Source organism: Dehalococcoidia bacterium (genome assembly GCA_022451965.1).
GTDB lineage: Bacteria > Chloroflexota > Dehalococcoidia > Lucifugimonadales > Lucifugimonadaceae > TMED-70.
In genome coordinates, this window is the sequence record JAKUNJ010000004.1 from 1 (window position 1) to 57,671 (window position 57,671).

Below are 57,671 nucleotides of genomic sequence, written 5' to 3' on the forward strand. Positions count from 1 at the left end.
CGATGTAGGATCCCAAAAGTAAGACTCAATTCTCGCAGATTCTTCATGTGATTCCACTTCATCAACTTTTATAACTGGATTGAATGATTCTCTTGCTTTTTTTTCATCAATATTTGCATTTAAGTATTCTTTAGCCCATTCAGATAAATCAGATTCTCCTCTTAGGAATCCGCAATAATTAAACTTTTCGTCAAATATCTTTACTTTTTGATTCCCCCAATCGCAAACGTAATAATAATTATTTTTATCTAGAGCTACATCTGAGGGTCTGAATAATTCTTCTTCGTTTGTACCACTTACACCAAATTTATCCAAAAAATTTCCTTCTTTATCGAAAATTTGAATTCTATCATTTCTCCAATCAGCTACTATGACAGTTTCATCATAAATTTTTATTCCCCATGGTTTGTCAAATTCACCATTACCTGAACCTTCTTTACCCCAAGAATGAATAAATTCTCCATCATTAGAAAAGATTTGAATTCTATCATTCATGTTATCGGTAATAAAAATTTGGTCTTTATCATCAATCGCAATACCAGAAGGAAAGTTTATTTCTCCTTCTTTTTTCCCTTTTACACCCCATCTATCTAAGTATTTCCCATCTTTATCAAATATTGATATTAAATTTGTATATTCGTCTGTTACATAAACATTATCTTTTGAATCGAAAGCAACTGAGCAAGGCCAGTAAAGTTCACCAGGATTTTTACCAAATTTAGAAAATTCACCAAAGTAATTATTATTTATATCACAGATTGTAATTCTTAATCCTGCTGTATGAAATGCTCCACTTCTACTGACAACAAAAAGTTTATTTTCACTATTTAATGCAATATCTCTTGGGAGGTGGAAACCTCGACCTCCTACATCAGCCGTGAATCCTACGGTATGAGAGTAATTAATTTTAGTATTCTCAAATAATTCTTTCATTTTATACCATTTGATATTCTCTAGAAGATACTATGAGTTTGATTAGAATGCTAATAAATTCTTCGTTGATTTTAAATTCATCTTCTTGAATATAATCATTTAAAGCCTCTTTAGTAGATGAATGTAATTCTATATAACCTAATTCTTCGCAACAAATATTTAAAATATTTTCTTTATCAGGAGTTTTATTGAAAATATTTTGCACAAGTGTTTTTGATGGATTTCCAAGTACATCAGAACAAAAATTTATTCTTTGAATTACTGAACCTGTATTTATCCATTCTTCTCCACCTTGCCATCCTTCGACCGATGTTGGATTTAGAAGTGGCTGTCCCATTAAACCTGAACTAATTGTAGCTTGATAAACTTCTTCTGAGGGGATATCAAATCCACCGGATAGTCTTACAGAATTTACAACTAATTCTGATGGACTTTTAATTCTCTTATTATAAATCTCTTCAGATCTAAAATATTCTGACTTAAATAAATCTCTTAATATTTCTTTTATGTTATACCCATTCTTAAAATAAGATTTTGTTATAAATTCGATCACACTTGGATCAATAGGTTCCTTATGTGGCCATTGAGGTACTGGAAGTTCATCTTTTATAAAAAAATGATAAATATGTCTGGCTAAAAAATTTGCAGTTGCTTTTTGCTTGCAAATAATTCTTACTATATCTTCTCCATTAAAGTTACCTTTTTCACCTAAAAATTCTTTATCATCATAGTCATGATCATTTTCATCAAATTTAAATTGCCATGCAACGTAACCATAAGGCCTTGCAGTATTATTTCTCATCTTGATAGCCATATATGGCATATTTTCCACTGTCCAGCCTGTAAAGGCTCTTGAGCATTCCTTAATATCTTTTTCTGAGTAATTTCCAACTCCCATTGAAAATAGTTCTAATATCTCTCTTCCATAATTCTCATTTATATTTTCTTTATGATTATCTTGATTATCTAACCACATAATCATTGCAGGATCTTTTGATAGTTCTATCAGCAAATTTTCAAAAGAGCCTAATCCATGTTTTCTAAACATTTCAATTTGAGAAGTCATCACCTTGCCCTGAATTAGTTTATTTTGCCCTGTAGCAAAAACTCTGTGCCAAAACAAAGCAACTTTTTCTTCAAAAGGAAACTTAGAGTGTGCCATTCGATACATCCAATATGAGCCAGAGCTGAATACCGTTCTAACATCAGATAGATCTATTTGATATCTTCTTAGAAGATCTACAGGCACAGGATTTTTATCTAAATTATCTAACAGATAGTCAACTGAGTCTTCATATGATTTATCTAACAATGAATCTATTTCTTTTTTTGATCCCCCAAATCCAACTCTTCTAAATAAATGAGCGAGTTCTTTTTTACTTGTTCTTGTGTTTAGTGTGGTCATTACTATTTTTCCAAATCTTTGCTCTTATTTTGATCTTCTTTAGCTAAAAATTTTTTTCTCATTCTAAACCTAACTGTATAAACAATCAATAGCGCTGCGACAATAGGGAACCATCTTGAGAAATTTCCATCTTCAACACCATTGATACTAAGAATTAGTCTCAGGATGAAAGAAATAATTAACAAACCTGCTATTTCAAACATCATTAATCTTAATCTACTCATTTTCTCTCCTAATCAAAATATTTTGAATAAATAACCCTCCATACTAGTTTATTTCATTATGCTTATTATTTATAACGTTTTCTGGAAAAGTTCTCTAATTTTTTTCATAGAATTATCATGATTGAAAATTATATTAAATTAAAAATCATCACTCCAGCCATTAATATCATCACTAAATTCTCTGCTATTGTTAGATTCGAAATCGGTACATCAAATGAAGATCCTAGACAAGCACAAACAATAGTTTCTTTTTTTGATAGCTTTTGTCTTATTCCAATTATCTGAGGTATGAAAATTAAAATAGTGATTACATTAATAAAAAATATAAATAAATTACTCAAAAATAATACTCCTAAAATAAATTCTAAAAAAGGATATATTAAACCATATTTATAAAAGCGTTTAGTTATGGGGTCATATTTTTGAAATGTGTTAGCAAACAGTCTGATATTTTGTAGCTTCAAGAAAGAAAATATTATAAAAAAATAACCCATATAATAACGCATGAATTCAGAGATTTTTAAATCTCCATTTATTGATGAGATTATTGCCAGAACAAAAACTATAAAAAGAGAAATAAAAATAGGCTTATAAATATCAAAGTAAGATAATACACCTGAGAAATAGTTTTTTTTATCAGATTCATCATTAAAGGTATATGATCCGATATTTTTGACTAAGTTATTAAGGTCTTGAGTAGAATAAATTTTATTAGATGATAAATTCATCTCAGTTGAGCTTAGGTTTATATTAACTTCTAATATATCTGATTCAAGTTCTAGTTTAGTTTTTATTGATTCAACACAGCCATCACAAGTCATTCCTGAAACTAAATATTTCTTTTGAAAATTGCTTATCATTAGAAATCTGTATTACACCAAGGTGTGTTTGTTACACTAAAAATTCTTGAGAATTCTTCCAATTTTTTTTGGTTTTCACAAATAATATTATTTGATTTATACAATTCCATTGCCGTTATCCCTCCGAAATAACATGAGCTTAAATCAGAAGGCCTCATGGTAATATCAGGTTTTGAATTTGATTCTTGAACTTTAGTATTTTTACCATCTGTTTCAAAAGAATATACTCCTTCAATGTCATTTTGATTTTGACCGGTTAGTTCAATACAAAAATTTCCTTCTGAATTATATATTCTTCCTTCCAAAAATTTTTTTGGATCTATAATTCTGACCCACAGTCCATCAATAGTATTTCTATTAAGCATTCTAGGATTTTCAAGAAGAAAGTATAAAGGATCATTAGATCCTCTTCTATTAATTGAAATTTTTTCAACTAACTCTACTCCGAAAATAAAGTTCCATAATGCTATATTTGATTCTGAATCTAAAGACACTAATTCTTGAACTACAAGTTCTCCTTTGTCATCTTCATGAGCAATTCCAGATTCTTTATTTATATTGTAAAAAACATAACCAATTGGTTTTTTTTCTCTGTAAGCTACTACAAAAAATAATCCACTCATGCCTGATTTATTGTGTCTAGTTTCGGCATCTTCATAAAATAAATAATTAAAATAGCCCTGAGTCCTATCTGTAAAACCATTTTGTTTTTTTCTAGCCGCATCATAAATTTTAGGTATTTCAGAAAGGGCTTTATCTTTGTTTACAAATTCTAAATCAATGTTTTTATCTGTATTTTTTAATAATTTCGTATTTTTTGTATTGATAGTCCAGTCTTCCCGTAAGGTACCTAGTCCGTATCCAAATCTAGAATAAAGTAAAGATTGAGACGCCCATAGACCTGCTAATGAATCCCCTCTATTCTTAGCTTGTAAATGAAGCTCATTCATCATCATTCTAAAAATACCTTTTCTTTTATGAGTAGGGGCTGTTCCCATGTAAGCTATACCCGCCATACTTAATGAATTTCCGCCCGGAGTAGTAATTTTATATTTGTCGGCTCCACCAGTTCCTACAATCGATTTAGATTTATAATCATAAGCAGCAATCAAACGATTCATATCTTGATTATTATTATTTTCTGTCCAATCATTTATTTGAATCATTAGTCTGTCTTTTACTAATCTTTCAACATCAGACTCTTTTGATATGTCTCCAAACACTCTTCTTACAGCATTTCTCCATTCGAAGACATTATTTTTATTTACAGAAACTATCTTTATTGTCATTTTATTTTTTCTTTAAAGCTTCTTTCCCTGCTTTTAATGTTTCAATGATTGCATCTACATCATAAACACATCCACCCCAAGTACCTCCACTTACATCCTGCAGTGCCGCCCATAATCTTGTATCATCAGGTAATTTTTCATCTGGCTTGATTTCTAAAGATGCATTTCTTATAGATAATTCTTTACTTCCCCAGTCCGACCCATTATTATTTTTTCCTTCTCCTACTAAATTAATTGATCCTACCAGTTTTTTAGTATCAATCTCTATTTCAATAAGATCTGAATCTTTTAGCAAACCAATTGGCCCACCAGCTAGTGCCTCTGGGCCGATATGACCAATACAAGCACCTGTAGAAACACCTGAAAATCTAGCATCTGTTAATAGGGCAATATATTTTCCGTAAGATAAATGTTTCAAAGCGGCAGTAATTTGATAAGTCTCTTCCATCCCTGTTCCCATAGGTCCTCCGCATATAATAACTAAAATTTCACCCTTTTTTAACTTGTCAGGTCCTGTTGATTTTATTGCTCTCATTGCTTCTTTTTCAGAGTTGAATACTCTCGCAAGTCCAGTATTTCTGTATACACCATCTTTATCTATTACTTCAGGATCAATAGCCGTAGATTTTATTACAGATCCCTCAGGCGCAATATTTCCTTTTGGGAAAGTAACTGTAGATGTTAGTCCTCTAAGAGTTGCGTTAGCTTTATTCATAATTACATTTTCTGGATCTACACCATCATTTTCAAATAAATATTTTCTAACATATTTTCTTCTTTCAGACTCTTCCCACCACTCGAGATTTTCTCTTAATGTTTTTCCAGAAACTGTCAATTCATCTAAATTCAATAATCCAAGCCTTTTAAGATTAAGCATAACTTCAGGTACTCCTCCTGCTGCATAAAATTGTGAAGTTGGGTGTCCAACAGGTCCATTTGGTAATACATCTACAAGTCTTGGTACGTAACTATTAATTCTTGACCAGTCATCAACAGTCATTCTCTTTCTACCCACCGCATGAGCTATTGCAGGTAAATGAAGTAATAAGTTTGTTGAACCTCCACATGCAGCATGTACAACCATTGCGTTTTCAAATGCTTTATCAGTTAGTATTTTTTCAATATTTATTGAATCTTCTTCAAGATTCAGCAGTGCCTTTGCAGATCTTTTTGCATTATGAAACCATGCTGGAGTACCGCTAGGTGTACATGCAGTGTGTGTTAATGCTATGCCAAGAGACTCCGCTATTACTTGAGACGTTCCGGCAGTTCCAAGAAACTGACATCCGCCTCCAGGAGATGCACAAGCTTTGCACCCCATCTCTTGAGCGTAATCTAATGTTATTTCTCCCTGTGAAAATCGTGCACCAATTGATTGTATTTTCCCTGCATCTTCTCCATTTTCTGGGGCAAGTGTTGAACCACCAGGTACAATTATCGATGGCTTATCTTTCATTCCTGCAAGAGCCATCATCATTGCTGGCAAGCCTTTATCACATGAAGCTATTCCCATAACAGCTCTTGCTGTTGGTAAAGACCTTGCTAATCTACGTAAAACTTTTGCGGCATCATTTCTGTATGGTAAAGAATCAAACATTCCTGTTGTACCTTGTGTTCTTCCATCACAAGGATCTGAACAAAATGCAGCAAAAGGAAGACCCCCCAGCTCTTTTATTGTATTTGCTGATTCTTCTACTAGATTTGAAAGTTCCCAGTGTCCAGTATGAAATCCTAAAGCTATAGGTTCACCATCACTATCTTTTATACCTCCGCAAGTAGATAAAATTAAGAATTGTTTTCTGAGTAATTCTTGAGGGTTCCAACCCATTCCAGCATTTTGAGTTAGACCGAAATGGTTACCACTTGGTTCGTTTATAAGAATCTCAGGCGTAAAAGGTATCTTGCCTTTAGGTCCTTCTGCATGCGTTTTAATAGTGTAATTAGCTTCAGAACCACCTTCAATTATATCTATAAAAGAAGGTTTGATTTTTTTTTGTGAAGTCACATCTTCTCCTGTTTTGATGAATATATAACTTAGATAATAACACAAAGAATGAATTCAAAAATAAACTAATTTACTGAAGAAATTGCTTGTTCAAATTTTTCTGAAATTTCTTTATCTATAATAATTAGTTTCTCTAGTAAAATTAGTAATTCTTTAAGAGTTTCTTGTTGATTTTCTGAAGAAAATATCATTGTTTTTGTTTTTATTTCAATATTTGCTTCAATTTTATTCTCTAAAATATTTTTGATTCCAATTATAGGCTCATCGAATCTTATAAGTATTTTATTTTCATCTCCTTTTATAGAGCTTATGTGCTTGTACTCATGGCATAAAATCTTAATTCTGTTAATCAAGAATAAATTTTTTAGTTCTTCTGGCACTTGCCCAAATCTATCCTTAATTTCCTTTTGTAATTCTAATAACTCTTTAACTTTTCTTAACTTTGATAATCTCATATAAATGTTTAACCTTACCTTGATATCTTCAATGTATTCTTCAGGAATTCTAGCGTTTATCTTAATATCTACAGTATTCATTAAGAAAAAATTTAAGTTACTTTCCTCTCCATTTTTTAATGACTCTATTGCTGAAATAAGTAAAGAATTATAAAGTTCATACCCTATAGAACTTATATGACCACTTTGCTCTTTTCCTAAAATATTACCAGCCCCTCTAATTTCTAGATCCCTCATTGCAATATCATATCCTGATCCAAACTCAGATGATGAAATTATAGCATTTAATCTTTCTTCAGAAATATCATTAATTCTTGAACTACTGGGAGTTAAAAAATATGCATAAGAAGTTTTTTCACTTCTTCCTATTCTTCCCTTCATTTGATAGAGCTGAGAAAGCCCAAATTTATGAGAATTATTAACTATAAGAGTATTTACATTTGGCATATCTATTCCGGATTCGATTATTGTTGTACAGACTAAAATATCAGTTTTCTTTGAACTGAAGTCCTTAATTATATTTTCAAGATTATTCTTTTCCATTTGTCCATGAGCGATAGAAATTTTAGCTTCAGGAACAACTTTTCTTATTCTTTGAGCAAGAATTTCTATGTTATGAATTTCGTTATTAACAAAAAATATCTGACCTTTACGATCCATCTCTCTTAGTATTACTTCTCTTATCAAGTCATCTGAAAAATTTGATACGTAAGTATTTACTGGAATTCGATTCTCTGGTGGAGTGTTAATCATGCTTAGATCTCTTACTCCATTTAGCGCTAAACTTAGGGTTCTAGGGATTGGTGTTGCACTTAGACTTAATACATCTATATCAATTTCTTTTTGCTTAATATTTTCTTTTTGATTAACTCCAAATTTATGCTCTTCATCAATAATTAATAGACCTAAGTTTTTAAAATTTATATTATTTTGAATAAGTTTATGGGTGCCTATTAAAATATCTACTTTTCCTTCTGAAAGTTTTTTTAAGATATTTTTCTGCCCTAAGTTTGAAATAAATCTAGAAATATATTCTATCTCAATAGGGAAAGGATTTAATCTTTCTTTGAATGTTTCATAATGTTGTAAAGCAAGCACTGTCGTCGGAACTAATATAGCTACTTGAAATCCATTTTCTACAACCTTAAATGCAGCCCTAATGGCTACTTCTGTCTTTCCAAATCCAACATCTCCACAAAGTAACCTATCCATTGGCTTTTTAGACTCAAGGTCGAAATTAATTTCATTTATAGCCTTTTCTTGATCAGGAGTTTCAATAAATTCAAAAGATTCCTCTAGTTCTTTATACCATTCTGATTTTTTTTTAAAACTCTTTCCTTTGATTTTTTCTCTTGCAGCATATATTTGAATTAGCTCAACAGCTAATATTTCTATGGACTTTTGCACTTTATTTTTTGATTTTATCCATCTTTGAGAGCCTAAAGTATCTAGTTTTGGATCCTCTTTTTGAAATGATTTATATAGTTGAATTCTGTCTATTTGTTCAGATGGGACATATAACTTATCATCATTTTTGTAATTAATTACGATGAACTCTCTTTTAGTGGAATCAATTTGAGTCGTTCCTATAAATTTACCTACTCCATGATCAATATGAACTACAAAGTCATCGATCTTAAAAGGTTCAGAAGAAATGGCTGAAGGTATATTATTTGAATATGATTTAATGGTTCTTTTTTTCTTCATCCCAAATAGTTCTTTATCTGTGAGTATGGTAAAGAAATTTTTTCCATCATTTATCTTAAACCCCTGACCAATATTTTTAGAAATAATATTATATTTATTTGCTGATATTTCTTGAATATCATCAAAAATTTCAATTTTTGATATTTCTAAAATCTCCTTAACTCTCATAGGATAATCCGTAGAAATTATAACTTTTTCATTCTTTTCTTTATCATTTAGAAATCTCTTAATTTTGTTTTCATTTAACTTTTGAATTTTAGGAGTTGAGATTTTCAATCTAAAATGGTTTTTATTTTCATAGGATCTTTGATTGATTTCCAAAAGCATTTTTTCTTTTTCCAAAAAAAATAAAGAATTAGCGTTATTATAGGGAGCTGGAAAATTTGAGTTTATTTCCTTATTATTTATCTTAGTTTTTAGAATTGCATTTCTTCTATTCTTTGTATTTTCTAATTCATGATTAAGATTATAGTTTTCTAATTTAATTATTAAGTATTCATTTCTTAAGAAATTTAATATTGATCCTTTATCAAAAAAACCTGAATAATAATTTATCAAATCTTCTGATTCTCCTTCAATAATCTTTGAAAGATTAGAAGTAGTAAAATCTATATCTTTATTTTCGGGATTTTCGAAGAATTTCTTATTCTGCTTCATCAAGTCATCAATATTTCTAGAAAGAGTATTTGTTTCAGATACTGGAGAAATAAAAATATCTTTTACTGTTTTATATGTTGTCTGAGAAGATGATTCAAATATTTTTATTGACTCTATAGAATCATATAAAAAATTAATTCTTATTGGATCTTTCATATTCAAAGTAAATATATCTATAATATCTCCTCTGACTGCAAATTCTCCAACTGAATCTACTATAGAAGTATTTTTATAACCTGACAAGACTATTTTATTCACAAGTTCCCTTTGAGTAATCTTATCTGCTGTTCTCAAGTCTATAGATAATTTTGCGAATAAGTTTTTTGAAATTGTATTTGTAGTTAATGATTGAATAGAAGAACAGACAATAGGTAATTTATTATTATATTGGCCCTTGTAAAGTGCTTCTAGGCATCTCATTCTTTCAATAGCATTTTTGTTATCTGGTTTATATTTTTCTAGAAATATTTCATTCCGTTCGTTAAAATTTAAGTTAGTTGTTTTAGAACTCCAAAAATTCAGATTATCAACTAATTCTCTAGATTCTTCTGGGTTAGACGTCAGAACTAATGTAGGTTTTTTTACTAATTGGACAATGGATGAAATAATAAATGGGTGAGCTTCTTTTGGAGAAAGTATTTTTGGACTATTTTTTGAGCGCAGTTCGGCAACTACATGCTTAAATGTAGGCTCATTATGAAGTAAACTGCTTAAACTTACCAAATTATTCAAAATCTTAATCCGATAAACTATATTTTATACGAAAGAAATAAAATTTTTATAAAAAAGTTATGACAACAAAAAAGAAATTAAGAATAGTTATAAAAATTGGAAGTAATCTTATTACTGAAAACGGAAATATCCTAAATTATAAACTTATTGAAAACTTATGTGATCAAATTTCTGTTATTAGAAAGAGTCAACATCAGGTGATTATTGTTTCCTCAGGTGCAGTTGCAGCAGGTAATCAATATCTTTCTAAATATGAAAAAAATGTAAATATAAATAATAATTCAATAGTGCAAAAACAATTACTTGCTTCAATTGGTCAACCAATTTTAATGAATGCATATGAAAAATTTTTTTCAGAAAGATCAATAATGATTTCCCAAGCTCTTCTATCAAGAAATGATTTTGAAAATAGGCTAGGTTATCTAAATATTAGAAATACTCTTAGTGAGCTATTAATGCTTGATATTATTCCAATAATTAATGAGAATGATGTAGTATCTACTGAAGAATTGACAGGGAATGTCTATGGGGATAATGATCGTTTATCAGCAATGGTTTCCAATGCAATAGATGCAGACTTATTGATTTTATTAGGTACAATAGACGGTTTATATACCTCAGATCCAAATATTACAAAAGATGCAAAAAAAATTAATATCGTTGAAGATATTACTGATGAAATCATCAATTTTGCTGAGGGATCAATTGATGGAATTGGTTCTGGAGGAATGACTTCAAAAATCCAAGCTGCTAACATTTCTATTAATTCTGGTACTGAGATGTTTATTGCTTCAGGTTTGGAAAATGATGTCTTAACAAGAATCATTTCTGGAGAAATAATAGGTACTAAATTTTTATCCAAACAATCACTGAATGAATCTAGAAAGAGATGGCTTATAACAGGCTACTCTTCTTCTAAAGGTGATATTACTCTCGATGAAGGTGCTATAAAAGCAATTAAAAACAAAGGAAGTGTTCTTCCTCCCGGAATCAAAAATACCTCAGGTGATTTTGATAGAGGAGATATTATTGGAATAAAAAACTCAATTGACAAGGTAATTGGCTGGGGAATTTCTAATTATTCTTCAAAAGAAATTAGTAAAATAAAAGGTATTAATAGTTCAAAAATTATAGATATAGTAGAAAAAAATTATGGATCTGAAGTTATACACAGAAATAACTTAGTACTTACTCAATAGAAAGTTAATTTATGCTTAAAAATTTAGAGAAAAACATTTCAAAAGTCTATGAAAGTTCCTTAAGTTTAAGTCTTGTTACAGCAGAACAAAGAAAGAGTTGCTTAAATATATTATCTAGAAAATTAGATTTATTCATGAATGAGATAATAGAAATTAATGATAAAGAAATCTCTATAGCAACTGATAACGGCTTAGATAAACATGTGATAGATAGGATGAAACTTAGTAGAGAATCAATCATAAGAATGATTAGTTCTTTAGTAAGTGTTAGAGATATGCCAGATACAGTTTCTGAAATCATAGAGACGAAAAAACGAGAAAATGGATTAGTAGTAAATAAGGTTAGAGTTCCATTAGGTGTTTTAGGGGTTATTTTTGAAAGTCGCCCAAATGTAGTTATAGAAATCGCTTCCTTGGCTATAAAGTCTGGAAACGGCTTGGTCATGAGAGGTGGTAAAGATTGTATATTGACAAATTTATATTTGTTTAAGCTTGTAAGAGAATCCTTATCTGAATCTGGAATTAATGAAGATAGTATGTATTTTATTGATTTTACAGATCGTAAAGCTGTTGATTTAATTCTTTCTATGGATAGATATATTGACTTACTTATTCCTAGAGGCTCAGCTTCATTAGTGGATTTAGTAAATAAAAATGCCAAAATGCCTTCGATAACAGGTGGTATTGGTGTTTGCCATACATATGTAGATAAAGAAGCTGATATCGAACAAGCAATTAATATACTTAATAATGCAAAAACTCAAAACCCTTCAGTTTGTAATGCAATGGATACGGTAATAGTCCATAAAGAAATTTTGAAGAATCTTCTAGATCCTCTATCAAAAGTATATTTAGAGAAAAATGTAAAAATAAAGGCTGATCAAGAAGCTTATAAAATAATTGGTTCTAATAAAGGTGTTAGCCATGCAACAGAAGAAGATTTTGGATATGAATTCTTAGATCTTGTAGTAAGTATAAAAACAGTAAAAAATATTGATTTGGCAATAAGTCACATAACTAAATATGGTTCTAAACACTCTGAAGCCATAATAACTAATGACGAAATAAATGCAAAATATTTTCTTGATAAAGTAGATGCATCTGCAGTTTTTCATAATACATCTACTAGATTCAATGATGGTTTTGAGTTAGGATTAGGAGCTGAAGTTGCTGTTTCTACTGACAAGCTTCATGCAAGGGGTCCAATGGGTATAAATGATCTAATGACTTATAAGTGGGTAGTTTTAGGGCAAGGGCAAGTTAGAACTTAAGAAAATGACAAAAAAATTTAAATTAAGAGTTCCTGCTTCATCTGCGAACTTAGGATCTGGGTTCGATTCTATAGGTGCATGCTTAGATATTTGGAATGAAATAAAGTTTTTTGAAGGTGAATTTCAAATTACAAATAAAGGATTTGGTGAAAAATCTTTTCCTAGAGACAAAAAAAACTTAATCTATAAATCTTATCTTCAAACTATTCAAATTCTGGGTAAATCTGAAAAAGAATTAACTATAAATTGTGATAATAATATCCCAAATTCCGGAGGTTTAGGAAGTAGCTCAGCAGCAGTGATCTCAGGAATTATGATAGCTTATGCAATAAATAATATTGATATGGAAAAAGATGAGGTCTATCAAATAGCATCAGCAATAGAAGGTCACCCTGATAATGTTGGCCCTGCTATTTTTGGTGGAATAACAATAGGTTACAAAGATTATGATGAATGGCTCATAAGTTCGGTTAAGTTCAATAAAAACCTAAAAATAATATCTTTTGTGTCTGACCAGAAAATATCAACTCAAGAATCAAGGAAGAATCTTCCTGATGAAGTATCTAGAAATGATTCAATTTATAACATATCTAGAGCTGCTTTACTTATAAATTCTTTGGCTAATGATAATTTTCAAAACTTGAAGTATGCCTTTCAAGATAAAATTCATGAACAATATAGAACCCCAATGATTAAAGGATTTTCAACTATATCCAATTCAGCAATTTCTGCGGGTGCATTGGCTACTTATCTTTCAGGATCAGGACCTACTATTTCAGCTATAGCTGAATCTAAAGAACTTACAATTAATTATGAAATGCTGGATGCAGCAAATAAACTTGGAATAAATGGTAATGGAATAATTTGTAAAATATCAGAAATTGGAGCAAATTTAGTTGAAGAATAAAATCGTAGTTCAAAAGTACGGAGGTACTTCAATAGGAGATGTTGAAAAGCTTAAGTTAATAGCAAAAAAAATTTCTGACAAAAAGATTGAAGGCTATTCTCCAGTGGTTGTAGTTTCTGCTATGGGTAAAACAACTGATGATCTTGTAAATATGTCTGAGGAAGTTACTTTTAATAATAAAAAACCAGACCTTAGAGAAAAAGATACTTTGCTTTCTACTGGAGAATTAGTTTCTTCAACTCTTTTAGCAATATCTATAAAGTCATTAGATAATGAAGTCATTAGTTTATCTGGCTTACAAGCTGGAATTACGACTGATAATATTCATGGTTCTGCAAGAATTTCAGATATTAACACCTCTAGAATTATTGAAGAAATTCATCAAGGCAAAATAATAATTATTGCAGGTTTTCAAGGGGTTAATAATGAAGGTGATATCACTACTCTTGGTAGGGGAGGTTCAGATACAACGGCTGTAGCAATAGCTGCAGCTCTTGAGGCAGATTTATGTGAAATATATACTGATGTTGAAGGCATCTATACTACTGATCCAAGAGTTGTTTCAAAAGCAAAGAAATTAGATAAGATAAATTATGAAGATATGCTTGAAATGGCAGTTTTAGGTGCTAAGATGCATCCTAGATCAATTGAATTAGCGTCTATTTATAACGTCCCTGTATATGTAGCAGGTACATTTTCAGATAAAAGAGGTACACTTATAACCAAGGAAGGTGATATGGAAAATACAAAAACAGTTACTGGTATAGCTATTGAAAAAAAGGTTTCAAAAATTACAGTTAAAAAGATTAAGAATTTACCCGGTGTTGCTGCTTCAATTTTAAAGCCCCTTTCAGACCAATCTATTAGTATAGATGTTATTGTTCAAAATACTCCATCTGATGGTTATATTGATTTCTCGTTCTCTCTTTCTGAAGAAGATCTTGGTAAAGCTTATGACATTTTGATGAAAAATAATAATTTGAATTTCGAAGAAATAATAATGGGAAAAGGTTTTGCTAAAGTCAGCTTAGTTGGAACTGGCATGCAAAATGCCCCTGGCTATGCAACAGATATGTTTAATGCCCTTGGTACAAATAATATAACAATTGAAATGATAACTACATCTGAAATCAGAATAACCTGTTTGATTAATCAAAAAGACTTAGATTTAGCAGTTAACTCTCTTCATGATGTGTTTGAACTAGATAAGTAAATTAACCTTGCTTTATTGAACCATTTTTTATAGAAAAAAATTTTGCTTTATTTATTTTATTTCTATCTATTAGCGCTAAATCAGCGGTAGATAATAAGATTTGATCAAACCCCGTTATTTCATCTAATACTTTTTCTCTCATGATTTCATCTAGCTCTGAAAAAATATCATCTAGTATTAGTATTGGCTTTGCTTTGACTATATTTTTAATTTCTTCTGCTTCTGATAATTTTAATGAAAGTGAAATTATTCTAGCCTGACCTCTTGAAGCAGTTATTGATGCAGGTGAATCATTAAAGAAAATTCCAAAATCATCTCTATGGGGGCCTAGAGTTGTATTTCTTTGATCAATATCCCTAGATCTACTTTTATTCAAAGAAATAGAAAAGAATGATTTAATTTTTTCTGGTGAATTATATTCTTGAAAAAAATTATCATTTTCTACTCTCCCTATTTTAGGAAGGTACTTTATATCTAGTCTAATGTTTTTATTGAAACCCAATGCAAAATTTCTGGAATTCTCTCTTATTTTTAGGAGTATTTTATTTCTTTCATAAAAAATATTTGATGCTTCTTCGGCTAATCTATCATCCCAAAAATCTAACTCATTTTCATTACTTCTTCCATCCTTAATGTTTTTTAGTAAACTATTCCTTTGAAATATGACTTTTTGATATCTTTGTAAATTTTTTACATGCTCATTATTTATTTGGCTTAGCAATATATTTATATATTTTCTTCTAACTAAGGGAGGCCCCGAAATTATAGCTATATCATCTGTGTCAAAGAAAACTGAGTTTATATTTCCAACAAATTCTTGAGTTGTTACGATCACACCATTTATTCTAAATGTTTTATCTAGGTCTTTAGCCTGAGAAATATTGTAATCAACTTGAGCTTTTATATTATGGTTATTTTCTTCAGCTATACCTAAAATTTGTGCATGTCCACCATTTTCAAGTAAATTATTATTTATTAAGAATTTATCGTTAGAAACTCTTGAGGATTTTGCTATCGAAAGTAAATATATTCCTTCAAATAAGTTACTTTTGCCTTGCCCATTATCGCCATAGAATACATTGAAACCTTCTTCTAAATCCATTGTAGAACTTATATGATTTCTATAATTAGATAGTGCTAAACTCTTAATTTTAATATTTTAGTCCGATCTATAGTTTTAATATATATGATAGATTTTTATCTTGAGTAAGTATCTTTTTTTTGAGGTAATTTATGAATAAATTAGTAACATTAGATCTTTGGCAAACTATCATGGGAGAATCAGATTTTTCTTCATTTTCACCTGATAGAAGAAAATTGAAATGTGAATCAATATATTTATATCTAAAGAAATTTAATAAAAATTTGAAATATCAAGAAGTTCAAGATTCTCATGATAAGATTGTTTCTTTAATTGCTAGATATTCTAGATTTCATTCCGATCTTTTGTTTGATGATTGGCTAATTATGCTAATTAGAATGATAGATAAAAAGAACAAATTTCAGCTAAATAATAAGCAAATTACAAATTTAGGTGAAATTATTGATGAAATTTTTCTCACTTATCCTCCAGATATATTTGAGGGAACTTCAGACTTTTTAGATTATTTAATAAAAAATAAGTTTAAAATTGGAATAATTTCAAATACAGGATTTAACTCACCAAATGCTTATAAAAAATTACTGAGAAAAAATAACATTTACTATGATGTTTTATCCTTGTCTAATGAAATAGGTATTGCAAAGCCTAATTATAAGATCTTCAAATTAACACTAGAAAAAGTAAAAATAGAACCAAGTATTTCTATCCATATTGGTGATAATCCTGTTGCAGATATATTAGGAGCAACAAATTTTGGTATGGATGCAATATTGATTTCTAAATCTGGAAGAACTAAACCAGTAAATAATAATGTTCATCAAGTGATTGATAATATAGGATTGGCCAAAGAATCAATCTTATCTTGGGTAGATAAGCTTTCTAATTGAATAAAATGATAAGAATATTATTAAGTTTATTAGAATAAATAAAATAATTATTGCTGCACTAATTTCAAGAAAAAACCTTTGAGGATAAATCATAATCAAGAAATCTGAATTAGGGTCAAGAATCCATAGATCATTAGTAAACATTATTTTATGAAAGAGAGTAAAGGTGTAATTAAAATCTACAATCATCCCAAAAACGATCAAAAATAAAAGAATACTCCAAATTAAAAATGATACTAACATTATTCTTTTGAGATTTTCATAAAAAGATATATATCCTTCCCTAAATAAATAAAACACAAAGAAAATAATTAATAATATCAATCCTGCCCTTTCAAATAAAATAGTTGTTTTTATTAAATTTTTCACATCAACCATGTGATCTATTTCTTTTTGATTAAATAAATTTAGAACTTCTTTCCCTGGCTGTTGTAACAAGACTTCTAGTTTTACCTGGTCATCTCTGAAATAATCTTTTATTTGGTCAGATACTTGATTTAGTTGGTCTATTTTTATTCCTGTATTTTGGGATATTTGGTTTCTTGTCCAATTATATTCATAAACCCAGTCTGAGAATGTAATTATCTCTAAACTAATACATAATGTAACAGGAACCCATAAAATAGATGAGAAAATCTTAATAGATGTAGAGATTTTTTTATTCATACAACATTATAACTTTTTAAAATTATGAAAATAAATAAAATAATAAATTTAGTAAATATAATTTCAAAACTAAGATCTAAAGACGGATGTCCTTGGGATAAAGAATTAGATCTAAAATCTCTATCTAAGCTTACTCTAGAGGAATGCTATGAATTAATAGACTCGATTGAAGAAAATGACCCGACTAAAATAGTAGATGAATTATCTGATTTATTAACTCATTTATTATTTTATGTAAATATTGGAGAATCGAATAAAATGTTTGATATTGATGATGTTATTGATAATGCTCATAAAAAATTAATTTCAAGGCATCCACATGTCTTTGATAAAGAAAATTTTGGAATATTAGGATCTGCTGAAGAAGTAAAAGATAATTGGGATTCTATAAAAAATAAAGAAGTTAGTGAATCCTTGTTAGATAATTTTGATTTTTTTGCTCCATCTTCTATCTTAGCAACTAGAATAATAAAGAAATTGATAGCCAAGAAAATAATATTAGAAGATAAACCCTTAGATATAAATTTTGATATTTTCAAATTTTATTATTTACTTATACAAAACGAAAAAGATCCAGAAAGTCTTCTTAGAAAAAAATTAGTAAAAATCAAGAAAAAAATTATTCTTGAAGAAAAAAGACTTGGTACTAACTTAGAAAATTTTGATAAAGAAAAAATTATAAATATATTATTTGAGTATTAGGATCTTTATTTATTGGCTCAAGTTATGTATAAATTGTTTTTTTAATTTCTAAAAGTATAGAATTTAATTATGAATTTTATAGTATTCAATTATCATAAATTTTAAATCTTTAGGTATTGTATGAAAAATAAAACTTTTAATGGATCTGAGTTATTTCCTAATAACTCATTTGTAAATGATAAGAATAACATTTCAATTAATGGTGTAGATCTTAAGGATCTAGCTGAGGAGTATGGTACTCCACTATATGTTTATGACGAAGAAACAATTATTGGAACAATTAAGGATTTTCAAGATTCATTTACGAATGAAATTGAAGATAGTATTATTTCATATTCAACTAAGGCTTTTTCTAATCCTTATATTTTGAATTTGTTAAATAATCAAAATATGAGTATTGATGTTGTAACTGGTGGTGAATTAGCAGTTGCTAAACATGTAAAATTTGATCCAAAAAGAATAAACTTTCACGGTAATAATAAATCTATTTTAGAACTTTCTGAAGCGGTTGACTATGGCATTAATCATATTACTATTGACTCATTTAATGAGATAGATAACCTGAAAAATATAGCTGAAGACAAATCTATTATTCAAGATATAATGTTAAGGGTTTCACCTTCGATTGATCCTCATACACATCTTCTAACAACTACAGGTATTTTAGACTCGAAATTTGGGTTTTCTATTGAAACTGGTGATGCTGAAAAAGCAATTGAACAGATTATGAAAATAAAATCTCTAAATTTGCTAGGATTACATTTTCATTTAGGCTCACCAATATTTGAACTTGAACCATATTCTGAGGCTATAGATTATGTTTATAAATTTGCATCTGATATGAAAAAAAAGTATGAATTTGAAATGCTTGAGTTTAGCCCAGGAGGAGGTTTTGCAATAGGTTATCTTCCTCAAAAAAAACCTTTGTCTATTCATGAATATGCAAAAACTATTTGTAATTCAATTAAGGAATCTTGTGATAAATATGGATTTGATATACCTAAAATAACATTAGAACCAGGTAGAGCATTAATCGGAAGGGCTGGTGTCAGTATCTACAGAGTAGGTTCTATAAAAAAAATTCCTAGTGTTAGAAATTATATATCTGTTGATGGAGGGATGGGTGATAATATAAGACCTGCATTGTATGGATCAGAATATTCTGTTTTTTCAATTACAAAAGTCAATCAGAAGGATAATTTATTAAAATCTACTGTTTCAGGAAAATTTTGTGAATCCGGAGATATTTTGGCGAAGGATGTCATGCTTCCCAATCCTCAAATAAATGATCTTTTAGCCCTTCCTGCTTCTGGAGCGTATAATCTAGCAATGGCTAGTAATTACAATATGCAAACTAGACCAGCTGTTGTGGTAATTAAGGATAAAAAACCATTATTAATTAGAAGAAGAGAAACATATGAAGATTTATTGTCTACTTCTCTGTTATGACTAATATTGTAAAAAATAAAGTTTTTGATCGACTTCATCAATCAGTAAAAAAAAATAATTTCTCCCATTTTTATATATTTTATGGTCCTAAGAATATAGGGAAAAAAAGACTAGCTCTTGATTTTTCAAAATCTATTTTATGTGATTCTATTGGAGAAAATAATTCTTGTAATGAATGTCATAACTGTAAGAAAATTTCTAATAAAAACCACTATGATCTAATTAATATTGATACAAAAACTCCTATTGAAGGATCTAATGAAACTAAATCTGATCAAATTAGAATAGGTCATATTCATGAAATAATAAGAAATTCTAATTTGGGCCCTTTTATGGCAAAGTATAAAATCTTTATACTAAATGAAGCCGAAAAATTAAATAATGAAGCTTCTAATGCATTCTTGAAACTATTAGAAGAACCTCCGAAAACTTCTATTTTCATTTTTTTAGTAGATGATATTTCTCTTGTCTATCCTACTATTATTTCTAGGGCGCAAAAAATTAGCCTTAGTCAAAATACAGATAAAGAGATAATGCTTCATCTTGGTAAAAATTTTAATCTAGAATCTGAATTACAAGAAATTATAACTCAATTATCTTCAGGAAAAATTGAACTAGCTGAATCTTTTGCTTCTAATATTTCTTTAATTGATGATTATCTTGAAGCTTATGAAAGATTTTATGATTTTTGTGAAGGCGATCTTAGTTACAGGATAAATATATCTCAGAAATTATCATCTAGTTTTAGAACCGATAGAAACTTAATTTATGAAGAAATTGATTTATGGATTAAGTTTTGCAAAATTATAATAAAGAAAAAATATGATGAACATATAACACTAAAGCTAAGAAATAATCTTGAAAATATTTATGACATATATCAAATAAACGAAATAATATTAATTTTATTAAGAACTCAAAATTATTTGAAAATTAACGCTAATCCTAGACTTGTTTTTGATGTTATGAGTATAAATTTCCCTAAAAATAAGAATAATGATAAATAATTTAAAATCAATTGCCATCGATGGTCCTGCTGCTTCAGGTAAGTCTGCAGTTGGGAAGAAACTTTCTGAATTATTAAATTATGATTTTCTAGATACTGGAATTATGTACAGAGCAGTTACGTATATTTCTATTTCAGAGCTATTAGATCCAGTTTTAGTTTCAGCTTATTTTGCAAAGAGTTTACTTAAGGTAAAGCTCAAGGGTGAAAAAAATAAAATATACTATAAAAATAAGGATATAACCAGCTTTTTGTTTTCAGATTCTGTAGATAAAAATGTTTCTGATATTTCAAAAATAACTAGAGTTAGAAAAAATTTAGTTAAGGAGCAAATAAATATATCCAAAATCAATAATATAGTTATGGTAGGTAGAGACATAGGTACAATAGTACTTCCTAACTCAAATCTAAAAATATATTTAGATGCATCCATAGATATTCGAGCAAAACGAAGATCAAAAGAACTTGGATTAAATTCTTTTGATGTTGAGAAAAAAATAAAATTAAGAGATGTTGTTGATTCTAATAGAAAAAATTCACCATTGACTATAGATAAAGATGCTCACTTAATTAATACAGATTTACTGAACATAGATGAGGTTGTTATAAAGATTAAAGAATTATTAGAAGATGACTAAGTTATTTAAGTTCTGTGAAGCAGGTCTCAATTTTACTTTTAAGATTTCAGGATCTTTAGAAATAAATGGTCGTCACAATGTACCATCTGATAAATCTGTAATTTCTGTTTCGAATCATTTGTCTATAATTGATCCGGCATTGTGTGCGACAGCAGTTTCTAAGGAGCCTAGATTTTTAGCTAAAAAAGAATTATTTAGATTTCCTGTAAGTATATTTTTGAAATTTTATGGAGCCTTCCCATTAAATAGAGGCAGGGTAGATATATCAGCATTTCAGTGGGCTAAAAATCAATTATCATCTAAAAATAATTCTTTACTAATTTTCCCTGAAGGCACAAGAAGTAAGGATCAAAGAATTAAGCGTGGTTATAATGGGGCAACACTTCTAGCAATTGATACAGAATCTATAATTCTTCCAATGGGAATATATGGAACTGAAAGAATTACAAATTATTTTCAATTTTTATTTCCAAATAAAAAAGTTACAGTAAACATTGGAGAACCCTTTAGGGTAGCTAATTTACCTCAAAAAAAGAATAAGAAAATCTATGATTTAGTAACTATAGAAATTATGAAAAGAATTTCAAATTTGCTACCAGAAAACTACAGAGATCTAGAATTTGAAAGTTCAGAAAAAAAATTTCTTTATACTGAAACTTTAACTTAGATTTATGGGTATAAATTATGTTTCAAATAATTTTATAGTAGAGTTTCTCATTTAATTAATACCAAGAAAATATTGAGGAACTACCTCTTGAACAAGATATCCTGGACATTATAAATAAAGAAATATATATTTCAGTTTATATTTGGAATGATAGATCATTATGCTATGAGATTAGCAGAAAAAATCTCTCCAAGTACTTAAAAAAATAATTCTAAAAAACATATAATCTATATATTTTTTAGACTTTTATATTAATGCCATAATAATGTCGTAAAGTTTACAAAAAGTTTACCCATTTTGATTAATATCAATGTAGACTAGGTAAAAGAATTTTAGGCATTTTAAGGTTAAGAATATGGCACAAGAATACAAAGAGAGAATAAGAGAAAATATTGATCTCAAAGAATTCTTGGCTAGCAAGGGGATAGTCTGGTCAGACAAAGGTTCAGTCCCTAAGACCTTGTGTATGTTTCATGATGAAAAAACACCTTCTTTTACTCTTAGTAGAGACTTAAAAAGATATAGATGTTTTGGATGTAACGAAAGTGGCGATGTTTTTGATTTTTTAATGTCATACGAAAAATTGAGCTTTCCTGAATCAATAAAACAATTATCGAATTATCTTTCTTGGGATTATGATGAAACATCTTATATTGATGATTCAGAAAGAAGAAAAAAGTCTAATATAATTGCGAGCGAAGTTTTTGAGGTCAATAAGTTAGCTCAAAGTTATTTTTATAAGCAACTTACTGATCAAAGATCTGAGAGCTCAAAAAAGGTCATAGATTATCTTGCAAAAAGAGATATATCACTTTCTACCATAAGTAAGCACTATATTGGATATTGTCCTGATGGAAATTTAGGAAGTTTATTTAGTTATTTCCAATTGAATAAAATAAATAAACGAGGAGTTATGAAATCTAATTTATTACTTAAAAAAGATGATGATAATGACTGGGTAGATTTTTTTCGAAATAGAATAACAATTGCTATTCTAGATGAAAAATCAAATATAGTTGGTTTTTCAGGAAGATCTATTAATGAAACACAAAAAAGTAAGTATATAAACTCAAAAGACAGTGATGTATTTAATAAATCTCAAATACTTTATGGATTAGATAGAGCTTCCGAAACTATTAAGCTCAAATCACAAGCTATAGTTGTTGAAGGCTATTTTGATTGTATCTCTGGTTATGAAAAAGGATACTTAAATCTCGTAGCTGCAATGGGAACTCAGCTCAGTTCTGAAAACTTTGATAAGTTGAAAAAACTTGTCACTTATTCATCAGATACGGGTGAAATAGTGTTTTGCTTTGATAATGATAGTGCAGGTCACAAAGCAGCGTTAGATACTATACTGAAACTAAGGGAAAATATAGCAATAAGCTTTAAAAAAGCAGATAAAAAAATTAGTGTTAAGGTTTGTTTCCCCTCAAAGGGAAAAGATCCTGACGAAATTTTTAGAAGTAATCCACTTGAATGGGATGATATGATAAGTCAGTCTAAAAATTTTATTGAATTTCTAATCGAATTTTATTCAAAAGAGTTTCTTACAGGAAGTAATAAAGATACTTATAAATTTTTAGATACTATACTTCCATTTGTGGTTGAATCTTGTGATGAAAATCAGCAATCTTTTTATCTTAGAAAAATTTCTAAATTGACTGATTTGGATTATGACTTACTTAATATTGAAGCTAAGACCTCTATGAAATCTAAATTTAGACAAAATAACAAAAGAACAAATAATGATCAAATAATTAAAAGAGTCATATTTAATCCGGAAAAGTCTCAGGAAAAACATTTTTTAGCTCTTTTATTACAAAACTCTGAATTGTTTGATTATGTGAAAGATATGGAAGAATTTTATTTCTCGGATTTACATTTTAGATCGGTATTCAATTATTGGAAAAAAGAAAATAAAGTGATAAATAGAGATGATATTAATGATGACTTGATTTTTATTTATGAAGAACTTGAAAGTTATCTTGATGAAGGTTTTGTATCTGACCCAGATCTAAGCTTTGAAATTGAGCTTGAGAATGTTAAGACTAGATTAGCTTTAGATTATCAAAAAAGAAAGTTAAATGAAACGGCCGTAAGGCTTAAAGAAGAAGAAGAACATACTGACAAAGATAAAAATATAATAGCTTCCCTAATGCTTGAAATAGTTGAGATTACAGAAAATATTAAAAATTTAGAAAGGAGTGAAGTAAATTGAGCGAAACAACAAATGATAACGAAAATCTTTATATAGAAGATGTAAATGATAATAATAATGTTGATACTGTCATTGTTCCTGGTGGATCTAACTTGGAGGATGAGGAAGATTTGTCATCAGTTTCTACTTCGATAGATTCTTATGAAAAAAATGATGATTTGATGAATATTCTTTCAAAAGGCAAAAAAATCATAAAAGATACATATGAAGATCCTATAAGAATGTACTTAAAAGAAATAGGAGATGTCAAGTTATTATCTCGAAAAGATGAAGAAATTTTAGCTAGAACTATAGACTTGAAGTTTAAGTATAAAAATATTTTTTCTGAGTTAGAAGAATCTAGCTCTAATTTGATAAATTCAGTTGATGTATTCAGAGAAGTTTTAATTGCTATATTAGATCTTGAGAAGATAATTAAATCAATCGGAAAGTTCTATGGAAAAAATAGTAAAGAAATTATGACTTTAGAATATTTCATTTCAGAAGAATCTTCTCTTTCAAATATTCATGGTGTTTATTCAGAAGATTTGATTTCTTATGTTGCAGATGTAAATAATATCTCTACAGATGAAGCGACTACTAAGATTAAGCAAATATCAGATCTTTTAGGATTGATTCCTCAAGATATATCAAAATTGTTAGATAAAGATTTAAATGACTTGAATCTAAAAAAGCTTATTGTAGATAAAAATTTTAATGATCAATTAAAGATTTATAAAATGATTATAGATAGGCATTATGATCAAATTATTTCTAGATCTGAACTTGCTCAAAATCATCTTGCTGAAGCAAATCTAAGATTAGTTGTTTCTATAGCAAAAAAATATATAGGTAGGGGATTAACATTATTAGATTTAGTTCAAGAAGGTAACATAGGTCTTATCAGAGCTGTTGAGAAATTTGATTATAGAAAAGGATTTAAGTTCTCAACTTATGCAACTTGGTGGATAAGACAGTCAATAACTAGAGCCGTAGCTGATCAGTCTAGAACTATAAGAATTCCAGTTCATATGGTTGAACAAATAAATAAGATTCTTAGGGTCTCCAGAAGATTGGTTCAAGAAAAAGGAACAGAACCTACTTCAGAAGATATAGCTAAAGAGCTTGATATGGATCCAGATAAAGTTAATGAAATATTAAAAGCATCCCAGGATCCTATTTCTTTAGAAGCTCCAATTGGAGAAGAGCAAGACTTAAATTTAGCAGATTTGATAGAAGATCAAAATGCTGAATCTCCTCAAAACTCCGCTTCAAAGAACTTATTAAAATCACAAATTACAGAAGTTTTAGAAACATTATCTCCAAGAGAAAGACAAGTTATTGAGTATAGATTCGGTATAAACGATAGTCGACCAAGAACCCTTGAAGAAGTTGGGCAAACCTTTGGAGTGACAAGAGAAAGAATAAGGCAGATTGAAGCAAAAGCACTAAGAAAGCTAAGGCACCCCACCCGGTCCCTAACCCTTAGAGATTATCTAGATTTTTGAGAGTGATTGGTTATTAACCAAATGGTATTCAATATTGAATTTATCCTTGTAATTGTGTATATTTAAACATAATAAGTGAAAATGTATAAGGTTTTTTTTGAATATTTCTGAATTGATAGACTACTTAACTGTTGCTTTCCTATTAATATTCTCATTTATGGGCATATTGTTTTCCATTGCTCTAATAGTTTTTATTAGAAATGTTAATAAAATTAAAACCCAGTTTGATACAGCTAATGAAAAAATTGACTCTTTTAAAGAATCAATAACAACAATAAATAAATCAGTTGAAATATTCAAGTCTTTATTTGGTTTTTCATCTAAAAAATCAAATAATTAATATTATTTAGGAGGTAAACATGTCTGACGGAGATTCTTTTTATAAAGGCTTTTTCTATGGAGCTACTCTTGGTTTTGTAGCAGGTGTAATTTTTGCTCCTAAGCCTGGTGATGAAACTAGGGTTCAATTGTCTGAGAATATTAAGGATTGGAAAATTAAAGCAAATGACTTAGTTGATTCTGCAAAAGAAAGATTAAATAATGCCGTTCAGGAAGGAAATGAGGTGTCTAAAAGGTCAAGAACTGATTTATATGATGACTAAATAATTATTTAGTATATGAGTAAGAACCTAGTACCCTAAGAAATGAAGTTGTTTTTGATAATTCGCTTAGAGCTTCCGTAATTTTTTTATCATTAACATGTCCATCAAAATCTATAATAAATATGTAGTCGCCTATTTGAGTGCCCTTCGGTCTACTTTCAATTTTTTGTAAATTTATATCCCTTTTCGAAAAACATTGAAGAGCAGTAAAAAGAAGACCAGCTTTATCTGAAATCTTGAAATCAAATGCGATCGTAGTTTTATCTTTTCCTGTAGGCTTATTTTGTTTTTTTGAAATTACTACAAATTTAGTAGTATTATTTTTATAATCTTGGATGCCTTTTTCAATAATGTGGTTTTTATTTATTATTGCAGATCTTTCTGGACCTATAGCTGCTACATAATCTGGTAATCCTTTGAGGCTCTCAACAGCTTCAGCGGTTGAAGGATAGCCTTTTATAACTATATCTTTTCTTAATCTTTCTGATATCCATTGGTTACATTGACCAATTGCTTCAGGCTTACTGATAATCTCTTTTATTTCATTTAGTTTAGTTGTTTTTTTCTTTGATATTAAACAAGCCTCTATAGGTAATAACAATTCATGATTTATGTAAAGGGATTTAGATTTTATAAGATAGTCTATTACTTCAATTATTGTACCTATTCTCGAGTTTTCAATTGGTAATATACCTTCATCATATAATTCATTTTCAATACCTGAAAGAACTTCAGTAATATTTGCTTCAGGAATCAATGTGTGTTCATCTTTTTTATACATTAATGCAGCAGTTTCTGAATAAGTTCCTACAGGTCCTAAAAAGCTCAGTTTCATACTCATTTTTTTTCTTACTAATTATTTATGGGTACTTGATATATTATCTTATCAAGCGAGTTAATGGTATTACTGAAATTATGGCTAATATTTCCTGATGATGATATTATTGCGATAACTTTTGAGTTATTTGGTAGTTTTATCTCACTAACTGACTTACCAATTATTTCGGAATCTAGTCCTGCTGTTATTATTCGTATTTCTGTGAAATTATCATTGTCTATAAAAATGCTCAAATTTGAATAATCAGATATAAAAGTATTGATAGAATTGCTCAATATTTCATCATTATCTACTATAAAATCAAAATCCTCATTAAGAAAGATTTCTCTATTTTTTTTAGAGTTAATAATTGAGATTGTCTTAATATCTGGGTTGATAAATTTTGATAATTGACAGGAGACTAAGTTATTTTCATCTTCGGATTGAGCGGCTATAAAGTAATTAGCTCTATCAATGCCTGATTCTAATAAAGTTTGCTTATTATATGAGTTTCCAAGTATAGTCAGAAATCCTAAGTTTTCTTCTATAAAGCTAACATTATGTTGATTTGAGTCAATAAAAGTAACTTCATTTCCTTGAGCTATAAAGTTTTCTCCAAGTTGATAACTTACTCTATTTATTCCAGAAATAATAATATACATGTATTAGCTCCTGATAATACTAATTAGTTCATTTTTGTTAGGATCTAAAGAATTGATTACAGAATAATTTTTATCTTTATACATACCATAAAGATCTTTATTAGAAATTATCATTTGAATTCTATTTTTATCAAAATCATTTATAATTTTTTGATAAAAATAGGAGTTTAGAATATCTGAATTACTAGCAAGAAAAATATAATCAGCGTTATTTTTTAAGATTTCAAAATTATTTCTTAAGTTATTCTCGATATTGATTTTTATTTTTCTTTTATCTGTTTGCTCATTAGTAAAATCATAGTCTACAATAAAATCAAAAATTTCTATTTCATCGCAAAAATTTTCTATTGATTCGACAATTAGCCTTGTTTTATTTGATATACCAAATATTGAAGTTTTCATAATTTTTTATTTGTTATTTCTATTAAATTTATTTTAGAGTACTTTTTAATATAAGAATATTTATAATCATTATTTTCATTATTTTTTGAAAAAATAATTAGATCACAACCTATTCTTTCAGACTCTTTAATTGTTGCTACTCCAGCATTTCTTGATTGAACTAGAATAAAACTATCAGAATTTATATCATACTCTAATTTATTTCTTGATAGAAAGTCATTAGCTTCCTTAAGTATATTTTCTCCTACACTTATTTGATTGCCAATTTCATAATCTATTGGATATTTGTGAGGAGTTTCAATTACATAAATGAAAAATAATTTAGAGTTATTATTTTTGGCCAAAGAAATAGATAAATTTAAGATAGATTCATTATTTATTGAATCAAGTAATACTAAAATTCTTTCTGAATTCATTTATAAAAGTTTATCTATATTGTTATTATTTCCAATAATTGTAAGTTCATCATTTTCTCTTATTACTTCATCATTGGACGGATAAAGCATAAGTGAATCACCTCTTAATATAGAGACTACTGTTAGTTTTTGAGGTCCAGGTTTATTTAAAAATCCAGCTTCTCCCAAAGTCATACCTATAATCCTGTCAGGAACCATTAATTTACTAATTCCAATATTTAATGAAAGTTCTAAGTAATCGTCAACATTTGGAGTAAAAATTGTACTTGCTAACCTTTCTCCCATTTCTTCTTCAGCAAAAATAACTTTATTACACCCTAATCTCTTAAGAGTACTCTCATGAAGAGTAGACGATGCTCGTGCCATAACGGTATTGATGTTCAAGGTTTTAAATAAAACAGTAACCATAACTGAAACTTCTACATTCGAGCCAATAGCTACCACTCCTACATCAAAATCTTGAACACCTAATTCTCTGAGTGCTGTTTCTGACGAAGCATCAGCTGTTACAGGGTAAGTTACTTGCCCTATCATAGATTGAACTTTATCTTCATCTTTATCAATTGCCATAACGTCATAGCCTAATTGATACATTTTACTTGCAAAACTAGTACCGAACCTTCCAAGTCCTACAACTACAACTTGTGGTTTTATTTTCATTTCTATCCCAATCTTACAACTTCATAAGCTGGCTTTGCTTTAGTTTCGATTTTTTTTCCTACAAACATTAGTGCTAACAAAAGTGGACCAAATCTTCCAATAATCATTAGTAATGCAATAAATATTTTTGATGAATTATTAATTTTTTCAGTTATTCCTGTGGTAAGTCCCACGTTTCCAAATGCACTTACACATTCAAATAGTAATTCTCTAAATATACTATCAGGTTCAAATGAAGAAATAACAATAAACGAAAATAAAATTAAAAAAATAGAAAATATAAATATTATTAGAGCCCTTCTTGTAATATCTCTTGTAACAGTTCTCTTAAAAATTGTAATTTCATCTTTACCCATTATTGTTGATATTAATGCTGCAAGAATAATAGTTACTGTTCCTACTTTTATACCTCCTGCTACTGAAAGAGATCCACCTCCTATAAACATTAATGCCATTGTCATTACAGATGTACTATTATGAATTTGATTGTAATCAACTATAGAAAATCCCGCAGTTCGTGTTATTGAATGAAAAATTGAAAATATTATCTTTTCTTTTGTACTTTCAGCTCCTATTGTAAAAGGATTTGACCACTCTGCGAATAAGAACTGCGAAGCACCAATAATTAATATAATTGAAGAACTCAAGACTACAACCTTAAAATTTAATGTTATAAATATCTGTTTATATTTCGATTGAAAAAATAAGATAATATTTTCAAAAAATTCTATTATGATTGGGTAACCTATACTTCCTAAAAAAATAAGTACCATCGTTATTGTTAATACATTTATATTTGGAGTTATTGATCCGATACTTCCTCCATTTTCATCTGGTAATATATCAAACCCCGCTCCATTAAATGATGATATTGATTGAAAAATTGAATTAAAAATTATGCTATGTTCATTTTTGATATCCCCTTCATACCAAAAAAAATAAAATAAAATAGCTCCTATGATTTGTAGGATTATGGAAATATAAAAAATATTTAGTACTACTCTAATTGAACTACTTGCAACATATTTTGAAGGTGTACTGTCACTCAAACTTTCATTTATAAGCATTTTCTGCTCTAAATTGATTTTTTTACCAAATAATATATATATTAAAAATCCAGCTCCAATCATGAATCCCAAGCCTCCAATAAAAGAAAGAATTAATATTATTGTAAGACCAAATATACTCCAAGTAACCTCTGATTGAACTGGAGTCAATCCTGTAACCGTAACAGCTGAAGTTGATACAAAAAAACTATCAACTAAACTTATATCTTGTCCAGAATTTACTGATATGGGTAAAAATAAACCGATTGTTCCAAAGATAATTAAGGCAATTAAACCATAAAATAGTACAAGAGGAGAATTTAATCCTCTTTTTGAACTTTTTTTACTTTCTAATTTTATGATCTCAGGTTGTAATTCCAAAGATCTTCTTATTCGATGGAGCTTATCTCCATTTAGTGAATTTATTTTTTCATTTGCCATTGAAAATTGCCAAATAGCTATAGTTTTAATTTATTTATTTTTATATATAGATTATACTTATTTATAGTGTTTTAAGCCTCTTCAAAATAATATATGACTACATACTCACTTGAAATAGTTCCAAAACAAATTGAACGTTTAAAAATTTTACCAAAAGAAATGTTCAATGAAGTATATGTGGCCTTTATACCTGGTGATTCGATTTCAAACATTATTGAAGCATCTAGAAATCTAAAATCTCAAGGATTTTCACCAATACCTCATTGTCCAGCTAGAAGTATCAAAGATGAAGATCAACTGGATTTTTTTCTATCCGGTTTGGCAAAAGAAAATATAAAAAAGGTTCTAGCAATTGGAGGCAGTCCTAAGAATAAAGCAGGTATTTTCGATAAAACGATGGATATTTTTGAAACAGGTTTATTTGAAAAATATGAGTTCAATCAAATTAATATAGCTGGCCATCCAGAAGGAAATCCAGACGATGATAATTCTGAAAATAATTTATCTATTAAGTGTGATTGGCTTATGAAAAAAGGCTTTAATTCTTCTATAGTAACGCAATGGACATTGAATATTGATGAAACAAATAATTGGGTAAAAAAAGTAGAAAAAGATATCATAAGTAAAAATTCAGGGAAAATAGATATTAATCTTGGCATTGCGGGTCCAGCAAAACTAACAACACTAATAAATTATGCGAAAATTTGTGGAGTTAGTGCAACAACTTTGATTATTAGAAGTAAAAAATTTGGTCTTACTAAATTAGTTAAGCATAATCCTTTAGAAATAATAAACGGATTAGATAATATCAATAAACTTCATTTTTTCCCTTTCGGAGGAATTAAGGAGTTATCGCTGTGGGCTGACAGCAACATATTGCAGGTTAATAATGAATGAGTTTATCATAATCGGTGAAAATATCCATACAACAAGATCTGTAAAATTAGATGGTATTAGAACTTTTGATTTAGATGGAGAGAAAGTTATTACCTTCAGAAAAAAAGGGGATGATTTTTCAATACTGAATATTCCTGATCATTTTAAGGATACCCAACCATATAAACAGGGGCAACTTAAACATTTTATGATAGCAATATGGCAGGGAATGAATGGAGATAAGGAAAAAGGTATTGATTATATTAGATGGGAAATTGAAAGACAAACAAAATTTGGTGCTGCATTTTTAGATATAAATGTTGACGAATATAGTTACAGACTTGAAGACCAAATAGAAGCTATGAAGTGGTTAGTGAATGTAATTAAAGAATTTTCCCAGATTCCAATATCTATTGATTCCTCAAATCCTGACATAATAAAATCAGGCTTAGAAGAATATGGTAATCATATGAGACCTTTAGTTAACTCTCTTTCGCTTGAAAGGATAGACTTAATTGATACGATTATGGAATATGATGCACAGGCAGTTGTTAGTGCAGCTAGTGAGAGTAGTATGCCAGACAGTTCAGAAGAGAGAATGGACAATTTAAGTGATGTTATTAAAGTTTGCTATACCAAAGGCTTACTAGATGAAGATATTTTTGTTGATCCCTTGATATTTCCAATATCTGTTTCATCAAATTACGGTAAAGATGCACTCGATGCTATAAATAAAATAAAGGACAAATGGACCAATATAAATATTACGGGAGGTATGAGTAATGTTTCTTTTGGTCTTCCAAAAAGGAGACTAGTTAACGATGTGTTTATTAGTCTTGCAATCGAAAAAGGTGCAAATTCAGGAATAATAAACCCAATTGAATCAAAATTAGAAAGAATAAAAAATATAGATAAAACTACAGAAGCTTATGAGATCACAAGATCAATGCTAGAAGGTAATGATGAATTTTGTGTAAATTACTTAAAAGCTTTCAGAGAAAAGAGAATCTAAAATGTTCTTAGTACGTTTTGTACTGTGGTTTCTAAGATTTACTGGGGATATAACCAATGAATTTATTGAAAAAAATGTTCCTTTTATGTGTGCATCTATATCTTTTTATGCTTTTTTTTCACTATTTCCTTTACTACTTGGATTAATAATGATTTTCTCAATTTTCTTAGGAATTCAAGGATTTGAGCAAACTCTAATTGATTCTTTGAAAAATGTTATTCCAATTTTTGACGAACAAGATGATGAATTCTTAAAATCTTTTTTTGATAGCCTTACATCAAATAGATTAGCTACAAGTACTCTTGCTGGAATAGGTCTACTTTTTGCTTCTAGTGCAGTTTTTGGGACAATTAGAAAAAGTATTAATTTTATTTGGGAAATCGATAAAAAGAGAACTTTTTTTCAAGAAAGAAGAATAGATTTTTCTATGTTATTTATTGCTTCTTTTTTATTGATTAGCTCTTTTGTATTAACCACAGGCCTAAGTTTTTTGAGTGAACTGGTTTCTATCACATTCCCAGACTCTCCTCTGATTGATCAAAATATTTGGAATAGATTAGCTTTATTAGTTCCTCCTTTATTAACATTTTTAGTTTTTATTATTTGTTATTGGTGGCTTCCTAATATCGAATTATCATTTTTTTCTGTCTTTCCTGCTGCAATTCTTGCTACTTTAGCTGAAGAAATTAATAAAATGATTTTTATTTTATATCTTAGAAATTTTAGTGGGATTTCAGGTTCTATCTATGGAGGGGTAAGTGCAATTATAGTTTTGATGGCATTTATATATTTATCTTCAATTATTCTTCTTATTGGTGCTCAAATATCTGCAAGAAATACAGTTTATCTTAATATAAGAAAGCAAAATATACAGAACAAAAAGTTAGAATCAAGTATAGAAAGACTTTCCTAAACCTTAATTATATAGAGAAAAATTTCATTATTATCTGAAATCTTAATTTTTTCGCTTTGATCATTATCTTTAAAAATTATATCTTTTGCTAATGAGTTAGTTGCAATATATTCTTTATAGAACTCGACACTTTTATTTATTTTAGATTCTCCAAAAATATTAATTGTAATCATATCTGATATATCAAGATCCATATCTTTTCTTTTATTTTGAACTGCTCTTAGAATATCTCTAGCTATACCCTCAATTTCTAATTTCTCATCTATATTTATATTCAAAGAAACTATTATATTACCACTATCAATATCTCTTGTTTCAGTTCCAGGTAGGGATTCTTTTTCAAGAATATATTCATCCTCTAAAAATGTTTTATCTAAAATAGTTATAGATTTATTTTCATTCATTATCCATTCATCATTATTTGCTGCTTGCATAAATTTACCTACATCTTTTCCAAGCTTAGGGCCTAGCTTTCTTAGATTAATCTTAATTTTGTTTTTGTATAAAGAATCAGAGCTATCAGTAATCTTAATTCTTTTAATATTGACCTCATCAGTAATATAATTTTCAAAATCTTTTATCCATTCTGAATTATCTCCAACTATTGTTAGTTCATGTAATGGTTGCCTAACTCTTATATTATTAGATTTTCTTATTGCTAGTCCTGCAGAAGAAATTTCTCTTACTATGTCCATTTTTTTGAGAAATTCCTTATCATTTGGAAAGAGTTCTATAGAAGGCCAATCACTAAGATGAACACTTTTTAGTTTAGTAAGCTTGGTATATATTTCTTCAGCTATGAGTGGAATTAGGGGAGAAAGCGCTTTAGTCACGTTTAGAAGTACAGTATACAAAGTGTCATAGGCATTTTTAGAATCATTATCATCAGCATGTTTCCAAAATCTTGGCCTACTTCTTCTGATATACCAATTATTTATCGCATCTATAAATTCAGGAACAGATTGGCAAGCTGAAGTAATATCATAGTTAGATAAATTAGAATCAATCTTTTCAATCAGTTCTTTAGTTTTCAATAATGCATATCTATCCAAAGAATTTTGAGACGAATAATTTTCTTTTGCTTTTATATTTTCTGCATTTGCATAAAGGGTAAAAAAGTAAAAAGCATTCCACAAAGGTGTAATAATTTGTCTTTGTGCATCTGCTATTCCCTTCCCTTCCATATCTATCTGTAAGTTTTGCCCTTTAAGTATAGGAGAAGAGGAAAAGAACCATCTAAGAGAGTCAGCTCCATATTTTTTCCAAATCATTTCTGGTTCAGGATAATTTCTTAATTTCTTTGAAAGTTTTACACCTTTTGTATCAAGAACTATTCCATGACTGATTGAATTCTTGAAAGGAGGTTTGTCAAAAATTGCTGTACTTAATACCATCATTGTATAAAACCAGCCTCTAGTTTGACCAATGTACTCCACAATAAAATCAGCAGGAAAATGTGATTCAAACCAATCTTTATTTTCAAAAGGATAATGAACTTGAGCAAATGGCATTGAACCTGATTCAAACCAACAATCAAAAACTTCTGGAACTCTCTTCATTAGGCTTTTTCCTGTTGGATCATCAGGATTAGGTCTTGTCAAATTATCTATAAAAGGCCTATGTAGATTTTCAGGCCTAACTCCAAAATCATTTTCTATTTCATCTAAGCTTCCATAAACATCTGTTCTTGGATAATTAGGATCATCAGATTTCCAAACTGGAATTGGAGAGCCCCAAAACCTATTTCTGCTTATAGACCAATCTCTAGCACCTGCTAACCATTTTCCAAACGTACCTTCTTTTATATGACTAGGGATCCAGTTTATTTCTTGATTTAATTCAACCATCCTATTTTTGAATGACGAAACATTTACATACCAAGAATTAACTGATTTATATATTAATGGTTCATCTGTTCTCCAGCTATGAGGATAGTTATGCAGATATGATTCTTTTTTTATTAATAATTTTTTTTGTTTAAGCTCTTGAATTATTTTTTCATTAGCTTCAAATACTTGTAGTCCTTCATAATCTGGAACTTCCTGTGTAAATTTTCCTTGATCATCGACTGGACAAACTAATTTAATTCCATTAGCTTCGCATACTGTTTGGTCATCTTCTCCAAAGCCAGGTGCCATATGAACAATTCCTGTGCCTTCTTCGGTATTAACAAACTCTGCTTCTAGAACTCTAAATGAATTATTATTATTCTTAAAATAAGGAAATAAAGGTTTGTAAGTCAATCCTATTAATTCTGATCCTAATATATGTTTAATAATTTTATTTCCATCTAACTCTTTTTCATAGTTCTCTAGAACAGATTTTGCTATCACATAATTTTCATTATTCAAAGATATTATGCAGTATTCAATATCTTTTCCTACAGCACAAGCTAAATTGGAAGGAAGCGTCCAAGGAGTAGTAGTCCATGCAATTAGAAAGGTTTTATTATTATTTAGTTTTAGTTTGAAATCTAAAATCTCGAACTTTACAGTTACTGCAGGATCCTTTCTTTCTCTATATGAATCATCCAAACGGGTCTCAAAATTAGAAAGTGGAGTTTCTGCTTTCCAAGAATATGGCATGACTCTATCTTTTTCATAAACTAATCCTTTATCCCAAAGTTGCTTAAATGCCCAAATAACAGATTCCATATAGCTAAGATCCATTGTTTTATAGTCATTTTCAAAATCAACCCATCTAGCTTGCCTTCCAACAGTTCCTTCCCATTCTTTTGTATAACGCATCACTGAGGTTCTGCAATGATCATTAAAATTTTCAACTCCAAAATCTTGGATTTGTTTTCTTCCAGAAATACCTAATTCTTTTTCAGATTCCATTTCTGCTGGTAGACCGTGGCAATCCCAGCCAAATCTTCTATCTACCTTGTTACCTTTCATAGTTTGATATCTTGGGATAATATCTTTTACAAATCCTGTAAGTAGATGGCCATAATGGGGAAGACCGTTAGCAAAAGGAGGTCCGTCATAAAATACAAACTCATTAGATTTTTTTCTTAACTCCAAAGATTCAGAAAAAGTGTTTTCTTTTTTCCATTTATTCAATATTTTTTCCTCAATTTCAGGTAAAGAAATAGAGGAATTAATTTCTGGATAGTATTTTTTATTTTCTATAGTCATTTATAAATCAATTTTACCTTTTGAATTAGTCTTAAGTATTATAAATTGAATACTGATATTGGATTATAAGATAGAATATGTTTTTTTTCGGTATCAGATAAGTCACTCAGCCCTGAAAGGCATCTTGAGAAATTTATTAATGGAAAATCTGAAGCAAAAAGAATTTTATTTATATTTGAACATAAAATAGAAGTTTTATATACCTTTCTGCTATAAAGAAAAGGTTGAGCTGCAGAATCGTAATAAACATTTTTTAATACTTCTTTTACTTCAGGCATCTGTTCGTAAAAAACTAAACCTCCTCCAAAATGTGAGAAAATAAATTTATTTTCTGGATTTTGTTTTGCTAAAGAATATAACTTTTCCGGAACATTTGTCCCTTTGCCTGAGTATGAGTGACCTAGTGGTTCAGATGCATGAACAATGGTAGGTAGATTATATTCTAGTGCAATCCTCAGAGTATTTTTAAGTACTTTGTTTTCTTCTATTTCTTCATCATAATTAAAGTGTAATTCACCAATTCCTTTTGCTCCTCTGTTAATATAATTTAAGATTTTAGATTCAGTGTTTTTTGAGTAAATATTTACAGAACATATTGGGATTATTTCTTCAAATTTACTGGCTGATTCTATTATGTAGTCATTACATAATTTTGTAATTTCATCACTTGTCCAACCAAAACCACCAACTACTGCTTTATTTATTTCACAATCTTTTAGTTTATTTACCAAGTTATCAGCGTCTGATATTTTAGTTTTTTCATTGAAAAGCTCTTTGAATTTTTGATCTAGTTTTTGAAACTTAGAAATTTCTGAAGAAATTTCCTTAGGTAAAATATGTGTGAGTGAATCTATATTCATTTCTATTTTTTTTCTATAATTTAAATATTATGACAAATAAAAAAATTGATAGAAGAGAATTTGGTAAAGTTTTTATATCAAAAACATCTCCAAATTTTGTAATAGGTGATTATGCTAAATTATTGGCAGATACTAAAATTCAAAATTTTATAGATGATAAATTAAAAACATTAATTAAAGCTAATATTTCATGGCAACATTATTTTCCAGCTTGTTCAACAGCACCTTGGCAGCTTGATGGAGTTATAAGAGGCCTGAGAAGTTTAGGAATTTCTAACTTAGAGGTAGCACACAATGGAACAGTTGTTGTAAATGCTAGGGAAGGCCAAGAAAATAATGGATTCTTAAAAATAGAAAAAGATTTATCTATTAAAAGTACTGTATTAGATGATCCTGGCCAAGAGTGGATTAATTATGTTCCTAAAAATAAAATGATTGTCTTAAATAAGATCTACCCTGAAGGAATAATGATCCCTCGAAAACTTTTAGAAACAAATATTATCCATCTTCCTACAGTTAAAACACATGTTTTCACTACAATTACTGGTGCTATGAAAAATGCATTTGGGGGCTTGCTTCATAAAAATAGGCATTGGGCTCATGCGGATATTCATAATACACTAGTTGATTTACTCACTATTCAGTATGAGATTCATAATAATGTATTTGCAGTTATGGATGGAACATTTGCAGGAGACGGACCTGGCCCTAGGGCAATGAACTTTAAGACTAAAAATATGATATTCGCATCTTATGACCAAGTTGCAATTGATTCTATTTCTGCAAAGCTGATGGGTTTTGATCCTTTGAAAATACCAAAACTTAGAATTGCTCATGAAAAGGGCCTTGGTATAGCTAATCCAAATGAAATTAAGGTGATTGGAGAAAACATTAATAAGATAAATTGGAATTTTTCTAAAAATAAAAATACATTTGCTAGTAAAATTCAAAAGTATATTTATTGGGGGCCTTTGAAACCTTTTGAAAAACTATTATTGAGAACTCCAATGGTAAACGTAGCATACTTGGCTTCAAATCTTTATCACAACACTTTTTGGCTTAGATTTATAGGAAAAAGTAGAATAAAAAAAGCATTTAAAACCCAATGGGGTAACTTATTAGTTAATTATAAAATTTCGAAACCCTAATTCACTTATTTTCTAGGCAGTAATTATATGCACTAAGTGCAGAAATAGCTCCTTGTGAAGCAGCTGTTATAGTTTGCTTTAAATTAGAACCATTAGTGATATCTCCAGCTGCGAATATTCCAGATACATTTGTCTTTTGATCTTTGTCAACAGCTACTTCGTTTGTTTCATCATCTAGATTTATTCCTAGTGATATAGGGATTTCTACTCTTGGATCTGCTCCAGCCTCAATCATTAAACCATCGATTTTAAATCTATTTTGGTTATTGTATTTATTTTCTAATTCTATTTCTTCTAATCCACCAAAATCTGATCCTATAAGTTTAGTTACATTATTCTTTAACAGAACATCTACATTATCAGTTTTTTCTAAAGTATCCAAAAGTATAGGTTCTGGTCTCCAAAGCTTTTCTCCTCTGTAAACCAGAAAAACTTTTTTAGCATATTTTGCAATAAGAATAGCACCTTCTACCGCAGCATTTCCGCCTCCCACTACAACAGCTAATTCTTTATTTCTATAAAGAGGAGCATCACAAGTTGAACAGTAAGAAATACCTTTACCAGTCCACTTCTCTTCGTTTTCAAGCTCTAGTTTTCTTCTTTCCCTGCCTATCGCTAATATAATTGTTTTAGCCTCGATTGTTGAGCCATCATATAACTGGCATAAAAAAGATTTATTCTTTTTAGTAATTGATTTTAGGTTTTGTTCAATTATAGGGACATCTAAATTTGTTACTTGATTTTTAAATTCAAGCATCAAGTCAAATCCATCAATATCGTTATTACCAGGATAATTTTCTATTAATCCTCCTATTGCTGTTTCTCCACCAAACTCTTCACCAATAATAGCAGTACTCATTTGATATCTAGCTGCATATAAACCAGCTGAAAAGCCTGCTGCTCCTTGACCAGCTATTAATAAATCGACTTTATTTAATATACTCATTGTAATTTTTTCATTTATTAAACTTCAAAAAAATAATAAATCCAATTTTTTATTTTTTTGAATATTTCTAAGGTTGTATCTATAGATATTATTATATGATTAGGGTAAATAACAGTAAAAAAATAATTTTTTTCTAGGAGAGAGAGATGGAATCTAAAATTAGGATAAACGATGTAGGAGATATATGCTCTCCAAAAGGATTTTTATCTGGTTCTATATTTTCTGGAATTAAATCTCCTGGCCAGGATAAAAGGGACATAGGAATTATATTTTCCGAAACTGAATGTGTTAGTGCAGGTACATTTACTCAAAATTCAGTGGTTTCTCCATCTGTAACTTGGACTAAAGAAATTAATTCAGATGGAAATATAAGAGCTATTGTAGCAAATTCAGGCTGTGCTAATTGCGCTGTTGGTGAACAAGGGTTAATAGATGCCAAAGAAATGGCTTCTATAACCTCTAATGCGTTGGATATAAATGAAAATCAAGTAGCAGTAGCTTCAACTGGAATAATTGGAGTAGAACTGCCAATGGCTTTGATGAGAAAATTCATACCTCAAATAAAATTAGATAAAAATGATGGTAATGGATTTGCTAGGTCAATACTTACTACTGACACAAAAACTAAAGAAATTTCTGTTTCCTTTCAAATCGATGGTATGGAAATTAATGTAGCTGGGGTAGCTAAAGGATCTGGTATGATACATCCAAATATGGCTACTATGCTGGCATTTATAACAACTGATGCTAATATTGAAAAAAAAATATTACAAAATTCCCTCAACAATTCTGTTGCAAAATCTTTTAATCAAATAAGTGTTGATGGGGATCAATCAACTAACGATACAGTATTAGTGTTAGCTAATGGTCTTGCCAAGAATAAAAAGATTATATCTTCTAATGATTCAAAAAAGTTCTCTGAAGCCTTAGATATTGTTTGTGTATTTCTAGCAAAAGAAATAGCCAAAGATGGAGAAGGTAATACAAGGCTAATAGAGGCTACAGTTTCAGGAGCAAAAACAACTGAAGATGCAAGACTTGCTGCAAGATATGTCGTAAATTCAAATTTAGTAAAAACTGCTGTTTACGGTAGAGATCCTAATTGGGGAAGAATAATCATGGCAGTAGGAGCTTCTCAGATTCCAATTGATGAATCAAAGATAGAAATTTTTGTTAATGATATTCAAATAGTTTCTGAAGGAATTGCAATTTCTTATAATCACCAAAGTATTGTAATTGCTATGAGTGAAGAAATAATCAGGTTTAATATTAACCTGAATATTGGCTCTAATTCTGGAGTAGCTTGGGGTAGTGAATTGACAGAAGAATACGTAGTTTTTAATTCAGCTTATACAACATAATTTTGCTATGAAAAATTCAAAAAATGTTTCAGTAATAAAAATAGGAGGATCAACTCTAGGTGAAACTGATAGTACTTTTGAAGACATAATTACTTTGTATAAAAAAGGATGGAAAATAGTTTTAGTTCATGGTGGAGGAAAAGAAATTTCTAACTGGATTAATAAGCAAGGTATAGAGCCTCTATTTGTAGATGGTCTTAGAGTCACAGATAAGCAAACTCTAGATGTAGCCTTAGCTGTTCTTTCAGGAAAAATAAACTCTGAAATAGTCTCAGAGTTTCAAAACCGAGGAGCTAATGCTGTGGGTTTATCAGGTTCTTCAGGTATTCTAAATGCGGAAAAACTGAATCAGAAACTAGGATTTGTGGGTAAAATTGTTAGTTGTAATACAGATTTGTTAAATAATCTTTTAGATAATGGATACCTTCCTGTTGTTTCACCAATGGCATTATCAATTGATTCAAAAAATCAAATTTATAATACAAACGCAGATACTGCTGCAGGAGTCATAGCTAGAGAACTTGGTGCGGACAATATTATATTTCAAACTGATGTTCCAGGAGTTTTTGATACAAATAAAAGAGTAATACCTCAAATGACAAAAAAACAGGCACTGGACTTAATTGATTCTGGAATTGTTCAAGGAGGTATGATACCTAAAATAAAATCTTGCATAGAAGCTTTATCAGCAGTAAATGTAGGAAGAATTATTGATGGAAGAAACTCTGGAGCGCTGTTAACTGCATTCACTAATGGCGATATTGGTACTAGAATAGTTTAAGAGGGTAATTTTAAAATATATATATATTGGAGAAATAAATGAAATCGACCAAAGAATACAAAGATCTCGAAAAAAAATATTATATGCAAGTTGTTAATAGAATGCCTCCAGTTCTTGTAAGCGGGAAGGGAACCGTAGTAACTGATAATGATGGAAATGAATACTTGGACTTTACTGCTGGTTGGGCTGTATTAAACTTAGGGCATTCTCATGATTCAGTTACAGAAGCAATTAAGGATCAAGCTGGTAAGATACTCCAAATGAGCAATTTATATTATACAACTCCACAGCTTTCCTTGGCTCAAACTATAGTTGATAACTCTGCGTTAGACAGGGTTTTCTTTTGTAACTCAGGCGCAGAAGCAAATGAAGGAGCAGCTAAACTAGCTAGAAAATGGGGTAAGAAAAATCTTAATGGTGCATTTGACATAATTACTACATTAAATTCATTTCATGGAAGAACTCAAGCAATGATGGCAGCAACAGGACAGCCTCACTATCAAGATAATTGGAGGCCTTTGATGCCGGGTTTTGTAAATGTAGAATATAATAATTTGCAGCATATAGTGGATGCTTATACAGACAACACTTGTGCAGTTATGATTGAACCTGTTCAAGGGGAAGGTGGTGTAAATGTACCAGATCCTGACTATCTAAGATCTGTTCAAGAATTCTGTAAATCTAAAAACATACTCTTTATTTTGGATGAAGTTCAAACAGGAATGGGCAGATTAGGAACTTTATTTGGTTATCAAAGATTTCAAGGCGTTGAACCTGATGTAATGACATTAGCTAAAGCTTTAGGTTCAGGAGCTCCACTAGGAGCATTTTGTTCCAAAGAATTTTGTTCTGTGCTAGAACCAGGAGATCATGGATCAACTTTTGGAGGAAATGCATTAACTACTTCAGCAGGAGCTGCTGCAGCAGAATTTATGGTTAAGAATAACATTCCTGAAACTGCTCTTGAGTCTGGAAAATATATGATGGATAAACTTAGTGTCTTAATGAAAAAATTTGATTTCATTTCTGAAATTAGAGGTATGGGACTACTCATAGGTATAGAAATGAATCAAGATGTCTCTGGGGAGATAGTTGGTAAGGCACTTGAAAAGGGTCTGCTAATAAATGCTGTAAGGCCTAATATGATAAGATTTATGCCCCCTTTGAATGTTTCAATAGAAGAAATAGATCAAGCCATTGAAGTTATAAGTGAAATATTAGAGGATTACTAGTAATGTCTAAAGGAAAATGTGTTTTGGCATACTCTGGAGGAATGGATTCAACAATTTCTGTAGTATGGATAAAAGAAAAATATGATTTAGATGTTATTACTCTAACAGTTGATCTAGGAGCCGGTCCTGAGATTGAAGGAGTTAAAGAAAAGTCTAAAAATGCTGGAGCAATAGATTCTGTTGTTCTGGATGTTAAAGAAGAATTTGTTAATGAATATGTATTTCCTGCACTAAAAGCAGGTGGTATGTATGAAGATGTTTATGCTTTATCGACGGCATTAGCAAGGCCATTAATGTCAAAAAAACTAGTTGAGATAGCTAGAAAATATGGAGCAGAATATGTTTCCCATGGCTGTACTGGTAAAGGAAATGATCAAGTTAGATTTGATGCCTCCATAATGACTCTTTCTGGAGATGGAGATTCTATAAAGATTATTGCTCCAGCTAGAGAATGGGGAATGACAAGAGATGAAGAAAAGGAATATGCTGCAAAAGCTGGACTTGAATTAAGAGAAGTTGGTGATAATAATAGGGTCTACTCCATAGATAGGAATTTATGGGGCTTAGCAATTGAAGGAGAAGACCTGGAAGATACTTGGATAGAACCTCCTGAAGATGCCTTTTCGTGGACATCAAGTGTTGAGAATGCTCCTGATAAACCTGAAATATTAGAATTAGGTTTTGATAAAGGTATACCTGTATCTTTAGATGGGAAAAAATTAGATGGTGTTACTCTTATTGAAAATTTAAACTTAATAGCTGGAAAACATGGTATCGGAAGAGTTGATCATCTTGAGAATAGATTAGTTGGAATTAAGAGTAGAGAAGTTTATGAAACTCCTGCAGCTATTATTTTATACAATGCGATAAGTGCATTAGAAACGGCTACTTTATCAAGAGAACAACAAAGAATAAAATCTAATCTTTCAAAAATTTACTCGGATCTCGTTTATGATGGTAGATGGTTTACTTTACTCAGGGAAAATATAGAATCATTTATGAACAGTGTTCAAAAATTTTCATCAGGTGAAGTTAAGCTAAAGCTCTACAAAGGAAATGTAACTGTTATTGGAAGAAAATCAAAGTTTTCTCTTTATGACTATGATATGTCTACATACTCTACTACAGATACTTTTAACCATCAATCTGCTGAAGGATTTATTGATATTTACTCTTTGCCTGCAAGAATTCAGGCAAAAAAACAAAAATTTAACGATTTATAAATTTTGACAAAGAATATAAATAATAAAACATCTTCCGTTCAAGGAGGTAAAATATATGGTGATTTTACTAGTTCTTTTCATTCTGACATAAGGATGTATTCTGAAGATATTGATGTATCAATAGCTTATTCTAAAATGCTAAAAAAAATTGGAATATTATCTTCTCAAGAAAGTGAATTAATTAAGAACTCTTTAGAAGAAATTAGGAAAGAAATAAAAGATAACAAATTTGATTGGGATGACACTCTAGAAGACATTCACTTAAATATTGAGAATTCAATGTATAAAAAAATAGGTGAAGTTGCTGGTAAGCTTCATTATGGAAGGTCCAGGAACGATCAAGTAGCAACAGATTCTCGATTATATTTCCTAAGGAATGTGGATTTAATTATATCTTCTATAATTAAATTTTTAGAAGTTCTTATTAAGCTTTCAGAAAAAAATATTGAACTTTTATTGCCTGGTTATACACATCTACAAAAAGGCCAACCAATCCTAATTTCTCATAATTTGATGTCATACTTTTCTATGATTTCTAGAGATCTTAGTCGTTTCCAGAATACTAGATTCAATTTAGATAACATGCCACTCGGTTCTGGTGCGTTTGCTGGTGTCACAATTCCCTTAGATAGAGATTTATTAGCTGATGAATTAGGATTTTCTAGAGTTTCATCAAATTCTATTGACTCCGTATCATCAAGAGATCATATTACTGATTTGCTTTATTCCTGTTCGTCTATCATGATAAATTTATCTAGAATTTCTGAAGAATTAATAATTTGGAATACAGAAGAGTTTAATTTTATTAATATTCCAGATGAGTTTACTACTGGTTCAAGTATTATGCCCCAAAAAAGAAATCCTGATTATTTTGAATTAATAAGAGGTAAATCAGGGATTCCTATAGGCCACTTAGTATCACTTTTAACTTCACTAAAAGGACTTACTTTCACATATAATAGAGATTTGCAAGAAGATAGAAAAGGAGCAATGGACTCAATTGAAATTGTTTCTCAATCCCTTGAAGTTTTCTCAAATTTATTTTCTAATCTGACATTTAATCAAAAAATAATGCTAGATTCTGCTCATAATTCTAATATTTTAGCTACTGACTTTGCTGATTATTTAGCAAATAAAAAAATGCCTTATAGAGAAGCTTATGAAATAGTAAAAACTATATCCTCATCATTAGAAGGTAAATATATACATCAAATTTCATTAAACGAATTAAGAAAATTTTCCAAACTTTTTGAAGAAGATGTACTTGATATTTCATTAAGAAATTCTATTGAAAGAAGAAATTCTTTTGGAGGAACATCTACTGATTCCGTAAAAAATCAAATAAAAGAAGCTAAGATTTTTCTATCAAAAATCAAAAATGAAAAATAAAGACATATTCTTAAGCGCATCGATTCTATCTTCAGATTTTAAGAACTTAGAAAATGAAATAACAGCCTTGAATCAATCTGGTATTGATGAATTTCATTTGGATGTAATGGATGGTAATTTTGTTGAATCCATATCATTTGGTGATCCTATAATTAAGACAGTTAGGTCACTAACATCAATACCTATAGAAGCTCATCTAATGGTAGACAAACCTAATAATTTTGTAGAAAATTTTGCTAAACTCGGGGTTGATATATTTACCTTTCATATTGAAAGTAAATCTGATATTTTAAAGACAATTTCTAATATAAAGAATAATGGAATGAAGGTTGGAATTGCATTAAATCCAGATACTCCTATTGAAATAATCGAGCCATATCTACAACAAATTGATCGAATTTTATTTATGACTGTATACCCTGGTAAAGGTGGTCAAAAATATATAGAAGATATAAATAATAAAATTTTAGAATTTTCAAATAATAAAAGTATAAGTCAGAACTTATTGATCGCAATAGATGGAGGAGTCAAGCCAGAAACTGTTTTAGGTGGATATAATTCTGGAGCCAAACTATTTGTGTCTGGAACAGGTATTTTGAATAGCAATTTAGGTTTTAGAGGAGCTGTGAATGAATTTAGAAAAGTTATTTTAGAATAACACCTTTTTTGTCTAGAGTTCTAATTTCTCTAGCAGTAAGCTTTACAACGTATTCCTTGTCATTTATTTTTATTTTTCTCTTTTGAATATTGGGTTTAGAAATCTTTTGTGTAGCGTTTAGTGCATGAGACCTGTTGTGACCGAATAAAGGTTTTTTTATTGGTCCTAAACCTAGATGTTTTCTTGGATCAACTGGCATTTTTTACTCTCAGTTATTTTAGTTACTTAAAATATATATTTTTTTATATGATTAGTTTATCATCCAAATCTATAATCGGAAATAATTTTCTATGAATTTAAATAAAGAGATCTCTTTAAGTGAAATTTCTCAAGCTATTAAGACATTTATATATAGCTTAGAGTTATATAAGGAAAAAATTAATAATCTAAATGTATTTCCTGTGCCTGATGGTGATACTGGAACTAATATGTTACTTACAATAAAGAATGTTGATCAAGATCTTGATTCAAAGTCAGATATGCATTCTTTATTAACTCACTTACGGCAAGCTTCACTAATGGAAGCAAGAGGAAACTCAGGAGTTATTCTTTCACAATTTTTTCAAGGTCTACTAACTTCTTACGAAAGTAACAAATGTTTTACGATTTCATCTTTAGTTACTTCATTTACTATTGCAGCTGAAAATACTAGAAAATCTTTACCTAATCCTGTAGATGGAACTATGATGACTGTATATGAAGAAATAGCCAGAGCGGCAAGTAAAGGGCTAAGTAAATCTGAAAACTTAGAAGATTTACTAGAAATAATTGCTAAAGGAGCAGTTTTATCTGTAAAAAACACTCCTAATAAATTAAAGATCCTTAGAGAAGCAGGAGTAGTGGATTCAGGTGGCTTAGGTTTAGCTATTATGATGAATGCTTGGTATTTATCAATAATTCAAAAAGAAATAGAAAAAGATTTAGATATTGTTTATTTAGAAATGATATCAGGTCTTTCAGATAAAGTTTCTGAAAATTTTATAAATTCTAGTGATGAACTAGAGTGGGGTAACTGTACAGTTTTTACTATAAAAGGTGAAAATTTTGATATTGACTATCAAAGAAAACAAATTGCTAAATTTGGTAAATCACCTGTTATTACTGGAGATTCAAACCTAATTAAAGTGCATATTCATGTTTTGGATGAAAATGAAGTAATTAATTATTCTAAAAAAATAGGAACTGTTGAAAATATTTTTGTTCAAAATATGGATGATCAAACTAAGATTTTTTCATCAAGAAAAAGAAATTATGATCTTATCAAAACTTCAGTAATTTCAATTTGTGAAGGCAATGGCATAGTTGAAGCTTTTTTTGAAGCTGCTGGTGATGGGATGCACATTGTTGAGGGAGGTTCGAAAAATAATCCTAGCATAAAAATAATAATGAATGAAATAGATAAGATTAAGTCAGATAATATTATTATTCTTCCAAATAATTCAAATATTTCAACAACTGTAAAACAATTAATTGACCTCAATAATAATAAAAAAATACATATGATACCCACTCGTTCGATTCAACAAGGCATAGCTTCAATTTTTTCATATGATTCATCAAAAAATTTTGATATTAATCTAAAAAATATGAATGACTCTCTCAAAGTGATTGAAGAGGCATTTGTAACTATTTCAACCAGAGATGTTGTTTTTGATGGGAAGCAAATAAAGAAAAATAATTTCTTTGCCACATTGAACAACAAAATTTATGACTCTTACGACTCTGCCGATTTAGGACTAATTAGTATTTCAAGGGAATTATTAAGAAGAAATGAAATATTAACCATTTTTGTTGGTCATGATTCTATTATGGATAATTATGATTACTTAGAAAGTCAAATTTTACAAAACTATAGTGATAAAGAAGTTGTCATTGTGAATGGTAATCAATCATACTATAATTATCTATTATTAGCAGAATAAGAGGGAAAAATGTCAAAAATAGCTTTAGTAACAGATAGTACATCAGATCTACCAAAGAAAGTAGCAGAAAAACAAGGAATATTTGTTGTTCCACTTAATTTACATTTTGGAGATGAAACATTTATTGATGGAATAGATATAACTTCTTCTGAGTTTTATCCTAAATTGATTGATTCTGAGTTTCATCCCAGTACATCTCAACCTTCAGTTGGTAAATTTATAAAAACATATGAAGAAATACTTCAGTCATACGATAGTATAATATCGATTCATATGTCTTCTAAGCTAAGTGCTACTCATTCTTCTGCTGTGCAAGCTAAAGAACAGATTTCAAACGATAATATAAGAATTATTGATAGTAAAAATGGCACATTAGGTTTGGGGTCTTTGGTTTATTCTGTTTCTAAGTTAATGAAAAAAGAAAATAATTTAGATAATTTAGTAACTGAAACTGAAAGTCTTGTTGATAAATCACAATTCTATGGATTATGTGCAACTTTAGAATATTTGGCAAAAGGAGGAAGAATAGGTAAGGCTCAAGAATTTGTTGGCTCTTTGCTTAAGCTAAAACCAATACTTTCTACTAGGGGATTTGATGGTGAAATAGGTTCAGTAGCTAAGGTTAGAACTTTTTCTAAAGGTATGGATTACTTGGTTAATATTGTTGAGAATAATAAAATTGAAGACTTATTTGTAGTACATGGTGGAAATTTTGAAAGTGCTGAAAAATTAATCGAAAAATTAGAAAAAGTAATAGATAAGAAGAAAATTATCGTCTCAGAATTTGGTCCAGTTGTAGGTACTCATTTAGGACCAGGTTCATTCGGAATTGGATTTGTTGGTTCGGAGTAAAAATTAGTGATAGAAAAGAAAGTAGATAGACTTAAGCGACTAGTTTCTATTCTTTCTCAAGAATATCATCTTGGACTAAATGATCAATCTGTTGAATTAGGATTAGATCACTATATCAGGAATAATTTTTTTGATGTTGATTGGATTATGAATACATATCCTATGAATCAAAGATCTTATAAAAATTTAGGAATTGGTGAGAGGCATATTTGGATAAAAAATCTAATTTCAAAAATTACTTACGAATTAAAGGTATTTGAGGCAAATATAAGTAAAGAGTTATTATTAAGAAATTTGCCCCTAGAAACTCCAGTTGATCAAATACCCTTCATAAACAAAAGAATCACATCGAAATTTTCAAATATAGGAATTTATAATCTTAGAGATTTAATTCTACATTTCCCTTTTAGATATGAAGACTATACAAATATTCAAAATATAAAATTTCTTTTAGAAAATCAGAATGCAACAGTTATAGGGAAAATATCTAAAAAAATTCTAATTAAGAGAATGAATGCACCACAAATAATAGTTGAAGATTCAACAGGTTCAATCACTGTAACATTTTTTAATATGTCCTATCTTATTAGAGAACTAAAAGTTGGTCAAAATATTGCAATTGCAGGACAGGTAAAAAAATTTAGAAATTCATTACAATTTACTAATCCTGAATATGAGGTTTTCAAAGATAGTCCTAAAAGATTTCAATATCTACAACCGATTTATCATTCTACGGAAAGACTATCTCAAGAAATGATAAAAACTAGAATATCTGCAGCTATTAAGTCAAACGCAATAGAAAAAATTGATGAATTCATTCCTGAAGAAATCCTGAAAAAAAATAATCTTTATTCCCTTCAATCATCAATAAAAAGATTACATTTTTCAAAAAGTATAGATGAAAAAAATAAAGCCTCAAAAAGTTTTGCTTTTCATGAAGTTTTTGAAAATCAAATTTCAGTGAAATATAGAAAAAAACAAAGAGAAAAAAATATAACTTCATATGCATTTACTTCATTTAATGAAAATTATAAATTCATCAGTAAATATCTACCTTTTGAATTAACCAAAGATCAAAAAAATACAATTTTTCAAATAGGAAATGATTTATCAGATAGATTGCCTATGGCTCGATTGTTACAAGGTGAAGTTGGATCAGGGAAAACTATAGTAGCTTTGATAGCTCTTATATGTACAGCCATGGAAGATCAGCAAGGAATTTTGCTTGCTCCAACAGAAGTTCTTGCAGAACAACACTTTTTGAATTTATCAGAATTAGTTGAAGGATCACTACAATTTGGGAATGAAGAAAATATAAGAATATTTAGTATAAATAAAAAGAAGAAGATAGCTTTATTAACTGGATCTTTAAATCAAAAAATAAAAGATAAAACTAGATCAATGATTGTTAATAAAGAGATTGATATTATCGTGGGAACCCATGCATTACTTCAAGAAGAAATATCGAAAAATTTATCTGGATTAATAGTTATTGATGAGCAACAAAGGTTTGGTGTAGAACAGAGAAATTTATTACTAAAAAGACAACCTATTCCAAATATGCTAGCTATGTCAGCAACACCTATTCCTAGAACACTTAATATGACTTTATATGGAGATTTATCAATATCTGTAATAAAGACAATGCCAAATAGAAAAAGAGATGTTAAGACGATTTGGATGAGAAATAGTCAATTTGACGAAGTAATATCTAACATCGAGGATGAGTTGAAAAAAGGTTCTCAAATATTTTACGTTTCACCTCATATAGATTCATCTGAAAAAATTGAAGTATCTTCAGTAATCCGAGAATATGAGAAATTATCTCTAAGTAAACTCTCAAAATATAAAATAGATCTTTTGCACGGAAGAATGAAGATAGAAAAAAAGCAAAAAATTATGGAAAACTTAAGGAAGGGAAAAATTGATATTTTGGTTAGTACTCCATTGATTGAAGTTGGAGTAGATATTCCAAATGCTACATTAATTGTTATTAATTCAGCAGAAAGATTTGGTATTTCTCAGCTTCATCAATTAAGAGGAAGGGTTGGTAGAGGAGATAAAGAATCAAAGTGTATTATAGTTTCTTCAGACGAAATAACAGAAATTACTGAACAAAGATTAAATGCAATAGTAAAAAGTAATGATGGATTCAAGCTTTCTGAGGAAGATCTTAAGATTAGAGGTCCCGGTGAAATAGATAAAACTAAACAAAGTGGATTCCCCCACTATAAAATAGCAGACCCTTTAGATTTTGAAATGATAAAGGATGTAAATGAAATTGCAACAAATATCATTGAACAAGATCCTGATCTAAATAATAATGAAAGGATTAAGAAAATTATAAAAAAGGTTAATTCTAGCAATATAAGTTTAGGATAAAGTTACTTAATAACTAAGTTATATAGCTTATCTTGAACATATATTTCTTTTACTATTTCTTTATTAGAAATATATTTCAAAACTTTTTCTGAGTTCAAAACTGAATTCTTAATATCTTGTTCTGATAATCCTTTCTTCATCTCTATTTGGTCTCGAAGTTTACCATTTATTTGTACTATTAAAGTAAAAGTATCTTTTTCAATTAATTTTTCTTCAAAAGTAGGATTATTTTGTAGATGAATTGAGCTCTTATTCCCTAGAATAAGCCAGATTTCTTCTGTTATATGAGGACAGATTGGAGATAAGTGAATCAATAGTCTTTTGCAAGCATCTTGCCAGTCTGAGTTTGAGATAGAACCTTGTTTTTTTATTTTAGAAAGATAGTTAGTGTATTCCATAAGAGAAGCTATCGAAGTATTAAACTTAAAATTACTCATATCATTAAGAACATTTTTCGTAGTCTGGTTTGATATTTGGATTGTTTTTTTTGTTTCTTCTTCAGATATTTTATTTTCTTTATATTTTATTATCATCATATCCCATACTCGATTTAACCATCGGTAAACTCCGTTAATTCCTGAATCCGACCAATCTCCACCTCTATCCCAAGGGCCTAAAAACATTAGGTAAGCCCTAACTGAATCAGTTCCATATTTTTTAACTAATGGTTCAGGATTTAAGGGATTATTTCTTTTTGAAATTTTCATATGCCTTGCTAACATGACACCTTGATTAAAGAGTCTTTTGTAAGGTTCATCAAAATCTAGATAGCCTAAGTCTCTAAGAACCTTATTGAAAAATCTTGCATATAATAAATGCATTACTGCATGTTCTGCTCCCCCCATATATTGATCGACTGGACTCCATAGATCTATTTTTTCCTTTTCAAAAGGAAGATCTAGTATTCCTGGACTAGCAAATTTTAAGTGATACCATGAAGAATCCATAAAAGTATCCATAGTGTCTGTTTCTCTTCTTAATTTTCCATATTTAGGATGATCAAAATAAAGAAACTCTTTATCCAGAGTTAATGGTGACTGACCTGTAGGCATAAATTCTTTTGCATCAGGAAGAATTACAGGTAAATATTCATCTTCGACAGGAATAATTTCATTATTATTATCGTATAACATTGGAATAGGAGTTCCCCAATATCTTTGTCTAGATATTAGCCAATCTCTTAAGTGATATGTAATTGTCTTTTTACCAAATCCTTTGTCTGATACTAAGTCTGCAATTTTCTTTTTTCCATCATTGTTACTTATTCCATTGAATTCTCCTGAGTTTATTTGAATTCCGTTACCTGTAAAAGCATCATTTAATTCAATATCATTTGATCCATCAGGTGAAATAACAACTTTAATTGGAAGTTCATATTTTTTAGCAAAAATAAAATCTCTTTCATCATGCGCTGGTACTCCCATAACGGCTCCAGTACCATATGATGCGAGAACATAATCTCCAATAAAAACTGGTAGCTTTTCATTTGTTACGGGATTTATACAAAAAATATCTGTTTTTACTCCAGTTTTTTCTCTTATTGTGGATGTTCTATCAATTTCTGACATTTTTTGAGACCGTCTTATATAGGATTGAACACTTTTATTTTTATCTAATGAAAGAGATTTAATAAGAGGATGTTCAGGGGCTAGAACTACAAATGTGACTCCATAAATAGTATCAATCCTTGTTGTAAATGTACTAATCTTTTCATTATGATTTTCTACACTGAAATTTATAGTTACTCCTTCAGATTTACCTATCCAATTTCTTTGCATTTGTTTTATTTTTTCAGGCCATTCAAGTGTACTCATATCTAATAACTCTTCAGCATAATCAGTAATTTTGAAATACCATTGAGGCATTAGTTTCTTAACAACTTCAGCTCCAGATCTTTCAGATTTTCCATCAACTACTTGCTCGTTTGCTAGTGTTGTTTGATCAATAGGATCCCACCATACAGGTCCATTTTTTCTGTAAGCCAGACCTTTTTTATACATTTCTATAAAAAACTTTTGATTCCATTTATAATACTCCGGAGTACAAGTGATAAGTTTTCTATTCCAGTCATAAGAATTACCCATCATATCAAATTGCTTTTCCATGTTATTTATGTTGTCAAAAGTCCATTTTTTGGGATTTATGTTTCTTTTAATTGCAGCATTTTCTGCAGGAAGACCAAAAGCATCAAATCCTTGAGGGTGCATTACATTATAACCTTCTAATCTTTTAAATCTTGCATGCGCATCAGCTGGTGTGAAAGCAAACCAATGGCCTATATGTAGATCACCGGAAGGATAAGGAAACATTGATAATGCGTACCAATTTTTTTTTGATGGAATTTTATCTGAAGTCTTGTATATTTCAGAATTCTTCCATATTTTTTGCCACTTTGATTCTACTTTAGATGGTATATAAGCTTCAGTATCAGGTTTCAGCATTATTTATTATTGTTTTTTTCTTATGTAATATAGTATAAATGATTATTTTATAAAATTATTTTAGGTGAGAAGTGTGTTTGATTTAATTATTAAAAATGGAAATATTATTGATGGTACAGGTAGTAAACCAAGAGTAGAAGATATTGGAATTAATGGTGATAAAATAATTTCCATTGGCAACCTAAGTAATCTAGATGCAAAAAAAACTATTGATGCAGAAGGTCTATGTGTATCTCCAGGTTTTATAGATACTCATTCTCATGCGGATTTTGATATATTACGGGATCCTCAACATATCTATGGGATTTCTCAGGGTGTTACAACTGAAATCCTTTCTCCTGATGGAATCGGAATAGTTCCTTTAGATAAATCAAAATCGAAGGAACATATAAACTATTTAGCAGGTATTTTAGGGCACCCTCCGGAAGACTTTGATGGTACATCTTTTGAATCTGCAAAAAAGTTTTATCATAAAAAAAGTAAATGCAATGTTGCTGTATTTGCAGGTCATGGTCCTATCAGAGTTAATATCACAGGAATGGATGATATTCCACTAGAGGGAGAATTATTAAAAAAAGCAAAATACAAACTAGAGGAATCACTTGAGCAAGGAGCAGCGGGCTTTTCAACAGGTTTAGATTATTATCCTCAAACCTTTTCCTCTACTGATGAGTTGATTGAACTTTGTAAAATTGCTAAATCTAAAGAGAGAGTCTACTCTGTCCATTTAAGAAGTCATGAGAAACACAGAGCCTTTGCTAATGGAGGAATACTAGAGGCAATTGAAATTGCCAGAAAGTCAGAAGTATCATTAGTGGTAGAACATTATAGAACTGTTGAACAAAATGCAGGTCAAATAGATGTTTTATTAGAACCTGTAGACAAAGCAAAAAAAGAAGGTATAGACATAACTATGGAGACATATTCATATCCAGTAGGTTGCACTATTCCTCTTATATTTTTTCCTGGTAAATTTCATCTTGGAGGAATTGATAATATTATGTCAATTTTATCCGATCAAGAACAGAGAAATTATTGGGAAAAAGAATTATTGAAAAATGCCCCAAGGCATGACATTGAAGGTGCAATGTGGACTTCTATTGGTAGAGATGATATGCATGAGTATGCAGGATTAAGTGTCGTTGATGGGGCTAAGAAGGATAACTTATCTCCAATACAACATGTTTTAGACATAATGTATAGAACAAAATTAAATTGTGGTTTTAGGGTTATTCCTCCTGCAAGTATTTCAACTTGGAGACAAGTTGAAGAAGATATAATGAATCTACTTCAAAGGCCTGATTATTTTGTTGGTTCTGACTCTGTACCAACAGGCCAAACTATCCACCCAAGAGCTTATGGATGTTTTACCAGAATATTAGGTAGATTGAGAAGAAGATTTAATATACCTATAGAATTATTAATTAATAGAATGACCAAGTTTCCTGCTGATAAGATTGGGATCAAAAATAGAGGAGAAATAAAAGAGAATAATTTTGCGGATCTGGTCGTATTTAATTCTGATGAAATTAATGATTTAGCAACATTTGAAGATCCTGAAGTGTTATCTGCAGGAATAATTCATGTGTTTGTAAACGGTAAGCTAGCTTTTGAAAAAGGAAAAGAAGTAACCGAATTAAATGGATATTTTGTCTAGGGCTTTACTATCGATCCATCAGCTCTTCTAACTGTATCCCAAGCTCCACCATATTCTCTTTCTTTAAATGGAAATTTTTTGGCTAATTTCTCATCAATATCAATTCCTAATCCAGGTTTATTGTTTGACCACATCATTCCCTGTTTTACTTCTGGACATCCAGGGAAAATTTCTTTAGTATTTTCTCCAAAGATAGAATATTCTTGAATTCCAAAGTTATAGCAGCTCAAGTCTAGAGCTAAATTTGCAGCATGTCCAACTGGTGATGTATCTCCTGGACCATGCCAAGCTGTTCTAACACCAAGAAGCTCTCCCATTGCAGCTATTTTCTTTGCAGGAGTTAAACCTCCTATATCAGAAATATGAATTCTTATAAAATCAATTAATCTATCTTTTATCATTGGAATTATTTCATGAGGAGAACTATAAAGTTCTCCCATTGCTATTGGTGTAGAAGATTGAGCTCTTACCATTTTGAAGTATTCATTATCCTCAGGACTAAATAAATCTTCTAGAAAGAAAAGCTGGTATTTTTCAACTTCTTTTGCAAACCATACTCCTAGGATAGGAGGAATTCGTTCGTGAACATCATGTAAAATTTCTACACCATAACCAAATCTATCTCTAATATATTCAAATAAAGATAAAGCAGATCTCATGTAAGGTTTAGGTTCAAAAACTCCTCCTGGATGTGCATATAATTTGCCATCATCATAATTCTTAATTCTTTTGGTAATAGGTATTGGGCCTAACTTTGGATCATTATTTAATAAAGTTTGCTCTCCCGCTTTTGCAGACTTATTACCATATGTAGAGTATCCAGGTGTTGATACCTGCACTCTTATATGATGGAAACCTTCTTCAATAAAAGCCTCCATCTTGTCTCCTACTTCTTCATTTGTATCACCTGATGAATGAACATAAACTGCAGCGGCTTCTCTAGTTTTTCCACCAAATAAATCATAAAGAGGCATATTAGCAATTTTACCTTTAATGTCCCAAAGAGCTTGATCAACACCTGAAAGTGCATTATTTAGTACAGGCCCATTTCTCCAATATGATGAAACATAAGATGACTGCCAAATATCTTCAATGTTATTAACTTCTTTGCCTATAAGAAATGGTTTTAGGTAATCTTCAATTGCATACTTTACGGGGTTAGGTCTTTGTGTGAAAGTCGCACACCCTAATCCATATAACCCATCTTGATCAGTTAAGATCTTTACTATAATCAACCTAATATCATCAGGTTCAGTAAATATAACTTTTATATCCTTAATTATTGGGCTTTTCATACATGTCCTTTATTGTGAAGTAGCATCCCCTTTTTCTTGAGACTCTACATAGCTTTCAATTGTTTGAATATCACTAAGTTCTACATAAAAATAAAGAGTACTATTTCCTGGTATTCTAGGGGGAGCACCTTGAACTCCATATCCTAATTCAGGAGGTATCTTAATCAATATTTTCCCCTCTTTTCCTATTTTACTAAGGCCTATTTGCCATCCTTGGATTACACGAGCCAAAGGGAATACAGAATCAGCATTTCTAGTATAGGATGAGTCAAATACACATCCATTTTCAAGCCATCCTGTATATTTTGCAGTTACAAGATATTCTAAATTTGGCTTCTCTTCATTTCCTTCTTGAAATATGAAATACTCAATACCTGATTCATCCAAAGTCAATTCATTAGATCTTAGCTCATCTAATTGAGGATAAGATTCAACAAAGTCATATTGTTTTTGACAATACATATCTGAAGGAGTAGGCTCAATAATCGGTATAGTTACCTGATTTGAAGGATTAGCTCCCCCACCCCTACATGATATAAAAATAAGAAAAACAAATGCCAATATAAAATATTTGCGCAAAATTAACTTTCTCCAGCATCTACAAACTGCTTAGCACCATTAGCCATCCATTCTCCTGTACCTGCGAAAAGAAATTGTACACCCATCCTTGCAAACTTATTAGTATTTGACAAATTACACATTGTACCAGCAGTTTTGCCTGAATCTATTATTTTTTTCAATGCATTATCAATAGTAGAAGTAACCTCTTTGTTACTCTGGTCATTGATATATCCCATTGATTGTGCAAAATCACCTGGAGCTACGAAGAATACATCTATATCATCAACTTCTAAA

The 57,671-nt window shown here is 29.6% G+C and carries 51 protein-coding genes (1 of these 51 running past the window's edge); 28 read left to right on the forward strand and 23 right to left on the reverse strand.

Features of this window, described 5'->3' with window-relative positions:
* The 7 genes from MK083_01925 to mfd all read right to left on the reverse strand — a co-directional run.
* The coding region (locus MK083_01925; GenBank protein MCH2673213.1) for an NHL repeat-containing protein at positions 1 to 933 on the reverse strand (933 nt) is incomplete at its 3' end.
* A 1-nt stretch (position 934) separates the two neighbouring features.
* Positions 935 to 2,338 carry a DUF1800 domain-containing protein gene (locus MK083_01930; GenBank protein MCH2673214.1) on the reverse strand — a complete coding sequence of 468 codons (1,404 nt, stop codon included), beginning with the start codon at positions 2,336 to 2,338 and terminating at the stop codon, positions 935 to 937.
* A 2-nt stretch (positions 2,339 to 2,340) separates the two neighbouring features.
* Complete coding sequence (locus MK083_01935; GenBank protein ID MCH2673215.1) at positions 2,341 to 2,562, reverse strand: hypothetical protein; 222 nt, start codon at positions 2,560 to 2,562, stop codon at positions 2,341 to 2,343.
* Positions 2,563 to 2,690: 128 nt separating this feature from the next.
* Entirely contained in the window at positions 2,691 to 3,422 is a 732-nt protein-coding gene (locus MK083_01940; protein ID MCH2673216.1) for a heavy-metal-associated domain-containing protein, read from the reverse strand.
* Positions 3,422 to 4,711 carry a GNAT family N-acetyltransferase gene (locus MK083_01945; protein ID MCH2673217.1) on the reverse strand — a complete coding sequence of 430 codons (1,290 nt, stop codon included), beginning with the start codon at positions 4,709 to 4,711 and terminating at the stop codon, positions 3,422 to 3,424. Before MK083_01945 ends, MK083_01940 begins: the two co-directional genes overlap by 1 nt.
* 1 nt (position 4,712) lies before the next feature.
* Positions 4,713 to 6,683 (reverse strand): YjhG/YagF family D-xylonate dehydratase, encoded by a 1,971-nt coding sequence (locus MK083_01950; GenBank protein MCH2673218.1) that lies wholly within the window; start codon positions 6,681 to 6,683, stop codon positions 4,713 to 4,715.
* Positions 6,684 to 6,781: 98 nt separating this feature from the next.
* Positions 6,782 to 10,267, reverse strand: coding sequence for a transcription-repair coupling factor (mfd, locus tag MK083_01955; GenBank protein MCH2673219.1), 3,486 nt, complete (start codon positions 10,265 to 10,267; stop codon positions 6,782 to 6,784).
* 59 nt (positions 10,268 to 10,326) lie between these two features.
* On the opposite strand from mfd, the gene proB reads away from it, so the two are divergent.
* From proB to MK083_01975, 4 genes are read left to right on the forward strand one after another with little or no spacing between them, the layout of a single operon-like run.
* Positions 10,327 to 11,466 (forward strand): glutamate 5-kinase, encoded by a 1,140-nt coding sequence (gene proB, locus MK083_01960; GenBank protein ID MCH2673220.1) that lies wholly within the window; start codon positions 10,327 to 10,329, stop codon positions 11,464 to 11,466.
* A gap of 11 nt (positions 11,467 to 11,477) precedes the next feature.
* The gene (locus MK083_01965; GenBank protein ID MCH2673221.1) at positions 11,478 to 12,737 is read left to right on the forward strand and encodes a glutamate-5-semialdehyde dehydrogenase; all 1,260 of its coding nucleotides are present in this window, start codon (positions 11,478 to 11,480) and stop codon (positions 12,735 to 12,737) included.
* 4 nt (positions 12,738 to 12,741) lie between these two features.
* Entirely contained in the window at positions 12,742 to 13,644 is a 903-nt protein-coding gene (gene thrB / locus MK083_01970; protein ID MCH2673222.1) for a homoserine kinase, read from the forward strand.
* A complete protein-coding gene (locus MK083_01975) occupies positions 13,634 to 14,857 on the forward strand; it encodes an aspartate kinase (GenBank protein ID MCH2673223.1) in 1,224 nt (407 codons plus the stop codon). Before thrB ends, MK083_01975 begins: the two co-directional genes overlap by 11 nt.
* Position 14,858: 1 nt before the next feature.
* Here MK083_01975 and recF read toward each other — a convergent pair whose 3' ends face one another.
* Entirely contained in the window at positions 14,859 to 15,959 is a 1,101-nt protein-coding gene (gene recF / locus MK083_01980; protein MCH2673224.1) for a DNA replication and repair protein RecF, read from the reverse strand.
* Between the two features lie 131 nt (positions 15,960 to 16,090).
* Between recF and MK083_01985 the strand changes: the two genes are divergently transcribed.
* Positions 16,091 to 16,846: an HAD-IA family hydrolase gene (locus tag MK083_01985; GenBank protein ID MCH2673225.1), complete on the forward strand. Its 756-nt coding sequence runs from the start codon at positions 16,091 to 16,093 to the stop codon at positions 16,844 to 16,846.
* Here MK083_01985 and MK083_01990 read toward each other — a convergent pair.
* Entirely contained in the window at positions 16,817 to 17,512 is a 696-nt protein-coding gene (locus MK083_01990; GenBank protein ID MCH2673226.1) for a TIGR01906 family membrane protein, read from the reverse strand. The two genes, MK083_01985 and MK083_01990, sit on opposite strands and share 30 nt — an antisense overlap.
* 24 nt (positions 17,513 to 17,536) lie before the next feature.
* Between MK083_01990 and MK083_01995 the strand changes: the two genes are divergently transcribed.
* The 9 genes from MK083_01995 to MK083_02035 all read left to right on the forward strand — a co-directional run bounded on the left by MK083_01995 (position 17,537) and on the right by MK083_02035 (position 26,284).
* Positions 17,537 to 18,214: a hypothetical protein gene (locus MK083_01995; protein MCH2673227.1), complete on the forward strand. Its 678-nt coding sequence runs from the start codon at positions 17,537 to 17,539 to the stop codon at positions 18,212 to 18,214.
* Between the two features lie 120 nt (positions 18,215 to 18,334).
* Positions 18,335 to 19,663 (forward strand): diaminopimelate decarboxylase, encoded by a 1,329-nt coding sequence (gene lysA, locus MK083_02000; protein ID MCH2673228.1) that lies wholly within the window; start codon positions 18,335 to 18,337, stop codon positions 19,661 to 19,663.
* Entirely contained in the window at positions 19,660 to 20,670 is a 1,011-nt protein-coding gene (locus tag MK083_02005; protein ID MCH2673229.1) for a hypothetical protein, read from the forward strand. Before lysA ends, MK083_02005 begins: the two co-directional genes overlap by 4 nt.
* Positions 20,660 to 21,307, forward strand: coding sequence for a (d)CMP kinase (gene cmk, locus MK083_02010; GenBank protein MCH2673230.1), 648 nt, complete (start codon positions 20,660 to 20,662; stop codon positions 21,305 to 21,307). Before MK083_02005 ends, cmk begins: the two co-directional genes overlap by 11 nt.
* The gene (locus MK083_02015; GenBank protein ID MCH2673231.1) at positions 21,300 to 21,974 is read left to right on the forward strand and encodes a 1-acyl-sn-glycerol-3-phosphate acyltransferase; all 675 of its coding nucleotides are present in this window, start codon (positions 21,300 to 21,302) and stop codon (positions 21,972 to 21,974) included. The genes cmk and MK083_02015 overlap by 8 nt, the downstream gene beginning before the upstream one ends.
* A gap of 355 nt (positions 21,975 to 22,329) precedes the next feature.
* Positions 22,330 to 24,195 (forward strand): DNA primase, encoded by a 1,866-nt coding sequence (gene dnaG, locus MK083_02020; GenBank protein MCH2673232.1) that lies wholly within the window; start codon positions 22,330 to 22,332, stop codon positions 24,193 to 24,195.
* Positions 24,192 to 25,682, forward strand: a complete 1,491-nt coding sequence (gene rpoD, locus MK083_02025; protein MCH2673233.1) for an RNA polymerase sigma factor RpoD — start codon at positions 24,192 to 24,194, stop codon at positions 25,680 to 25,682. Before dnaG ends, rpoD begins: the two co-directional genes overlap by 4 nt.
* A 97-nt stretch (positions 25,683 to 25,779) precedes the next feature.
* Positions 25,780 to 26,022: a hypothetical protein gene (locus tag MK083_02030; GenBank protein MCH2673234.1), complete on the forward strand. Its 243-nt coding sequence runs from the start codon at positions 25,780 to 25,782 to the stop codon at positions 26,020 to 26,022.
* Positions 26,023 to 26,041: 19 nt separating this feature from the next.
* Positions 26,042 to 26,284: a YtxH domain-containing protein gene (locus MK083_02035; protein MCH2673235.1), complete on the forward strand. Its 243-nt coding sequence runs from the start codon at positions 26,042 to 26,044 to the stop codon at positions 26,282 to 26,284.
* A gap of 4 nt (positions 26,285 to 26,288) precedes the next feature.
* Here the strand turns inward: MK083_02035 and pheA are convergent, their stop codons facing one another.
* From pheA to MK083_02065, 6 genes are read right to left on the reverse strand one after another with little or no spacing between them, the layout of a single operon-like run.
* Positions 26,289 to 27,125, reverse strand: a complete 837-nt coding sequence (gene pheA, locus MK083_02040) for a prephenate dehydratase (protein MCH2673236.1) — start codon at positions 27,123 to 27,125, stop codon at positions 26,289 to 26,291.
* Between the two features lie 11 nt (positions 27,126 to 27,136).
* A complete protein-coding gene (locus MK083_02045; GenBank protein MCH2673237.1) occupies positions 27,137 to 27,763 on the reverse strand; it encodes an NAD-binding protein in 627 nt (208 codons plus the stop codon).
* Between the two features lie 3 nt (positions 27,764 to 27,766).
* Positions 27,767 to 28,165, reverse strand: coding sequence for a hypothetical protein (locus MK083_02050; GenBank protein ID MCH2673238.1), 399 nt, complete (start codon positions 28,163 to 28,165; stop codon positions 27,767 to 27,769).
* Positions 28,162 to 28,581, reverse strand: a complete 420-nt coding sequence (locus MK083_02055) for a universal stress protein (protein MCH2673239.1) — start codon at positions 28,579 to 28,581, stop codon at positions 28,162 to 28,164. Before MK083_02055 ends, MK083_02050 begins: the two co-directional genes overlap by 4 nt.
* Complete coding sequence (locus MK083_02060) at positions 28,582 to 29,241, reverse strand: TrkA family potassium uptake protein (protein MCH2673240.1); 660 nt, start codon at positions 29,239 to 29,241, stop codon at positions 28,582 to 28,584.
* Between the two features lie 2 nt (positions 29,242 to 29,243).
* The gene (locus MK083_02065) at positions 29,244 to 30,728 is read right to left on the reverse strand and encodes a hypothetical protein (GenBank protein ID MCH2673241.1); all 1,485 of its coding nucleotides are present in this window, start codon (positions 30,726 to 30,728) and stop codon (positions 29,244 to 29,246) included.
* A 93-nt stretch (positions 30,729 to 30,821) separates the two neighbouring features.
* Between MK083_02065 and MK083_02070 the strand changes: the two genes are divergently transcribed.
* The 3 genes from MK083_02070 to MK083_02080 are packed head-to-tail and all read left to right on the forward strand — an operon-like array spanning position 30,822 to position 33,529.
* The gene (locus MK083_02070; GenBank protein ID MCH2673242.1) at positions 30,822 to 31,625 is read left to right on the forward strand and encodes a hypothetical protein; all 804 of its coding nucleotides are present in this window, start codon (positions 30,822 to 30,824) and stop codon (positions 31,623 to 31,625) included.
* Positions 31,618 to 32,616, forward strand: coding sequence for a dihydropteroate synthase (locus tag MK083_02075; protein MCH2673243.1), 999 nt, complete (start codon positions 31,618 to 31,620; stop codon positions 32,614 to 32,616). Before MK083_02070 ends, MK083_02075 begins: the two co-directional genes overlap by 8 nt.
* Before the next feature lies 1 nt (position 32,617).
* On the forward strand, positions 32,618 to 33,529 hold the full coding sequence (locus tag MK083_02080; protein MCH2673244.1) for a YihY/virulence factor BrkB family protein: 912 nt from the start codon (positions 32,618 to 32,620) through the stop codon (positions 33,527 to 33,529).
* Here the strand turns inward: MK083_02080 and ileS are convergent.
* Both ileS and MK083_02090 read right to left on the reverse strand, forming a co-directional pair.
* On the reverse strand, positions 33,526 to 36,663 hold the full coding sequence (gene ileS, locus MK083_02085) for an isoleucine--tRNA ligase (GenBank protein MCH2673245.1): 3,138 nt from the start codon (positions 36,661 to 36,663) through the stop codon (positions 33,526 to 33,528). The genes MK083_02080 and ileS overlap by 4 nt on opposite strands.
* A gap of 44 nt (positions 36,664 to 36,707) precedes the next feature.
* On the reverse strand, positions 36,708 to 37,529 hold the full coding sequence (locus tag MK083_02090) for an amidohydrolase family protein (GenBank protein MCH2673246.1): 822 nt from the start codon (positions 37,527 to 37,529) through the stop codon (positions 36,708 to 36,710).
* Positions 37,530 to 37,558: 29 nt separating this feature from the next.
* Here MK083_02090 and MK083_02095 point away from each other — a divergent pair, with 29 nt between their 5' ends.
* The gene (locus MK083_02095; GenBank protein ID MCH2673247.1) at positions 37,559 to 38,677 is read left to right on the forward strand and encodes a DUF362 domain-containing protein; all 1,119 of its coding nucleotides are present in this window, start codon (positions 37,559 to 37,561) and stop codon (positions 38,675 to 38,677) included.
* A gap of 1 nt (position 38,678) precedes the next feature.
* Here MK083_02095 and MK083_02100 read toward each other — a convergent pair whose 3' ends face one another.
* The gene (locus tag MK083_02100) at positions 38,679 to 39,623 is read right to left on the reverse strand and encodes an FAD-dependent oxidoreductase (protein MCH2673248.1); all 945 of its coding nucleotides are present in this window, start codon (positions 39,621 to 39,623) and stop codon (positions 38,679 to 38,681) included.
* A gap of 146 nt (positions 39,624 to 39,769) precedes the next feature.
* Here MK083_02100 and argJ point away from each other — a divergent pair, with 146 nt between their 5' ends.
* From argJ to MK083_02130, 6 genes are read left to right on the forward strand one after another with little or no spacing between them, the layout of a single operon-like run.
* Positions 39,770 to 40,984, forward strand: a complete 1,215-nt coding sequence (gene argJ / locus MK083_02105; protein ID MCH2673249.1) for a bifunctional glutamate N-acetyltransferase/amino-acid acetyltransferase ArgJ — start codon at positions 39,770 to 39,772, stop codon at positions 40,982 to 40,984.
* Between the two features lie 7 nt (positions 40,985 to 40,991).
* Positions 40,992 to 41,765, forward strand: a complete 774-nt coding sequence (argB, locus tag MK083_02110; GenBank protein MCH2673250.1) for an acetylglutamate kinase — start codon at positions 40,992 to 40,994, stop codon at positions 41,763 to 41,765.
* A 38-nt stretch (positions 41,766 to 41,803) separates the two neighbouring features.
* The gene (locus MK083_02115) at positions 41,804 to 42,997 is read left to right on the forward strand and encodes an aspartate aminotransferase family protein (GenBank protein ID MCH2673251.1); all 1,194 of its coding nucleotides are present in this window, start codon (positions 41,804 to 41,806) and stop codon (positions 42,995 to 42,997) included.
* Positions 42,998 to 42,999: 2 nt separating this feature from the next.
* Positions 43,000 to 44,220: an argininosuccinate synthase gene (locus tag MK083_02120; protein ID MCH2673252.1), complete on the forward strand. Its 1,221-nt coding sequence runs from the start codon at positions 43,000 to 43,002 to the stop codon at positions 44,218 to 44,220.
* Positions 44,221 to 44,223: 3 nt separating this feature from the next.
* A complete protein-coding gene (gene argH, locus MK083_02125) occupies positions 44,224 to 45,609 on the forward strand; it encodes an argininosuccinate lyase (GenBank protein MCH2673253.1) in 1,386 nt (461 codons plus the stop codon).
* Entirely contained in the window at positions 45,599 to 46,267 is a 669-nt protein-coding gene (locus MK083_02130; protein ID MCH2673254.1) for a ribulose-phosphate 3-epimerase, read from the forward strand. Before argH ends, MK083_02130 begins: the two co-directional genes overlap by 11 nt.
* On the opposite strand, the gene MK083_02135 is transcribed toward MK083_02130, so the two are convergent.
* Entirely contained in the window at positions 46,254 to 46,466 is a 213-nt protein-coding gene (locus MK083_02135; protein MCH2673255.1) for a 50S ribosomal protein L28, read from the reverse strand. The two genes, MK083_02130 and MK083_02135, sit on opposite strands and share 14 nt — an antisense overlap.
* A 91-nt stretch (positions 46,467 to 46,557) precedes the next feature.
* Between MK083_02135 and MK083_02140 the strand changes: the two genes are divergently transcribed.
* The 3 genes from MK083_02140 to recG are packed head-to-tail and all read left to right on the forward strand — an operon-like array spanning position 46,558 to position 51,423.
* A complete protein-coding gene (locus MK083_02140; protein ID MCH2673256.1) occupies positions 46,558 to 48,189 on the forward strand; it encodes a DAK2 domain-containing protein in 1,632 nt (543 codons plus the stop codon).
* 9 nt (positions 48,190 to 48,198) lie between these two features.
* Positions 48,199 to 49,041, forward strand: coding sequence for a DegV family protein (locus MK083_02145; GenBank protein MCH2673257.1), 843 nt, complete (start codon positions 48,199 to 48,201; stop codon positions 49,039 to 49,041).
* Positions 49,042 to 49,047: 6 nt separating this feature from the next.
* Positions 49,048 to 51,423, forward strand: a complete 2,376-nt coding sequence (recG, locus tag MK083_02150; GenBank protein MCH2673258.1) for an ATP-dependent DNA helicase RecG — start codon at positions 49,048 to 49,050, stop codon at positions 51,421 to 51,423.
* A 2-nt stretch (positions 51,424 to 51,425) separates the two neighbouring features.
* Here recG and leuS read toward each other — a convergent pair whose 3' ends face one another.
* Positions 51,426 to 53,864 carry a leucine--tRNA ligase gene (leuS, locus tag MK083_02155; protein ID MCH2673259.1) on the reverse strand — a complete coding sequence of 813 codons (2,439 nt, stop codon included), beginning with the start codon at positions 53,862 to 53,864 and terminating at the stop codon, positions 51,426 to 51,428.
* A 73-nt stretch (positions 53,865 to 53,937) separates the two neighbouring features.
* On the opposite strand from leuS, the gene MK083_02160 reads away from it, so the two are divergent.
* Positions 53,938 to 55,521, forward strand: a complete 1,584-nt coding sequence (locus MK083_02160) for an amidohydrolase family protein (GenBank protein ID MCH2673260.1) — start codon at positions 53,938 to 53,940, stop codon at positions 55,519 to 55,521.
* Here the strand turns inward: MK083_02160 and MK083_02165 are convergent.
* The 3 genes in view from MK083_02165 to MK083_02175 are tightly spaced (at most 9 nt apart) and all read right to left on the reverse strand, a layout consistent with a single transcriptional unit that may run on beyond the window.
* The gene (locus MK083_02165; protein ID MCH2673261.1) at positions 55,518 to 56,816 is read right to left on the reverse strand and encodes a starvation-sensing protein RspA; all 1,299 of its coding nucleotides are present in this window, start codon (positions 56,814 to 56,816) and stop codon (positions 55,518 to 55,520) included. The two genes, MK083_02160 and MK083_02165, sit on opposite strands and share 4 nt — an antisense overlap.
* Before the next feature lie 9 nt (positions 56,817 to 56,825).
* The gene (locus MK083_02170; GenBank protein ID MCH2673262.1) at positions 56,826 to 57,395 is read right to left on the reverse strand and encodes an FKBP-type peptidyl-prolyl cis-trans isomerase; all 570 of its coding nucleotides are present in this window, start codon (positions 57,393 to 57,395) and stop codon (positions 56,826 to 56,828) included.
* A 2-nt stretch (positions 57,396 to 57,397) separates the two neighbouring features.
* Positions 57,398 to 57,671: the end of an aldolase/citrate lyase family protein gene (locus MK083_02175; GenBank protein MCH2673263.1), read on the reverse strand. 479 nt of this gene lie beyond the right edge of the window; the window shows 274 of its 753 coding nt (coding positions 480–753); its start codon lies beyond the right edge, outside the window; its stop codon occupies positions 57,398 to 57,400.

Bases quoted from the DNA above. Each gene is read 5' to 3' on its own strand.
- MK083_01930 (MCH2673214.1), bottom strand. From the start codon at position 2,338: ATGACCACACTAAACACAAGAACAAGTAAAAAAGAACTCGCTCATTTA.
- MK083_01935 (MCH2673215.1), bottom strand. From the start codon at position 2,562: ATGAGTAGATTAAGATTAATGATGTTTGAAATAGCAGGTTTGTTAATT.
- MK083_01940 (MCH2673216.1), bottom strand. From the start codon at position 3,422: ATGATAAGCAATTTTCAAAAGAAATATTTAGTTTCAGGAATGACTTGT.
- MK083_01945 (MCH2673217.1), bottom strand. From the start codon at position 4,711: ATGACAATAAAGATAGTTTCTGTAAATAAAAATAATGTCTTCGAATGG.
- proB (MCH2673220.1), top strand. From the start codon at position 10,327: ATGACAACAAAAAAGAAATTAAGAATAGTTATAAAAATTGGAAGTAAT.
- MK083_01965 (MCH2673221.1), top strand. From the start codon at position 11,478: ATGCTTAAAAATTTAGAGAAAAACATTTCAAAAGTCTATGAAAGTTCC.
- thrB (MCH2673222.1), top strand. From the start codon at position 12,742: ATGACAAAAAAATTTAAATTAAGAGTTCCTGCTTCATCTGCGAACTTA.
- recF (MCH2673224.1), bottom strand. From the start codon at position 15,959: ATGGATTTAGAAGAAGGTTTCAATGTATTCTATGGCGATAATGGGCAA.
- MK083_01985 (MCH2673225.1), top strand. From the start codon at position 16,091: ATGAATAAATTAGTAACATTAGATCTTTGGCAAACTATCATGGGAGAA.
- MK083_01990 (MCH2673226.1), bottom strand. From the start codon at position 17,512: ATGAATAAAAAAATCTCTACATCTATTAAGATTTTCTCATCTATTTTA.
- MK083_01995 (MCH2673227.1), top strand. From the start codon at position 17,537: ATGAAAATAAATAAAATAATAAATTTAGTAAATATAATTTCAAAACTA.
- lysA (MCH2673228.1), top strand. From the start codon at position 18,335: ATGAAAAATAAAACTTTTAATGGATCTGAGTTATTTCCTAATAACTCA.
- MK083_02005 (MCH2673229.1), top strand. From the start codon at position 19,660: ATGACTAATATTGTAAAAAATAAAGTTTTTGATCGACTTCATCAATCA.
- cmk (MCH2673230.1), top strand. From the start codon at position 20,660: ATGATAAATAATTTAAAATCAATTGCCATCGATGGTCCTGCTGCTTCA.
- MK083_02015 (MCH2673231.1), top strand. From the start codon at position 21,300: ATGACTAAGTTATTTAAGTTCTGTGAAGCAGGTCTCAATTTTACTTTT.
- dnaG (MCH2673232.1), top strand. From the start codon at position 22,330: ATGGCACAAGAATACAAAGAGAGAATAAGAGAAAATATTGATCTCAAA.
- MK083_02035 (MCH2673235.1), top strand. From the start codon at position 26,042: ATGTCTGACGGAGATTCTTTTTATAAAGGCTTTTTCTATGGAGCTACT.
- pheA (MCH2673236.1), bottom strand. From the start codon at position 27,125: ATGAGTATGAAACTGAGCTTTTTAGGACCTGTAGGAACTTATTCAGAA.
- MK083_02045 (MCH2673237.1), bottom strand. From the start codon at position 27,763: ATGTATATTATTATTTCTGGAATAAATAGAGTAAGTTATCAACTTGGA.
- MK083_02050 (MCH2673238.1), bottom strand. From the start codon at position 28,165: ATGAAAACTTCAATATTTGGTATATCAAATAAAACAAGGCTAATTGTC.
- MK083_02055 (MCH2673239.1), bottom strand. From the start codon at position 28,581: ATGAATTCAGAAAGAATTTTAGTATTACTTGATTCAATAAATAATGAA.
- MK083_02060 (MCH2673240.1), bottom strand. From the start codon at position 29,241: ATGAAAATAAAACCACAAGTTGTAGTTGTAGGACTTGGAAGGTTCGGT.
- MK083_02065 (MCH2673241.1), bottom strand. From the start codon at position 30,728: ATGGCAAATGAAAAAATAAATTCACTAAATGGAGATAAGCTCCATCGA.
- MK083_02070 (MCH2673242.1), top strand. From the start codon at position 30,822: ATGACTACATACTCACTTGAAATAGTTCCAAAACAAATTGAACGTTTA.
- MK083_02075 (MCH2673243.1), top strand. From the start codon at position 31,618: ATGAATGAGTTTATCATAATCGGTGAAAATATCCATACAACAAGATCT.
- MK083_02080 (MCH2673244.1), top strand. From the start codon at position 32,618: ATGTTCTTAGTACGTTTTGTACTGTGGTTTCTAAGATTTACTGGGGAT.
- MK083_02090 (MCH2673246.1), bottom strand. From the start codon at position 37,529: ATGAATATAGATTCACTCACACATATTTTACCTAAGGAAATTTCTTCA.
- MK083_02095 (MCH2673247.1), top strand. From the start codon at position 37,559: ATGACAAATAAAAAAATTGATAGAAGAGAATTTGGTAAAGTTTTTATA.
- MK083_02100 (MCH2673248.1), bottom strand. From the start codon at position 39,623: ATGAGTATATTAAATAAAGTCGATTTATTAATAGCTGGTCAAGGAGCA.
- argJ (MCH2673249.1), top strand. From the start codon at position 39,770: ATGGAATCTAAAATTAGGATAAACGATGTAGGAGATATATGCTCTCCA.
- argB (MCH2673250.1), top strand. From the start codon at position 40,992: ATGAAAAATTCAAAAAATGTTTCAGTAATAAAAATAGGAGGATCAACT.
- MK083_02115 (MCH2673251.1), top strand. From the start codon at position 41,804: ATGAAATCGACCAAAGAATACAAAGATCTCGAAAAAAAATATTATATG.
- MK083_02120 (MCH2673252.1), top strand. From the start codon at position 43,000: ATGTCTAAAGGAAAATGTGTTTTGGCATACTCTGGAGGAATGGATTCA.
- MK083_02130 (MCH2673254.1), top strand. From the start codon at position 45,599: ATGAAAAATAAAGACATATTCTTAAGCGCATCGATTCTATCTTCAGAT.
- MK083_02135 (MCH2673255.1), bottom strand. From the start codon at position 46,466: ATGCCAGTTGATCCAAGAAAACATCTAGGTTTAGGACCAATAAAAAAA.
- MK083_02140 (MCH2673256.1), top strand. From the start codon at position 46,558: ATGAATTTAAATAAAGAGATCTCTTTAAGTGAAATTTCTCAAGCTATT.
- MK083_02145 (MCH2673257.1), top strand. From the start codon at position 48,199: ATGTCAAAAATAGCTTTAGTAACAGATAGTACATCAGATCTACCAAAG.
- leuS (MCH2673259.1), bottom strand. From the start codon at position 53,864: ATGCTGAAACCTGATACTGAAGCTTATATACCATCTAAAGTAGAATCA.
- MK083_02165 (MCH2673261.1), bottom strand. From the start codon at position 56,816: ATGAAAAGCCCAATAATTAAGGATATAAAAGTTATATTTACTGAACCT.